The organism is Enterococcus sp. S183_ASV_20, assembly GCF_018919685.1.
Classification (GTDB): Bacteria; Bacillota; Bacilli; order Lactobacillales; family Enterococcaceae; genus Enterococcus; species Enterococcus faecalis.
The window spans coordinates 1-57,671 of record NZ_JAHLRI010000016.1; the positions used below are offsets into that span (position 1 = coordinate 1).

The 57,671-nt window shown below is 39.0% G+C and carries 56 protein-coding genes, 1 pseudogene and 1 other annotated feature (1 of these 58 running past the window's edge); of the genes and pseudogenes, 52 read left to right on the forward strand and 5 right to left on the reverse strand.

Annotation, left to right across the window (positions count from 1 at the left end; translation table 11 throughout):
• Positions 1 to 78: 78 nt before the first annotated feature.
• From KQI94_RS07595 to KQI94_RS07645, 11 genes and pseudogenes are all read left to right on the forward strand, one after another.
• Positions 79 to 729 (forward strand): annotated as a pseudogene (locus tag KQI94_RS07595) (iron-containing alcohol dehydrogenase); the annotation flags it as partial.
• Between the two features lie 12 nt (positions 730 to 741).
• A complete protein-coding gene (locus KQI94_RS07600) occupies positions 742 to 1,578 on the forward strand; it encodes a PTS sugar transporter subunit IIC (RefSeq protein WP_002354902.1) in 837 nt (278 codons plus the stop codon).
• Between the two features lie 20 nt (positions 1,579 to 1,598).
• Positions 1,599 to 2,471, forward strand: a complete 873-nt coding sequence (locus KQI94_RS07605; protein ID WP_002354903.1) for a PTS system mannose/fructose/sorbose family transporter subunit IID — start codon at positions 1,599 to 1,601, stop codon at positions 2,469 to 2,471.
• A gap of 21 nt (positions 2,472 to 2,492) precedes the next feature.
• Positions 2,493 to 2,999: a PTS sugar transporter subunit IIB gene (locus KQI94_RS07610; RefSeq protein WP_002354904.1), complete on the forward strand. Its 507-nt coding sequence runs from the start codon at positions 2,493 to 2,495 to the stop codon at positions 2,997 to 2,999.
• Positions 3,000 to 3,076: 77 nt separating this feature from the next.
• Positions 3,077 to 3,529 (forward strand): PTS fructose transporter subunit IIA, encoded by a 453-nt coding sequence (locus KQI94_RS07615; RefSeq protein ID WP_002354905.1) that lies wholly within the window; start codon positions 3,077 to 3,079, stop codon positions 3,527 to 3,529.
• A 23-nt stretch (positions 3,530 to 3,552) separates the two neighbouring features.
• Positions 3,553 to 4,626, forward strand: a complete 1,074-nt coding sequence (uxuA, locus tag KQI94_RS07620; protein WP_002391152.1) for a mannonate dehydratase — start codon at positions 3,553 to 3,555, stop codon at positions 4,624 to 4,626.
• Between the two features lie 4 nt (positions 4,627 to 4,630).
• Positions 4,631 to 5,284, forward strand: a complete 654-nt coding sequence (locus tag KQI94_RS07625; RefSeq protein WP_002359031.1) for a bifunctional 4-hydroxy-2-oxoglutarate aldolase/2-dehydro-3-deoxy-phosphogluconate aldolase — start codon at positions 4,631 to 4,633, stop codon at positions 5,282 to 5,284.
• Between the two features lie 168 nt (positions 5,285 to 5,452).
• Positions 5,453 to 5,923: an ASCH domain-containing protein gene (locus tag KQI94_RS07630; RefSeq protein ID WP_002368453.1), complete on the forward strand. Its 471-nt coding sequence runs from the start codon at positions 5,453 to 5,455 to the stop codon at positions 5,921 to 5,923.
• A 175-nt stretch (positions 5,924 to 6,098) separates the two neighbouring features.
• Complete coding sequence (locus tag KQI94_RS07635) at positions 6,099 to 6,317, forward strand: YdbC family protein (RefSeq protein WP_002381076.1); 219 nt, start codon at positions 6,099 to 6,101, stop codon at positions 6,315 to 6,317.
• 16 nt (positions 6,318 to 6,333) lie between these two features.
• Complete coding sequence (locus KQI94_RS07640; protein WP_002368452.1) at positions 6,334 to 7,218, forward strand: YicC/YloC family endoribonuclease; 885 nt, start codon at positions 6,334 to 6,336, stop codon at positions 7,216 to 7,218.
• A 55-nt stretch (positions 7,219 to 7,273) separates the two neighbouring features.
• Positions 7,274 to 7,579, forward strand: a complete 306-nt coding sequence (locus KQI94_RS07645; protein ID WP_002383233.1) for a hypothetical protein — start codon at positions 7,274 to 7,276, stop codon at positions 7,577 to 7,579.
• Positions 7,580 to 7,622: 43 nt separating this feature from the next.
• On the opposite strand, the gene KQI94_RS07650 is transcribed toward KQI94_RS07645, so the two are convergent.
• On the reverse strand, positions 7,623 to 9,104 hold the full coding sequence (locus KQI94_RS07650) for a DUF1958 domain-containing protein (RefSeq protein ID WP_002391150.1): 1,482 nt from the start codon (positions 9,102 to 9,104) through the stop codon (positions 7,623 to 7,625).
• A gap of 222 nt (positions 9,105 to 9,326) precedes the next feature.
• On the opposite strand from KQI94_RS07650, the gene gmk reads away from it, so the two are divergent.
• The 11 genes from gmk to KQI94_RS07705 all read left to right on the forward strand — a co-directional run bounded on the left by gmk (position 9,327) and on the right by KQI94_RS07705 (position 21,039).
• Entirely contained in the window at positions 9,327 to 9,941 is a 615-nt protein-coding gene (gmk, locus tag KQI94_RS07655; RefSeq protein WP_002354915.1) for a guanylate kinase, read from the forward strand.
• 4 nt (positions 9,942 to 9,945) lie between these two features.
• Positions 9,946 to 10,248: a DNA-directed RNA polymerase subunit omega gene (rpoZ, locus tag KQI94_RS07660; protein ID WP_002354916.1), complete on the forward strand. Its 303-nt coding sequence runs from the start codon at positions 9,946 to 9,948 to the stop codon at positions 10,246 to 10,248.
• Between the two features lie 154 nt (positions 10,249 to 10,402).
• Complete coding sequence (gene priA, locus KQI94_RS07665) at positions 10,403 to 12,835, forward strand: primosomal protein N' (RefSeq protein WP_002368450.1); 2,433 nt, start codon at positions 10,403 to 10,405, stop codon at positions 12,833 to 12,835.
• A 26-nt stretch (positions 12,836 to 12,861) separates the two neighbouring features.
• A complete protein-coding gene (gene def, locus KQI94_RS07670) occupies positions 12,862 to 13,356 on the forward strand; it encodes a peptide deformylase (RefSeq protein WP_002371656.1) in 495 nt (164 codons plus the stop codon).
• Positions 13,349 to 14,290 (forward strand): methionyl-tRNA formyltransferase, encoded by a 942-nt coding sequence (gene fmt, locus KQI94_RS07675; protein WP_002368448.1) that lies wholly within the window; start codon positions 13,349 to 13,351, stop codon positions 14,288 to 14,290. The genes def and fmt overlap by 8 nt, the downstream gene beginning before the upstream one ends.
• Positions 14,291 to 14,295: 5 nt before the next feature.
• Positions 14,296 to 15,675 carry a 16S rRNA (cytosine(967)-C(5))-methyltransferase RsmB gene (rsmB, locus tag KQI94_RS07680; RefSeq protein ID WP_002368447.1) on the forward strand — a complete coding sequence of 460 codons (1,380 nt, stop codon included), beginning with the start codon at positions 14,296 to 14,298 and terminating at the stop codon, positions 15,673 to 15,675.
• Position 15,676: 1 nt separating this feature from the next.
• Positions 15,677 to 16,426 carry a Stp1/IreP family PP2C-type Ser/Thr phosphatase gene (locus tag KQI94_RS07685; protein WP_002354922.1) on the forward strand — a complete coding sequence of 250 codons (750 nt, stop codon included), beginning with the start codon at positions 15,677 to 15,679 and terminating at the stop codon, positions 16,424 to 16,426.
• Complete coding sequence (gene ireK, locus KQI94_RS07690) at positions 16,423 to 18,579, forward strand: serine/threonine protein kinase IreK (protein ID WP_002365367.1); 2,157 nt, start codon at positions 16,423 to 16,425, stop codon at positions 18,577 to 18,579. Before KQI94_RS07685 ends, ireK begins: the two co-directional genes overlap by 4 nt.
• Before the next feature lie 248 nt (positions 18,580 to 18,827).
• The gene (gene rsgA / locus KQI94_RS07695) at positions 18,828 to 19,721 is read left to right on the forward strand and encodes a ribosome small subunit-dependent GTPase A (RefSeq protein WP_216454351.1); all 894 of its coding nucleotides are present in this window, start codon (positions 18,828 to 18,830) and stop codon (positions 19,719 to 19,721) included.
• 23 nt (positions 19,722 to 19,744) lie between these two features.
• A complete protein-coding gene (rpe, locus tag KQI94_RS07700) occupies positions 19,745 to 20,398 on the forward strand; it encodes a ribulose-phosphate 3-epimerase (RefSeq protein WP_216454352.1) in 654 nt (217 codons plus the stop codon).
• The gene (locus KQI94_RS07705; RefSeq protein WP_002361010.1) at positions 20,395 to 21,039 is read left to right on the forward strand and encodes a thiamine diphosphokinase; all 645 of its coding nucleotides are present in this window, start codon (positions 20,395 to 20,397) and stop codon (positions 21,037 to 21,039) included. Before rpe ends, KQI94_RS07705 begins: the two co-directional genes overlap by 4 nt.
• A 102-nt stretch (positions 21,040 to 21,141) precedes the next feature.
• Here KQI94_RS07705 and rpmB read toward each other — a convergent pair whose 3' ends face one another.
• The gene (gene rpmB, locus KQI94_RS07710; RefSeq protein WP_002354928.1) at positions 21,142 to 21,330 is read right to left on the reverse strand and encodes a 50S ribosomal protein L28; all 189 of its coding nucleotides are present in this window, start codon (positions 21,328 to 21,330) and stop codon (positions 21,142 to 21,144) included.
• A 273-nt stretch (positions 21,331 to 21,603) separates the two neighbouring features.
• Here rpmB and KQI94_RS07715 point away from each other — a divergent pair, with 273 nt between their 5' ends.
• The 21 genes from KQI94_RS07715 (at position 21,604) to KQI94_RS07815 (ending at position 45,160) form a co-directional block, all read left to right on the forward strand.
• Positions 21,604 to 21,966, forward strand: coding sequence for an Asp23/Gls24 family envelope stress response protein (locus KQI94_RS07715; RefSeq protein ID WP_002354933.1), 363 nt, complete (start codon positions 21,604 to 21,606; stop codon positions 21,964 to 21,966).
• Between the two features lie 82 nt (positions 21,967 to 22,048).
• Positions 22,049 to 23,725 carry a DAK2 domain-containing protein gene (locus KQI94_RS07720; protein ID WP_002354936.1) on the forward strand — a complete coding sequence of 559 codons (1,677 nt, stop codon included), beginning with the start codon at positions 22,049 to 22,051 and terminating at the stop codon, positions 23,723 to 23,725.
• Between the two features lie 115 nt (positions 23,726 to 23,840).
• Positions 23,841 to 25,877, forward strand: a complete 2,037-nt coding sequence (recG, locus tag KQI94_RS07725) for an ATP-dependent DNA helicase RecG (RefSeq protein WP_002368446.1) — start codon at positions 23,841 to 23,843, stop codon at positions 25,875 to 25,877.
• A gap of 102 nt (positions 25,878 to 25,979) precedes the next feature.
• The gene (gene plsX, locus KQI94_RS07730) at positions 25,980 to 26,981 is read left to right on the forward strand and encodes a phosphate acyltransferase PlsX (RefSeq protein WP_002354938.1); all 1,002 of its coding nucleotides are present in this window, start codon (positions 25,980 to 25,982) and stop codon (positions 26,979 to 26,981) included.
• A 136-nt stretch (positions 26,982 to 27,117) separates the two neighbouring features.
• Positions 27,118 to 27,357: an acyl carrier protein gene (gene acpP, locus KQI94_RS07735; RefSeq protein WP_002354939.1), complete on the forward strand. Its 240-nt coding sequence runs from the start codon at positions 27,118 to 27,120 to the stop codon at positions 27,355 to 27,357.
• 263 nt (positions 27,358 to 27,620) lie between these two features.
• A complete protein-coding gene (gene opp2D / locus KQI94_RS07740; protein ID WP_002367425.1) occupies positions 27,621 to 28,661 on the forward strand; it encodes an oligopeptide ABC transporter ATP-binding protein Opp2D in 1,041 nt (346 codons plus the stop codon).
• Entirely contained in the window at positions 28,661 to 29,605 is a 945-nt protein-coding gene (gene opp2F, locus KQI94_RS07745) for an oligopeptide ABC transporter ATP-binding protein Opp2F (RefSeq protein ID WP_002354942.1), read from the forward strand. Before opp2D ends, opp2F begins: the two co-directional genes overlap by 1 nt.
• Positions 29,605 to 30,567 carry an oligopeptide ABC transporter permease Opp2B gene (opp2B, locus tag KQI94_RS07750; protein WP_002354943.1) on the forward strand — a complete coding sequence of 321 codons (963 nt, stop codon included), beginning with the start codon at positions 29,605 to 29,607 and terminating at the stop codon, positions 30,565 to 30,567. The genes opp2F and opp2B overlap by 1 nt, the downstream gene beginning before the upstream one ends.
• A 27-nt stretch (positions 30,568 to 30,594) precedes the next feature.
• Complete coding sequence (gene opp2C / locus KQI94_RS07755) at positions 30,595 to 31,518, forward strand: oligopeptide ABC transporter permease Opp2C (RefSeq protein WP_002365358.1); 924 nt, start codon at positions 30,595 to 30,597, stop codon at positions 31,516 to 31,518.
• A gap of 28 nt (positions 31,519 to 31,546) precedes the next feature.
• Complete coding sequence (gene opp2A, locus KQI94_RS07760) at positions 31,547 to 33,328, forward strand: oligopeptide ABC transporter substrate-binding protein Opp2A (protein WP_002368445.1); 1,782 nt, start codon at positions 31,547 to 31,549, stop codon at positions 33,326 to 33,328.
• Positions 33,329 to 33,704: 376 nt separating this feature from the next.
• Positions 33,705 to 33,926: a hypothetical protein gene (locus KQI94_RS07765; protein ID WP_002368444.1), complete on the forward strand. Its 222-nt coding sequence runs from the start codon at positions 33,705 to 33,707 to the stop codon at positions 33,924 to 33,926.
• Positions 33,923 to 34,705 (forward strand): ABC transporter ATP-binding protein, encoded by a 783-nt coding sequence (locus KQI94_RS07770; protein ID WP_002368443.1) that lies wholly within the window; start codon positions 33,923 to 33,925, stop codon positions 34,703 to 34,705. The genes KQI94_RS07765 and KQI94_RS07770 overlap by 4 nt, the downstream gene beginning before the upstream one ends.
• Complete coding sequence (locus tag KQI94_RS07775) at positions 34,650 to 36,008, forward strand: hypothetical protein (protein WP_002368442.1); 1,359 nt, start codon at positions 34,650 to 34,652, stop codon at positions 36,006 to 36,008. The genes KQI94_RS07770 and KQI94_RS07775 overlap by 56 nt, the downstream gene beginning before the upstream one ends.
• On the forward strand, positions 35,995 to 36,261 hold the full coding sequence (locus KQI94_RS07780; protein ID WP_002368441.1) for a hypothetical protein: 267 nt from the start codon (positions 35,995 to 35,997) through the stop codon (positions 36,259 to 36,261). The genes KQI94_RS07775 and KQI94_RS07780 overlap by 14 nt, the downstream gene beginning before the upstream one ends.
• A gap of 352 nt (positions 36,262 to 36,613) precedes the next feature.
• Positions 36,614 to 37,132 carry a transporter gene (locus KQI94_RS07785; RefSeq protein ID WP_002368439.1) on the forward strand — a complete coding sequence of 173 codons (519 nt, stop codon included), beginning with the start codon at positions 36,614 to 36,616 and terminating at the stop codon, positions 37,130 to 37,132.
• A gap of 254 nt (positions 37,133 to 37,386) precedes the next feature.
• The gene (rnc, locus tag KQI94_RS07790; RefSeq protein ID WP_002354946.1) at positions 37,387 to 38,079 is read left to right on the forward strand and encodes a ribonuclease III; all 693 of its coding nucleotides are present in this window, start codon (positions 37,387 to 37,389) and stop codon (positions 38,077 to 38,079) included.
• A gap of 20 nt (positions 38,080 to 38,099) precedes the next feature.
• The gene (gene smc / locus KQI94_RS07795) at positions 38,100 to 41,678 is read left to right on the forward strand and encodes a chromosome segregation protein SMC (protein ID WP_002368437.1); all 3,579 of its coding nucleotides are present in this window, start codon (positions 38,100 to 38,102) and stop codon (positions 41,676 to 41,678) included.
• A 24-nt stretch (positions 41,679 to 41,702) separates the two neighbouring features.
• The gene (locus KQI94_RS07800) at positions 41,703 to 42,530 is read left to right on the forward strand and encodes a Cof-type HAD-IIB family hydrolase (protein WP_002359053.1); all 828 of its coding nucleotides are present in this window, start codon (positions 41,703 to 41,705) and stop codon (positions 42,528 to 42,530) included.
• A gap of 2 nt (positions 42,531 to 42,532) precedes the next feature.
• Positions 42,533 to 43,861 (forward strand): signal recognition particle-docking protein FtsY, encoded by a 1,329-nt coding sequence (gene ftsY / locus KQI94_RS07805; RefSeq protein ID WP_002402675.1) that lies wholly within the window; start codon positions 42,533 to 42,535, stop codon positions 43,859 to 43,861.
• A 295-nt stretch (positions 43,862 to 44,156) separates the two neighbouring features.
• Entirely contained in the window at positions 44,157 to 44,642 is a 486-nt protein-coding gene (locus KQI94_RS07810) for a cupin domain-containing protein (protein WP_002381091.1), read from the forward strand.
• Positions 44,643 to 44,761: 119 nt separating this feature from the next.
• Positions 44,762 to 45,160 carry a VOC family protein gene (locus KQI94_RS07815; protein WP_002368435.1) on the forward strand — a complete coding sequence of 133 codons (399 nt, stop codon included), beginning with the start codon at positions 44,762 to 44,764 and terminating at the stop codon, positions 45,158 to 45,160.
• 50 nt (positions 45,161 to 45,210) lie between these two features.
• Here the strand turns inward: KQI94_RS07815 and KQI94_RS07820 are convergent, their stop codons facing one another.
• Together KQI94_RS07820 and KQI94_RS07825 are read right to left on the reverse strand one after the other, a co-directional pair.
• Positions 45,211 to 46,107 carry a YitT family protein gene (locus KQI94_RS07820; protein WP_002368434.1) on the reverse strand — a complete coding sequence of 299 codons (897 nt, stop codon included), beginning with the start codon at positions 46,105 to 46,107 and terminating at the stop codon, positions 45,211 to 45,213.
• A gap of 398 nt (positions 46,108 to 46,505) precedes the next feature.
• Positions 46,506 to 47,006, reverse strand: a complete 501-nt coding sequence (locus KQI94_RS07825) for a cysteine hydrolase family protein (protein WP_002368431.1) — start codon at positions 47,004 to 47,006, stop codon at positions 46,506 to 46,508.
• Between the two features lie 170 nt (positions 47,007 to 47,176).
• Here KQI94_RS07825 and gshAB point away from each other — a divergent pair, with 170 nt between their 5' ends.
• The gene (gene gshAB, locus KQI94_RS07830) at positions 47,177 to 49,447 is read left to right on the forward strand and encodes a bifunctional glutamate--cysteine ligase/glutathione synthetase (protein ID WP_002368430.1); all 2,271 of its coding nucleotides are present in this window, start codon (positions 47,177 to 47,179) and stop codon (positions 49,445 to 49,447) included.
• Positions 49,448 to 49,637: 190 nt separating this feature from the next.
• Positions 49,638 to 49,739, forward strand: coding sequence for a putative holin-like toxin (locus KQI94_RS07835; protein ID WP_021164442.1), 102 nt, complete (start codon positions 49,638 to 49,640; stop codon positions 49,737 to 49,739).
• 214 nt (positions 49,740 to 49,953) lie between these two features.
• Here the strand turns inward: KQI94_RS07835 and KQI94_RS07840 are convergent, their stop codons facing one another.
• Positions 49,954 to 50,406, reverse strand: coding sequence for a YueI family protein (locus KQI94_RS07840; RefSeq protein ID WP_002368429.1), 453 nt, complete (start codon positions 50,404 to 50,406; stop codon positions 49,954 to 49,956).
• A gap of 184 nt (positions 50,407 to 50,590) precedes the next feature.
• Here KQI94_RS07840 and KQI94_RS07845 point away from each other — a divergent pair, with 184 nt between their 5' ends.
• From KQI94_RS07845 to KQI94_RS07875, 7 genes are all read left to right on the forward strand, one after another.
• Positions 50,591 to 51,538, forward strand: coding sequence for an iron chelate uptake ABC transporter family permease subunit (locus tag KQI94_RS07845; protein WP_002368428.1), 948 nt, complete (start codon positions 50,591 to 50,593; stop codon positions 51,536 to 51,538).
• Positions 51,535 to 52,500 carry an iron chelate uptake ABC transporter family permease subunit gene (locus KQI94_RS07850; RefSeq protein WP_002368427.1) on the forward strand — a complete coding sequence of 322 codons (966 nt, stop codon included), beginning with the start codon at positions 51,535 to 51,537 and terminating at the stop codon, positions 52,498 to 52,500. The genes KQI94_RS07845 and KQI94_RS07850 overlap by 4 nt, the downstream gene beginning before the upstream one ends.
• Positions 52,497 to 53,252, forward strand: coding sequence for an ATP-binding cassette domain-containing protein (locus KQI94_RS07855; protein ID WP_002354962.1), 756 nt, complete (start codon positions 52,497 to 52,499; stop codon positions 53,250 to 53,252). Before KQI94_RS07850 ends, KQI94_RS07855 begins: the two co-directional genes overlap by 4 nt.
• Before the next feature lie 38 nt (positions 53,253 to 53,290).
• A complete protein-coding gene (locus KQI94_RS07860) occupies positions 53,291 to 54,244 on the forward strand; it encodes a siderophore ABC transporter substrate-binding protein (RefSeq protein ID WP_002368426.1) in 954 nt (317 codons plus the stop codon).
• Positions 54,245 to 54,391: 147 nt separating this feature from the next.
• Positions 54,392 to 54,637, forward strand: a binding site (T-box leader).
• A 49-nt stretch (positions 54,638 to 54,686) separates the two neighbouring features.
• Positions 54,687 to 56,330, forward strand: coding sequence for a peptide ABC transporter substrate-binding protein (locus KQI94_RS07865; protein WP_002368425.1), 1,644 nt, complete (start codon positions 54,687 to 54,689; stop codon positions 56,328 to 56,330).
• 21 nt (positions 56,331 to 56,351) lie between these two features.
• Positions 56,352 to 57,572, forward strand: coding sequence for a peptidase T (gene pepT, locus KQI94_RS07870; RefSeq protein ID WP_002368424.1), 1,221 nt, complete (start codon positions 56,352 to 56,354; stop codon positions 57,570 to 57,572).
• Between the two features lie 85 nt (positions 57,573 to 57,657).
• A protein-coding gene (locus tag KQI94_RS07875) for a GNAT family N-acetyltransferase (protein WP_002386268.1) crosses the window boundary here: on the forward strand, positions 57,658 to 57,671 show its 5' end (the start). 544 nt of this gene lie beyond the right edge of the window; the window shows 14 of its 558 coding nt (coding positions 1–14); it begins with the start codon at positions 57,658 to 57,660; its stop codon lies off the right edge, out of view.

Sequence of the window (57,671 nt, forward strand, 5' to 3'; positions counted from 1 at the left end):
AGATCAAGAGGAACTGATCCACTTGATCTCCAATTATTCTAAGATTTCTCTTTACCAACATCATTTGACAAAGAGCCGTTTTTAATCACTGATCCTAAGTTGCTTCTTGATGCGCCCCGTGATTATTTTGTCGCTGGTTTAGCTGATACGTTAGCGAAATGGTATGAATCAGAGACCATTTTACGCCAAGCCCATTTGCAAGGGGAACCCTTTTTACAATTAGCGGGAGCGACCGCCAAGCTTTCGCAAGAAGCGATTATGCGGGACTCAAAAGCAGCCTTAGCAGCGATGGATGAGGGCAAACTCACGCCTGAATTTGTCCATCTTTCAGAAATTGTTTTCGCTGTTTCTGGATTAGTCGGCGGCTTCGGCGACAAATACGCCCGCAATGCAGCAGCACACGCCATGCATGATGCTATGAGTAAATTTTTACCAAAAAGTCATGACTATTTACATGGCGAAAAAGTAGCTTACGGCATCTTCTATCAATTAGCATTGGAAAAAAGGTGGGCCATCATAGACGCATTAATCCCCTTTTATCAAGAGCTAAACTTGCCCATGTCGTTACGACAAATGGGCCTTTACCCAGAAGAAGAAGCAGTACTCGATGCAATGGTTCAATTTATTGATTCAAAAGAAAAGGTTCATTTAATTCCTATTGAGATTTCGCAAGAACGTTTACGTCAAGGGATTGAAGAGCTAGAAAAGTATATCCAAAACCAAGGATAAGAAGGAGGAACTATGGAAACGTTAAGTGTTTTACAAAGTTTGATAATGGCGCTTTGGGTGGCAGCAATTATGTCCAGATGGCTTGGAGGAGGAGCAACGTTAACGTTGCGTTTCTCGCCCTTAATGACAGGGTTAGTAGCAGGTTTAGTGATGGGCGATGTCCCGAAAGCGATGATCGTCACCGCAGCATTACAAATGATTTACATGGGTGTTTTTTCACCAGGTGGCTCTATGCCAGCAGAACCATCAATTGCGGCAGCGATTGCTGTGCCAGTTGCGTTGCTAGGAAATTTGAAGCCGGAAGCGGCTATCGCCGTAGCGGTTCCTGTCGGTCTTTTAGGAAGTTATTTATATCAATTCCGTTTCTTTATTAACACGTTTTTAGGGAAGTATACCGATCGTGCGGTGGCTGAACTAAATTCTAAAAAAATTGCCCGCTCAATTATCTGGTATCCAACGATTGCCTCATTTATTTTATTCGTTCCATTAGTCTTTTTTGCTCTTTATCTAGGGGCACCAGTCATTGCCGATATTATTAAAGCATTAGAAGGAACCGTTGTGATTCACGTGTTAGAAGTAGTCGGTGGTGGTTTAGCCGCAATTGGGATTGCGACAACGGTCTATGTCATTGGTCGAAAAGATTTCTTGGTTTTCTTTTTCCTTGCATACTTCATGAGTATCGTCTTTAAGTCATTGGAAATTACCATGGTAACGTATGCCATCTTTGGCGTAATTATTGCGTTAATTTTTGTGCAAGTCCAAAAAGGCAAACCTGTAGCAGAAAGTGCTGGTTCCGCCAGTGCCACCACTGATTTTGATGATGATGACGATTACGATGACGGGTTTTAAAAGAAAAAGGAGGAACTGAAATGACGGAAACAACAGAAAAAGTCGTGCCGAAAACAACGAATTTAGCACCAGAAGAAATTACCAATAAAGATGTTACAAAAGCCTATCTCCGTTGGCATTTTGCCAATGAAATTCCCCATTCCTTTGAACGTTACTTGGCGCCTTCGTTATTGTACGCAATGATGCCACTTTTAAAGAAATTGTATAAAGACGATGAACAATTAAAAGCCGCTTATATGCGTCAACTGCTGTTTTTCAATACGCAATTAAGTTGGGGCGGCGGGGTCATTACTGGGTTGATGGCTTCTATGGAACAAGAGCGGGCCAAAGAAGAACATGAAGGCCGCGAAATCATGATGCAAGATGATTTAATGTATAACACCAAAGCTGGCTTGATGGGCGCGTTAGCTGGGATTGGTGATGCGATTGACTCAGGCACGGTTCAATATATTTTTATTGCGATTGCGGTGCCGTGGGCGCAACAAGGTAGCGCATTAGGTGCGATTTTCCCATTTGTGGCGTTTGCTCTTTATCAAGTACTGTTAGGTGTGTTCTTTGCGAGACAATCCTTCAAAATGGGGCGGAATGCCACAGGCTTAATGCAAAGTGCGGGGATTCAAAAAGCCATTGAAATGTTATCTGTTTTAGGGTTGTTCATGATGGGGATTTTAGCTGGTAATTATGTCAAAGTTTCTTCAACTCTTCAATTTAAACTTTCTGGCCGTGAGTTTGTGGTTCAAGATATCCTTGATCAGATTGTCCCAGGACTCTTACCGCTAGCTGTTGTAATGGGCGTGTATTGGTTCTATACGAAAAAAGGCTTGAAAGTTACGCAAGCATTATTGTGGTTAACAGGTATTTTAATTGTCTTAGCAACAGTCGGTATTTTATAAAAAGAAAAGGACGTGAATCAGATGGGCGTAGTAAATTTAGCAAGAGTAGATGAACGATTAATTCATGGACAAGTGATGGTGACCTTGTCCCAAAAAAGTGGTGTTAATTCCATTTTCGTTGTCGATGAAGTGGTGGCAAAGGATAAATTTATGCGTGATTTATACAAAAGTGCAGGCAGTCGGACAGGACAAAAAACCATTGTCATTACGCCGGAAAAAGCCAAATTTTATTGGGATGAATACCAATTCAAAGAGTACAACTGTATTTTAATCGCTAAAACCGTCTCTGTAATTTATGACTTAGTAAAACACGGAGTCCCTATGAAGGAGTTAAACATCGGCGGTATTGCACAGAAGAATCCAGAAAAAGATTTATTAGTAACCAAATCAGTTTATTTAAACAAAGAAGATGCCGAAAAATTAAAAGAACTACATGAGGTGTATGGCGTAGAAGATATTTATTTCCAAGCAACGCCTTCTGCACCAAAAACTAGTTTAAAAGAGGTTTTAGGCAAATTTAATTTATAAAAAAGGCCAGTCGCTTGAGTCATTGCATGACTGTTTGAAGTAATGACTCAAGCCACTGAATTGAAGGAGGAACTTTTATGTTAGGGATTGTGATTGCTACACACGGTGCACTAAGTGACGGTGCGAAAGACGCAGCTACCGTGATTATGGGCGCAACCGAAAATATCGAAACCGTTAATCTAAATAGTGGAGACGATGTCCAAGCACTAGGCGGACAAATTAAAACAGCGATTGAGAACGTCCAACAAGGGGATGGCGTGTTGGTCATGGTTGACTTATTAAGTGCGAGTCCTTACAATCAGGCAGTTTTGGTGATTAACGAACTCGAACCAGCTCTACAAAAGAAAATCTTTGTGGTGAGTGGTACCAACCTACCAATGGTCTTAGAAGCGATAAACCATCAATTATTGGGCACACCGATTGCTGAAGCGGCGCAAGCGATTGTTGCGCAAGGCAAAGAAAGTGTGCAAGCATGGGATATTTCTATGACTTCCTTTGAGGACGAAGAGGATGAGGACGATGATTTTTAAGAATGTAGTAAAGGGTGAAAGCAATGAAATGGGGATTTAGATGGTACGGAGCGGCAGGCGATGCCATTCCGTTAAAACATATTCGACAGATTCCAGGAATTACTGGTGTTGTCGGTACCTTGTTAAATAAACTACCAGGTGATGTTTGGACAGTAGCCGAAATTCAGGCACTTAAACAATCGGTGGAACAAGAAGGATTAGCACTTTTAGGAATTGAAAGTGTTGCTATTCATGATGCCATTAAAGCGGGAACGGATCAACGAGACCACTATATTGATAATTATCGCCAAACGTTGCGTAACTTGGGGAAATGCGGAATTTCCTTAGTGTGCTACAGTTTCAAACCTATTTTTGGTTGGGCTAAAACGGACTTGGCGTATGAGAATGAAGATGGTAGCTTATCGTTGTTATTTGATCAAGCTGTGGTAGAGAACATGCAGCCAGAAGACATGTATCAATTGATTCACAGTCAGTCAAAAGGATTCCGGTTACCAGGTTGGGAAGAGGAGCGTTTGCAACAATTTCAAGAATTGAAAGCCATGTATGCCGGCGTAACGGAAGAAGATTTGGTCGAAAATTTGCGCTACTTTTTAGAACGTGTGATTCCTGTCTGTGAAGAAGAAAATATCAAAATGGGGATTCACCCCGATGATCCACCTTGGGAAATTTTTGGTTTGCCAAGAATCACTAAAAATTTAGCGGATTTAAAACGGATCCTTTCCTTGGTGGACTCACCAGCAAATGGGATTACATTTTGTACAGGTTCCCTCGGTGCGGACCCGACGAATGATTTGCCTACTATGATTCGTGAAATAGGTCACAGAATTAATTTTGTTCATTTCCGCAATGTGAAGTATTTAGGTGAGCATCGTTTTGAAGAAACGGCGCATCCTAGTATCGCTGGTTCGTTAGATATGGCGGAATTAATGCAAGCACTGGTAGACGTAGGGTATGAAGGCGTTATTCGTCCTGACCATGGGCGGGCAATTTGGGATGAAAAAGCGATGCCTGGTTATGGTTTATATGATCGAGCAATGGGGTTGACCTATATTCAAGGACTGTACGAAGCAACCAAAGCCAAACAAAATAGGAAGTGACAGAATGGAAACAAAAGTTGAAAAAAATCAACTGTATCAACAATTAGCGACATGTAAACTTTTACCACTATATACTGCAACAGATTTACGCTATTTGCCACAAGTAGAATCAGTCTTAGTAGAAAACGAATTACCGTTTATTGAAGTCACTTTTCGGAGTCAGCTGGCCTTGCCTGCCATCAAACAACTTGCTGCTTCAGGGAATTTAATTGTGGGCGCAGGAACTGTTAGAACCTTGAAAGAAGCCCAAGAGGCAGTAGCGAACGGTGCACAGTTCATTGTTTCCCCAGCGATTGTTCCAGAAGTCATTGATTTTTGTCTGGCAAATGAGGTTCCTATTTTTCCAGGAACAGCTACGCCTGGGGAGATTCAGCGAGCGCTGGCGTATGGCTTACGAGTGGTTAAATTTTTCCCAGCCGATATTTACGGCGGGTTAAAAGCCATCAAAAGTTTAAGTGGCCCGTTTTATGATGTTCAATTTTTACCAACTGGTGGGATTGATGAAACAAACTTTATAGAGTATGTGGAAGCAGAAGAAGTATTAGCAGTGGGCGGTTCCTTTATTTTATCAGAAAAGATGCTTCAAGAAGATGAAGCTTCGGCACGCCAGCATGTTCAATCTTTACTCACGAAAATCAAAGAACGACAAGCAAAATAAAAAGATGGGCTAAGTTTTGTTACTTAGTCCTCTTTTTTTTTCTGTCCAAATACTACTGACATTATTTTAGTTTTCATTTTGTAAAAATAGTATAGGAGAAAAGCAATCAGTTATGTATAATTAGTGAAAGAAGGTTGCGTGAAGTAAAAATAAAAAGGAGAGCAAAGGATGTTAAAAAATGTAGAAGTGTTCTGGCAAAACTTTTTAGATAAACATGAATTAGATATGCTGATGCCCGATGTGTGGATGTTTGGTGATGGCTCTTCTGAGATGGGTAATCGTTTGGGTCAATTGGTTGTTTCTGGTCGTAAGACAGCGACATGTTCTTCTTTAGATATTTATAAGATGGAAGGAGAACAACTCCCTAAAGCTGGTCAATACGACATAATTTTAGATGGTCAGTCTCAACCGCTGGCTATTATTCGAACAACCAAAGTTGAAATTATGCCCATGAACAAGGTCTCAGAATCTTTTGCGCAAGCAGAAGGTGAAGGAGATTTGACATTGGATTATTGGTATGAAGAGCATGCGCGGTTCTTTAAAGAAGAACTGGCCCCCTATCAGCTACAATTTTATCCCGACATGCTGTTAGTTTGCCAAAGTTTTGAAGTGGTGGATCTTTATACAGAAAAAGAATAAACAGAGAAGCGGTGACTGACACGATTGAAACGAGCAGTCGTCGCTTTTTTTACTGATTTTTTGAAAAAGTTGCGTATGTTTATATAGACAGGGTGATAGAAAAGAGATGTGTATTTTAAGTGTCGAGGAAAAGATGGTACAATAACCTAAGGAATACTAACAAGGAGTGAATGTTATGAAAGAAGAATTTTCATATGAAATTTTAGAAGAAGTCGCTGTGTTATCTGAGAATGCTCGTGGCTGGCGTAAAGAATTAAATTTAATTAGTTGGAATGGTCGTCCACCAAAATTTGATTTGCGTGAGTGGGCCCCTGATCACGAAAAAATGGGTAAAGGCATCACCTTAACTAACGAAGAATTTGCTGAATTAAGCAAAACAATTAAATCCATGTAAAAGGAGCACCCTGTCAATGAAAAGTATGACTGGATTTGGAAAAAAGACCATTCAAAATGAAAATTATCAATTGGATGTCGAAGTCAAAAGTGTCAACCAGCGGTTTTTAGATATTCAGTTGCGTATGCCAAAGGAACTGAATGCCTATGAACTGGTGATTCGGCAAGTAATCAAACGCACGTTAAAACGTGGACGTGTGGAAGTCTATGTAAATCTCCAAAAAATCGGCAACAATCAAAAAGAAGTTCGCGTGCAGTGGGACTTAATTGATCAATTATTAACTTCGGTAGATCAACATTTAAAGGAAAACTATCCGGAAGCAACGTTTGATGCAGGGGACACGGTCAACCATTTATTAAAGCAAAATGATTTTGTCGAAATAGTGGAAGCAGAAATCGTTGATCAGACATTTGAACCATTTCTTGTTCAAGCATTTGAAGCAGCCATCACTAGTCTTGACCAAAGCCGTGTGCAAGAAGGAACGCAAATTAAACAAGTCCTGCTTGACTACGTAGCAGTGTTGACCCAATCAATTCAAGAGCTGCAAGCATTTGTGGTCGTTTTTGAACAAGAATACCGTCAACGTTTTGAAGCGAAATTAAACGAATGGTTAGGTAGCCAAGTGGATGAAACACGCTTATTAACAGAAATGGCCATTTTATTGGAAAAAGGCGATATTCATGAAGAATTGGATCGTTTAAATATCCATATTGATAAGTTGCATCAGTTGCTTGATGAAACAGAACCAGTGGGCCGAGAACTAGATTTCTTAATTCAAGAAATGAACCGTGAAGTCAATACGATTGGTTCGAAATCAAGTCCAATTGAAATAAAAAATAGTGTCGTTCAAATGAAAACAACCTTAGAAAAGATTCGTGAACAAATTCAAAATGTCGAATAGAGAAAATGGTTTCGTGTTTTTCCAGAAAACGCTATAATATAGAAGTAACGAATAAATGACAGAGGTGAAAGCAATGACTAAATTTTATGATGTAACCTTTCAAGAATTAAGTGGTCGTTCTGTGGTAAAAACAGAAGTCGCTTCAGACAGAGAACCATTTGACGTCTGGCAAGATGCTTGTGCAAGCTATTCTGAAACAGAATTAAATATCCAAATTAACGAAGACACGTTTGTAACTTTAAATCGTCACTTTGTTGTTCGGATTGACGTAAAAGAAGTCGACGGCCCTGTCGACAAACAAGTTCGTCGTCGCGATGAATTGATGAACGTGGTCAATACGCTTTCTAATATGGGCTTATAAAAAATACCACCAAGCATTTCACGCTTGGTGGTATTTTTAAGAATTAGAATAAAAGAAACAAGCCAATGGCGCAAAGGAAAGAAAGGACTGCGGCACTTAAAAAGATTGTCCGCATGGATGCAGTTTTACTGCTTTCTTTGCCGTGTTTTTTCTGACGTTCTAAACGTTTTTGAAGCTGACGGGTAATTACTGAGAAAATCAGCCCGAAAAGGACTAAAACACTTGTGGCAATCGATTTGGGAATAAAATGATTCGGTTCTGCAACGGTGGTATCCCCAGAATGTTCGTTTGATTCTTCCGCAGCTTCAGCTGTTGTTTGTTTTGGCTTAACTTCTTGGTAAGCCACTTTAGGCGCTTGAACAGTACTATTTAACAATGTCAAAGGCGTGTCGACTTGCACTTGCCCTGCTACTAATTTAAAAGTAGGCTGACTGCCTTTGGGAACGACACCGTATAAATCGTTAGCCAAAGTGACTTTTTTGTGATCAATGGTTTGTGGTCCTTTGTCTAAAAGTTTTTTGCGTTCGTATGTCGTATAGGCATAGTCCAGCAAAGCATTTCCAGCCACATGCCGTTCGTATTCACCATCTTGGTTTTGCCAATTACCAACGCCTAAAATGACTTCAATTAAACGAAAATCTCCTTGTTTGACAGTCGCAATATAGTTAAAGCCGCCTGTTGGACTAGAGCCTGTTTTTAAACCATCCACGCCTTGGTAGCCATACTTAGCGCCTGGTAAAGAATAATTGTACGCTTCAAAAGTTTCCTCGTAAGGCGTTCCGACCATTGTTTTCACCACTGGCTTATTGGTGATTTCTAAAATTTCTGGATAATTTTTCAGAAAGTGATAGGTTAGTGAAGCTAAATCTCTAGCTGTAGAGACGTTATCTCCATTTGGATCAATTCCTTGCATTTGATACAGGCCGTTAAAGGCACTTGCTTGCGCCCCACTGCAGTTGTAATAGGTAGTATTTGTCATCCCTAGTTCAGCCGCTTTTTGATTCATTAAATGAACAAAGTCAGTAGGCTGGTTCCCTGAAATTAAGTTTGCCAACATGAGAGTCGCCACATTAGAAGAGGGGACAGCAATCATTTTTAACAGTTCACGGACTGGATAAGCAACACCTAACGTAATTTTGTTATTACTAATGGCATATATTTTAGAAATATCGACATCTTTTTGCGTAGCAGTCACAGTCGTATCCATTGTAAATTTTCCTTGCTCCATTGCTTCAAAGGCCAAGTACATGGTCATCACTTTGGCAATACTGGCAGGATTCCACGCTAAATCTGGTTGCTGCGACCAGAGAATTTCTCCAGAATCAGCATCAACAACGATGGCTGCTTTGGGAATGCCATCCGCTTTCAGGGTTGTCCCCATTTTTTTAGCAATTGCGGTAATATCTTCTTCTGCGTGAGTCACAGTAGGTTGGGCAAAAAAGGCCCCACAACTGACAACTAAGCCTAGCAGAAACAATGTAAATGGTTTAATTCGTGCGATGTTTCTCAGTCCTTTCTTATTCACGTTTTTTCATCCTAAAGGAGTCATCACTTCATTTTACTTAAAAAATGGCTGCCTGTATAGGAATTCTAGGTAATTTGTTTAAAAAAAGAACAAGTTATGAAAGCCAAATTAAAGAAGAAATGTTATTTTTTCAGTGAATCTCCAAGAAAGTCTTGAAAATTGCAGAAAAAAAGTGCAAAATAGAACTAATAGTGTGAAATTATGTTTTGAAAGGAAGTCGTTATGTCAGAGCGCGGGTTATTAATCGTATTGTCAGGTCCTTCAGGAGTGGGGAAAGGGACTGTAAGAAAGGCTATTTTCGACAGTGAAGAAAATGATTTTCAATATTCAATCTCAATGACCACTCGGAAACAGCGAGAAGGCGAAGTGGATGGAGTAGATTACTATTTCCGTTCAAGAGAAGAATTTGAAGCGATGATTGAAGCTGGAGAAATGTTGGAATATGCGGAATATGTTGGTAACTATTATGGGACACCATTAACGTATGTTAACCAGACGCTAGATGAAGGCAAAGACGTCTTTTTAGAAATCGAAGTCCAAGGGGCTAAACAAGTCAAAGACAAAGTGCCTGATGGCGTATTTATCTTTTTGACACCCCCCGATTTAGCGGAATTAAAATCAAGAATTATTGGCCGCGGAACAGACGAAATGTCTGTGATTGAAGAACGAATGGCTGTAGCCAGAGAAGAAATCGAAATGATGGCGCTGTATGATTATGCGGTAGTGAATGATGAAGTTCCTTTAGCCGTGCAACGAATTAAAGACATTATCGCGAGTGAGCACTTCCGTGTTGACCGTGTAATTGGAAAATATATTAAAATGTTAGAGGAGATGTAGCCTTATGATGTTAAAACCGTCAATTGACTCATTGTTAAAAGAAGTCCCTTCAAAATATTCTTTGGTTATTTTAGCAAGCAAACGTGCGCATGAATTAGATGAAGGCGTTCAACCAACCGTTGAATCCTTTGATTCTGTAAAAAGTGTGGGTCGTGCGTTAGAAGAAATCGAAGCAGGAACAGTGATCAGTGATCCAAATCCTGAAGAAAAACGTGAACGTCTACGCATTGAACGTGAAGAACGCAAACGCCAACGTGAACAAGAACAAAAAGAATTAGAAAACCGTTTACGTGACGAAAAAAATTAATTGAATGATTGTCAACGAATGGAGAAAGCCGTCTGTCTATTTCAGAGGCTTTCTCTTCGTTTATTCTGAAAGGTGCCAACGAGACACACAAGACAAATCAGTCAATCTTTAGTACAATAGGCAAAGAGAATTTACATAAAAAGGAGGACGCACCATGCAAAAAGTAGCCAAAGTTATTGTGGATGTACCAACGATGCAAACCGATCAACCATTCACTTATTTAGTTCCTGAAAATTTAAATGAGCAATTGGCTGTCGGCATGCGTGTAGAAGTGCCTTTTGGTAACGGTAATCGGCATGTTCAAGGGTTTGTTCTAGCCATTGAACCAGTGGCTGCAACGGTTCTTGACGAAACCAATGTTCAGTTGAAAGAACTAGTGGCGGTGTTGGATTTAAAACCTGTCTTAAATACAGAAATGTTGGCTTTAGCTGATTATATGAAGGAAAAAACGTTTGCCTTTAAAATCACTTGTTTGCAAACCATGTTGCCTAGCGTAATGCGTGCCGATTACCAAAAATATATTTATTTAACGGATGAGCTTTCTGAAGAATTACAAGATCAGTTATTTTATGGTTTAGAGGAAATTTCGTGGGACCAAGCGCAAGAACGTGGGCTTTTGCCTCAACTAATGGCGTTGCGTAAACAGCAAAAAGTCGATATTCGCTACGAAGTTACGACGAGAAATAAAGTCAAAATGGTCCGCTTCATTCAAGCCGCTAAGGAATTTGAACAACTAGAGGAAATTCGTTTGGGGTTACGCAAGGGAGCTAAGAAGAAAGGGCAACTTCTTTACTATTTACAACGCTTGGGCACTGAAAAAGTCACCGCTGTGAAGGAAATGAAAGAATTAGGTTTCAGTACCGCGCTTTTAAATGAAGCGGCCAAAAACGGCTGGTTAACGTTCATTGAAAAAGAAGCGTATCGTGATCCGTTTGCTAATCAGACGTTTGAAAAAACGACTGCGTTATCTTTGAATGCAGAACAACAGGTGGCTGTGGAAACAATCTTACAATCGGTCCAAGAACAGCAAAGCCAAACCTACTTATTGGAAGGTATTACAGGAAGTGGGAAAACAGAAGTTTATCTACAGGTCATTGCAGAAGTTCTTAACCAAGGCAAAACAGCCATTATGCTTGTCCCTGAAATTTCTTTAACTCCGCAAATGGTGCAACGCTTTAAAAGTCGCTTTGGCGAACATGTTGCTGTAATGCACAGTGGCTTATCGCAAGGTGAAAAATACGATGAGTGGCGGAAGATCGAACGAGGAGAAGCGGAAGTGGTGGTTGGCGCGCGTTCAGCCATTTTTGCGCCAATCGAAAACATCGGTGTGATCATTATTGATGAAGAACACGAGGCAAGTTATAAACAAGAAGAAACCCCCCGCTACCACGCGAGAGATTTAGCGATTTGGCGTTCGGAGTACCATCATTGCCCTGTTGTTTTAGGTAGTGCCACGCCGTCCTTGGAATCACGCGCTCGCGCACAAAAAAATGTTTATCAGCGGTTACGATTAACACAGCGTGCCAATCAAGCGGCAACCTTGCCTACGATTGATGTAGTGGATATGCGGCAAGAAGTAGAAAATGGCAATGTCTCTTCTTTTTCCATGTCGTTGCAAGAAAAACTCCAAGAACGCTTAGAGAAAAACGAACAAAGTGTTCTCCTACTTAATCGCCGTGGCTATTCGTCATTTGTGATGTGTCGCGATTGTGGCTATGTGTTGCCGTGTCCGAATTGTGATATTTCCTTGACTTTGCATATGGATAGTAAAACAATGAAATGTCATTATTGTGGGCATGAAGAACGGATTCCTTATCGCTGTCCTAACTGTGGCCAAGATAAAATTCGCTACTACGGAACAGGCACACAAAAAGTAGAAGAAGAATTACAAACGTTATTACCAGACAGTCGTATTCTCCGAATGGATGTTGATACGACCCGTCGCAAAGGTGCGCATGAAAAGATTTTGCGAACATTTGGTGAAGGACAAGCGGATATCTTATTAGGCACACAAATGATTGCCAAAGGACTGGACTTTCCAAATGTGACGTTAGTCGGTGTCTTAAATGCTGATACCGCCTTGAATTTACCCGATTTTCGTTCCAGTGAACGGACCTTCCAGTTATTGACACAGGTCAGCGGTCGCGCTGGTCGCGCTGAAAAACCGGGGGAAGTCATCATTCAATCTTTTAACCCCGAGCATTATGCGATACAATTGGCAAAAGCCCAAGATTATGAAGATTTTTATACAAAAGAAATGTATATCCGTCATCGTGGGGATTATCCGCCGTACTATTTTACGGTCCAAATTACGGCTAGCCATCCTGAAGAAAATGAAGCAGCGAAACAAATGTTTCAAATTGCGACGAAATTAAAACAAGGCTTATCGCCGCAAGCTATTTTGTTGGGACCAACGCCTAACGCAATTATGCGTGTCAATAATCGATACTTTTATCAAGTGATTATCAAGTATAAACAAGAACCAATGCTTCAACCATTATTGAAAGAAATTTTAACCGATACACAACGAGCAACGGCTCGTGGTTTAAAGCTTTCCATTGATGCAGAACCCATGAATTTTATTTAAAAAATACAGCTTTGAAAGGAGCACTTATGCGCTATCCAGTTGTGATTCACCCGAACGAACACTTAAAAATGAAGGCTCAACCTGTGACGATTATTACCGATGAAATTGTGCAGTTACTAGAGGATATGTATGAAACAATGCTGGCCCATGATGGGATTGGCTTAGCAGCCCCGCAAATTGGCAAAAATTTGCAAATGGCAGTAATTGAAATTGATGAAGAATCTGGTCGTTTTGAACTAATTAATCCAGTGATTATTGAAAAAAAGGGAACCAGTATTGATGTGGAAGGCTGTTTAAGTATTCCAGAAACATATGGAACCGTTGAACGAGCAGATGAAGTGACTGTCCGTTATTTTGACCGTGAAGGTGAAGAAATGGAAGTTACGGCTTACGGTTATTTAGCTCGAGCTTTTCAACACGAAATTGATCATTTGAACGGCGAGTTATTTATCGATAAAATGATTGAGAAAATTGCACCAGAAGATTTAGAAGCGTATATGGAGGAACATTTTGATGACTAAAATTGTATTTATGGGCACACCAGCCTTTTCTGTTCCGATTTTAGAAAGTTTAATCGAGGCAGGCTATGACGTTCAAGCGGTTGTCACGCAACCAGATCGACCAGTTGGCCGAAAAAAAGTGATTACCCCAACGCCTGTCAAAGAAGCAGCTTTAAAACATAACTTATTAGTCTTACAACCAGAGAAAATTTCAGGTTCTCCTGAAATGGAAAAAGTGATTGACTTAGCACCAGATTTAATTGTGACAGCAGCCTTTGGACAATTTTTACCAGAGAAAATTTTAAAAGCGCCCAAACTAGGTGCGATTAATGTCCATGCCTCACTTTTACCAAAATATCGTGGCGGCGCACCTGTACATTACTCGATTATTGAAGGAGAAAAAGAAACAGGCGTCACGATTATGGAAATGGTGAAAAAAATGGATGCTGGCGCGATTTTAGCGCAACGTGCAATTCCGATTACGAAACAAGACGATGTAGGCACCATGTTTGAAAAATTAAGCATTCTAGGAAAAGAACTTTTATTAGAAACGTTACCCAAGCTAATTGCTGGCGAAATCACGCCTATTCCACAAGTGGAAGAAGAGGCTACTTTTTCACCAAATATTACCCGGGAACAAGAACGAATTGACTGGCAAAAAACTGCTGAGGCAATTGATAACCAAGTGCGTGGTATGCGTCCTTGGCCAACAGCGTTCACAACCTATCAAGGGACCAACTGGAAAATTTGGGCAGTGACACCACTGACTGAAACAACAACCAGCGCCCCAGGAACGATTATCCAGCGTAGTAAAAAAGCGCTATGGATTGCTTGTGGTGAAGGGACAGTCCTTCAAATTGATCGCCTGCAACCAGCAGGTAAAGGTCAATTAACGATTCAAGAATTTTTAAATGGCGTTGGTCAAAATGTCGCAGAAAAAGATAAGGTGGACTAACAAAAATGGCTGAAAAAATCCCCAAGAAATTAAAACGTTCTGTTCGATACGTTGCTTTAGAAACCATCGAACGTGTGGATAAAGGTGGGGCGTACTCCAATCTTTTACTTAATGAAATGATGACAAAATCAGAACTAAGCGAGAAAGATGGCCGCTTGTTTACAGAACTTGTCTACGGCACAATTAGTCGCAAATTATTGTTGGAATACTACTTAACACCATTTGTTAAGAAACCGCAAAGAGTCGATAATTGGGTGAAAAATTTATTGATTTTATCGTTATATCAATTACTTTATTTAGATAAAGTGCCCGATCATGCAGTCATTAATGAAGCGGTTGAAATTGGCAAACGTCGTGGCAATCCTGGGATTGGTAAATTCGTGAATGGCGTGCTGCGGGCGTTCCAACGAAATGGAGCACCTAGTTTGGCCGCAATTAGCGATCCAGTTGATCGTTTAGCCACGGAAATTAGCATGCCACGTTGGTTAACAGAAAAATTACTTGCCCAATTAGGCGAAGAAGAAACACGGCAGTTAGGTTTATCATTATTTGAAAAAAGCCATGCGAGTGGCCGAGTAAACACACGGTTTATTTCACGAGAAGAAGCGCTGGAAGAATTACAAGAAACAGGGATTGCCGCGAAGGAAAGTCAACTTTCCCCTTATGGTGTTGTCGCTGAAAAAGGCTACTTAGCTGGCAGTGAACTGTTTATTAACGGTTGTTTAACCATTCAAGATGAAAGCTCTATGCTCGTGGCTCCAGCGATGCAAATTGAACCGCATCATCGTGTCTTGGATGCTTGTGCGGCTCCTGGTGGCAAAACGACTCATATCGCAACTTTTTTAGAGGCTGAAGCAGGTGGTCGTGTGACCTCTTTAGATATTCATGCGCACAAAATTAAGCTAATTAATGAAAATGCGCAACGCCTCCATGTGGCGGATGTCGTCCAAGCAGAAAAGCTTGATGCGCGACAAGTGGCCGAAGAATTTCCCGCAGAAACCTTTGATCGGATTTTAGTTGATGCACCATGTTCAGGCTTAGGGCTAATGCGCCGTAAACCAGACATTAAATACCATAAAACGGCCAATGATTTTCAAAATTTACCTAAAATTCAGTTAGAAATCTTAGAAAGTGTTGCCCCAACACTAAAACAATGGGGTATAATGGTCTATAGCACTTGTACTATTACGCCAGAAGAAAATCAGGAAGTAGTGGCAGCCTTTTTAGCCAAACACCCTGAATTTGAAAAAATTGAAATTGTTGCAAATGAAAATGTCCAAGCAGTAGTAAAAGAGCAAGAACTGGTTCTGTATCCCCATCAATACATGACAGATGGCTTCTTTATTTGCTGTATGCGGAAAGTTAGTTCAAATGAGGTGAAATAATTTGGAAATCAACGTTCAATCAGATGTCGGTCGCAAAAGAAATACGAACCAAGATTATGCCAACGTTTTTGAGAACCAACAACACATAACCTTTGCTGTTTTAGCAGATGGCATGGGTGGTCACCAAGCAGGTGATGTCGCTAGCCAAATGGCAGTCAATAATTTAGGTGAGAGTTGGTCCAATGCGTCTGTCGACTCAGCTGAAAAATCTGCACAGTGGTTAATTCAAGCAATTCAAAAGGAAAATGAAAAAATTTATGAACGCGGACAATCGAAACCAGAGTATTTAGGAATGGGGACAACCGTGGTTGGTGCCATCCTTTTACCGGATTCATTTGTCTTAGCAAATGTGGGGGACAGTCGTGCTTATTTAGTTCGTGACCAACACATGTTACAATTAACAGAAGATCATTCTTTAGTGAATGAACTAGTAAAATCAGGGGAGATTACTCGTGAGATGGCTGCAAATCATCCACGAAAAAATGTCCTAACACGTTCTTTGGGAATGCCTGGCACTGTCGAAGTCGATGTAACCAATCATGAATGGCTGCCTAATGACTATTTACTGTTATGTTCGGACGGTTTAACCAATATGGTTCCTGAGACAAAAATTTTAGAAATTTTAGAGACGTCAGATCCCTTAGAATCCAAATTAAGCCAACTCGTTGCCCAAGCAAATGAAGCAGGTGGTTTAGATAACATTACCGTGTTAGTGATACACTTTGACGAACAGAAGGAGGAAAACCAATGATAGAAATCGGCAAGAAGCTGAATGGTCGATATCACATTATTGGCAGCATCGGAAGCGGCGGCATGGCCAACGTCTATTTAGCACACGATTTAATTTTAGACCGAGACGTTGCAGTAAAAGTCTTGCGCTTTGACTTCCAAAACGATCAAGCCGCCATCCGACGTTTTCAGCGTGAAGCACTAGCCGCAACTGAGCTGGTTCACCCGAATATCGTCAGTGTGTACGATGTAGGCGAAGAAGATGGACTACAATATTTAGTCATGGAATATGTGAAAGGAATGGACTTAAAACGGTACATCCAAACGCATTTCCCAATTCCTTATTCCACAGTTGTGGACATTACGCAACAAATTTTATCTGCTGTCGCAATGGCACATGAACATAGAATTATTCACCGGGATTTAAAACCGCAAAACATTCTGATTGACGAACACGGCACAGTCAAAATTACTGACTTTGGGATTGCGATTGCCTTGTCAGAAACGTCAATTACGCAAACGAACACAATGTTAGGTTCGGTGCATTACTTATCGCCAGAACAAGCGCGCGGAAGCATGGCGACCAACCAATCAGATATTTACGCTGTGGGAATTATTCTCTATGAAATGCTAACAGGGAATGTACCTTTTGATGGTGAATCAGCCGTAACGATTGCCTTAAAACATTTTCAAGAAGAAATTCCCTCTGTTAAAATGTTTGATCCAGGGATTCCTCAATCATTGGAAAATGTGGTTCGTCATGCAACCGCAAAAGACCCAAGCGATCGCTACAAAACAGCGAATGAGATGGCAGAAGACTTATACACGTCCTTGTCAGCCAGTCGTTTAAACGAACCTGCGTGGGAACCAACGGCTTTATTAGGAGAAACGAAAGTATTAACTCCGATTCCCGAAGACATCGCTGAACCGGAAGAGACAACGCCTGTCGAAGTTCCAGAAGATATCGCAGATGACATTTTAGCTGAACAACCACCGAAGAAAAACCGCAAAAAATTGTGGATTGGCTTAGCAATTGCGGCATTAATTGCTTTAGCAATAGGTGGCTTAGCCTTTGCAATGTCGGGTGGTAAAGACGTTGAAGTTCCTGATGTTACAAATGAAACGAAAGCGGACGCTTCACAAGCGCTACAAAGTGCCGGGCTGAAAGTCGATAGTGAAACCAAAAAAATTCCCGATGATAAGATTGAAGAAGGCAAGGTGGTCAAAACAGACCCCGAAGCAAAATCATCTGTGAAAAAAGGCCGATCTGTTACTTTATATATCAGCTCTGGAACAGAAAAAATTGAGATGGCCGATTATACAAACGAATCGTATGAATCTGCTGTCGAAGCCTTGAAAAAACTAGGGTTTTCAGAAGACCAAATTACAACGAAAAAAGAATACAGTGATTCTGTGTCTACAGATAACATTATTAAACAAAAACCAGCTGCAGGTAAAAAAGTTGATCCGAAAAAAGACAAAGTCACTTTAACGGTCAGTGAAGGACCAGAAGCGGTTACTTTGCCTAGTTACGCCGGTTATTCTTACACAAATGCAGTAAATGCACTGGCACAGTTAGGCATTTCTGAATCTCAAATTACGCGTGTCGACCAAGCAAGCGATACGGTAGAACCAGGTTTAGTCATTACGCAAGACCCCGCACCAGGGGGCACCGTGACACCTAAAAATGGCCAAGTGACGTTATATGTAAGTAAAGGTAGCGACAAAGTGACACTTTCTGATTATAGCGGAATTTCTTACGATAATGCGGTAAGTCGCTTAATTGCTTTAGGTATCCCAGAATCTCAAATTAAACGAGTGGACGAAGAAAGCGACAAAGTTGAAAAAGATACCGTGATTAGTCAAGAACCAGCTTCTGGTACCGCTGTTGATCCGAAAAATGACACGATTACTTTACATGTCAGCAAAGGCAGTGACTCAGTAACTGTTCCTGATATTTCAGGTTATTCGCCAAAAGCTGCAGAAGACAGCATCAATAACGCTGGCCTTAAAATCAATGAACAAGGATTATCTGGCTCTGGCGATGGCCAAGTCGTTGAACGAACTAGCCCATCTGCTGGCAGCAAAGTCAAAAAAGGCGACTCTGTTACAGTTTATTATTCAAAAGCAAATGATTCAAAAAGCACCACTAGTGAAAGTAGTACGAGTAATTAAGACAAGAGGTTGGGACAGGAGGGTTTAGCTTCAAGAACCAAGTAGGTACTGTTTAACATCTATTTGCTTTTCAAATAGTGTTTCTCAGCAATAAGAAGAAGCTGCTCCTGTCTCGCCATTTATCTTAAGATTTAGGTCTAGGAAGGTAAGTCATTTCGACTTATGTCCTAGGCTCTTTTTAATTAATAGAATCGAGAGGCTCCCTTGATTTCTCTGCCACTATCCTGTATATTCGAAAGTAGTTAGGAGTGGTTTATCTGAAAGGTCAAATCAGAAAAGCGTTAAGCGGTTTTTATTATGTATACGCAGATGGAGAAACATATCAAACAAGAGCGCGAGGGAATTTTCGTAATCGAAAAATTACGCCACTCGTGGGAGATGAAGTGCTTTTTGAAAGCGATAATTTAACAGATGGTTATGTGTTGGAAATTTTACCAAGACGAAATGAATTAGTGCGCCCGCCTGTTGCAAATGTGGATCTAGGTGTGGTTGTCATGAGTATGGTTTCGCCAAATTTTTCGTTTAATTTGTTGGATCGTTTCTTAGTCAGCTTAGAGTATAAGGATATAGAACCAGTTATTTATTTAACGAAAGTTGATCTATTAGATGAGCCGCAACGTCAAGAAGTCAATGAAATTAAACAGATTTATGAAGCGTTAGGTTATGCGGTAATCGCTTCGGAAGACGTAGAAGCCACCAAAGAATTAGAACGCTTTTTCCCAGAACGGTTGACTGTTTTTATGGGACAATCAGGCGCTGGAAAATCAACATTGTTGAATCAAATTTCACCAGAATTACAACTAGCAACTGCGGAAATTTCCCAATCTTTAGGACGGGGCAAACATACGACCCGTCACGTGGAATTGATTCCGTTATACGACGGTTTGGTTGCTGATACACCAGGATTTAGTGCCATCGATTTCTTGGAGATGGAAGCAGTGGAATTACCAAAGCAATTTCCTGAATTTGTTGCCGCGGCCTCTCACTGTAAGTTTCGTGAATGTATGCACCACAAAGAACCTGGTTGTGAAGTGAAACGTCAAGTGGAAGCGGGAACCATTGCGACGAGTCGTTACGAAAATTATTTACAGTTTTTAATGGAAATCGAGAATCGACGACCTGTTTATAAGAAAAAATCATAGCAAATATAAAGGGAGCGAGCCAAATGAAACTAGCACCATCCATTTTAAGTGCCGATTTTGCCAATTTAGAAAGAGATATCCGTTTAGTAGAAGAATTAGGAGCAGATTATATTCATGTTGATGTCATGGACGGTAAATTTGTGCCCAACATTACCTTAGGACCGAATATCGTTTCAGCGATTCGTCCAGTGACAAAACTACCATTGGATGTTCATTTGATGATTGTACAACCTGAAAACTATATCAATGCCTTTGCGGAAGCCGGTGCGGATATTATTACTGTCCATCAAGAAGCAACACCCCATATTCATCGTGCCTTACAAATGATTAAAAATGCGGGTGTGAAAGCTGGCGTAACCATCAATCCTGGGACACCACTTTCGATGATCGAAAATGTATTAGACTTGGCAGATCAAGTCTTGGTAATGACTGTCAATCCAGGCTTTGGCGGACAATCATTTATTGAAAACTCACTAGAAAAAATTGCTCAATTAAAAGAATGGAAAGAAACAAAAGGATACACCTATGAAATTGAAGTCGATGGCGGGATTGTTCCTGAAACTGCCGCACGCTGCAAAGAAGCTGGTGCGGAAGTGTTTGTTGCAGGCTCCTACATTTATAATGCTGAAAATCCTCAAGAACGAATCGATGCACTGAGAGCAGTGCTAGACAAATGAGTCGTGTCTTACTGGTAGCTGGCGGCAATCCAAGTGATTGGCCAACCATTGAACCAGCTACGTATGATTATTTCGTAGGTATTGATCGCGGCTGTCTCCATTTATTAGAGGCCGATTTACCGTTACAATTAGCGGTGGGCGATTTTGATTCATTATCACGAGAAGAATACCATTTTGTCCAAGAAACTGCCGAAACACTCATCCAAGCACCTGCTGAAAAAGATGATACAGATACACAATTAGCGCTTCAAGAAGCTTTACAACGATTTCCACAAGCAGAGATGACGATTATCGGTGCGACAGGGGGCAGAATTGACCACTTATTAGCCAATCTTTGGTTACCCTTTGAACCACGATTTCAAGGCGTACTTCGCCAAATCCGTCTATGCGATCGTCAAAATAGCATCCAGTATTACGCCCCTGGTTCGTATATCGTACCAAAAGAGCCAGATAAAGAATATCTGGCCTACTGCTGTTTGACGCCTGTAGAAAACTTGACGCTACGACGCAGTAAATATTTATTAACCAATCAAGATGTTCCTTACCCAACATCGTATGCAAGTAATGAATTTATCGAAGAAGCCGCTGCTTTTTCCTTCGATGCAGGGATGATTGCGGTTATTCAAAGTAAAGACAAGTAAAAAGAGGTTGGACCTTCATCAATGCGATGAAGGTCCAGCCTCTTTTTTTATGCAATAAAAAAAGCCGAACAACGAACGTCCAGCTTTGCTTATTTAAGTTTATTAAACACGTTCGATTTTACCAGATTTCAAAGCACGAGTTGACACCCAAACTTTTTTAGGTTTACCATCGATTAATACGCGAACTTTTTGTAAGTTAGGTTTCACAGTGCGTTTTGTTGAGTTCATCGCATGTGAACGGTTATTACCACTTGAAGTCTTACGACCAGTGAAGTAACATACTTTTGCCATTTTAAGTTTCCTCCTTTGCCTTGATCTTGGAGCGATAATATTCAGCTCATACTAACTTAATTTATCATATTAGGCAGTGATTTGCAAGAAGATTTTTTTCTATGATTTGACTTTAGCAATCAAAAAGAGTAAATTGAAATCTTGCTAGAATGTTCACTTAGAAGTGGAAGAATGAAAATATCTGACGAACTTCCTTTTAATTAAAGGCTGGATATGATAAAATGTTATGGAAGAAAATAGGGCGAATGTGCTCTTATAAGGAGGCTTTCATCAATGGCTGTAAAAATTCAAACACCCGCAGGTACCATTGAGATTACCAATGATGTGATCGCTACAGTAGTTGGCGGAGCTGCGACAGATATTTACGGAATTGTCGGAATGGCAAGCAAAAATCAAATTAAAGATAACTTAAACGATATTTTACGTCGTGAGAATTACTCACGTGGTGTCGTTGTTCGTCAAGAAGACAACGGAATCGCAGTGGATGTCTACACGATTGTTAGTTATGGTACAAAAATTTCTGAAGTTTCTCGTAACGTCCAAGAAAAAGTAAAATATAATCTTGAAACATTATTAGGTGTCACTGCGAATTCAGTTAACGTTTTTGTTCAAGGAGTTCGTGTATTACCGGATTAGAGGTAGTGTACTGTCAACGATGCAATTGCACAAGGAAGTCGTGTGTTGCCGTTAGCGGTAAATCTGAAGGAGGATTTTTTAGGTGAATGTAACAGAAATCAGCGCAGGTCAGTTCCAGGAAATGGTCCAGGCAGGTGCGACTCGTCTGCACACAAATGCAGAATATGTCAACTCATTAAACGTTTTCCCTGTACCCGATGGTGATACAGGAACAAATATGAACTTATCAATGACCAGTGGTGCAAAGGCTGTGGCCGATTCTCGCTCTGAAAAAGTAGGAGAATTAGCAGGTGCGTTATCCAAAGGGTTATTAATGGGTGCTCGTGGAAACTCTGGGGTTATTTTATCTCAATTATTCCGTGGCTTCTCAAAACAAATTCCTGAGGTTACAACATTAAATGCCAAAGACTTGGCCGCTGCCTTTACACATGGTGTAGAAACAGCGTATAAAGCAGTGATGAAACCCGTTGAAGGAACAATCTTAACTGTTTCTCGTGAAGCGGCGCGTTCTGGTGAACGTAAAGCGAAAGAAACAGATGACTGTATCGAAGTTATGACAGCTGTTGTAGCAGGTGCTAAACGTGCCTTAGCGAAAACACCTGATTTATTACCTGTCCTAAAAGAAGTCGGCGTTGTAGATAGTGGGGGTCAAGGACTACTATTTATCTATGAAGGATTTTTAGAAGCGCTTAGTGGTGAATTTTTACCAACTGAAACGTATGAACCAAGTCCTGCCGAAATGGACGAAATGGTTAATGCTGAACATCATCGTGGTGTTAGTGGCCACGTTGCGACAGAAGACATTAAATTTGGCTATTGTACAGAAATTATGGTTCGTATCGGCGAAGGCCCAACCGTGGACAGCGCTTTTGATTATGAAACATTCAGAAACTACTTAAATGAACTAGGCGATTCTCTATTAGTCGTTAACGATGACGAAATTATCAAAGTTCACGTACACACTGAGCATCCAGGTGAAGTGATGAACTACGGCCAAAAATTTGGTTCGTTAGTAAAAATAAAAGTAGACAATATGCGTTTACAACATGAAACGTTAGTTGAACGCGATGCTCAGCAAGAAGCGTTGACTGAAAAAGTTCGCGTACCGTTTGCTGTGATTGCTATTGCAGCCGGTGAAGGCGTTCAAGAATTATTCCGAAGTTTAGGTGCAAGCTACATTATTAGTGGTGGTCAAACAATGAACCCAAGTACGGAAGATATTTTAAAAGCAGTCAAAGAAGTGAATGCAGAGCAAGTCATTATCTTACCAAATAACAAAAACATCTTTATGGCGGCTGATCAAGCAGCAGAAGTTGCCGATGTACCAGTAGCGGTTGTTCCATCTAAAACCATTTCTCAAGGAATGACAGCAATGTTAGCTTTCAATGATCAACAATCATTAGAAGAAAACAAAGCAAGTATGACGGAAATGTTAGACAGCGTTGTGAGTGGTCAAGTAACCACAGCCGTTCGTGACACAACCATTGATGACGTTGAAATTAAAAAAGATGACTTCTTAGGAATGATTGATGGTAAAATCGTCGTTTCTGAAGCAGATCGTTTTAATGCATCATTAGACACGTTGAACCGCATGATTGATGAAGACACTGAAATCGTGACAATTATTGTCGGCGAAGATGGCTCGGTTGAAGAAGCTGAAAAGCTAATCGCTATTTTAGTTTCTGAAAACGATGAACTAGAAACAGAACTTCATGAAGGTGGACAACCTGTATATCCATACTTATTCTCAGCAGAATAGGTTTTCGTGATGAAAAAATAAAAACGAATAGGCTGGTTCATTAGTTAGGGCTAATGAACCAGCCTATTTAATGAATGATCCATTTTTTTGCGTATATTAATGAGGAGGGGATTTTATGGACATCACAGATTTAGTCAGCGTATTGCCCGGTGTTGGCCCAAAACGTGCTGAAAATTTACAAGAACTGGGGATTGCTACAATTGAAGACTTATTGACGTATTATCCCTTCCGCTACGATGATATCCAAGAAAAGGATTTAAGCGAGATTCAGGATCAGGAAAAAGTTACGCTAAAAGGGCTAGTGGTTTCGGAAGCAGTCGTTAGTCGGTACGGTTATAAGAAGAGCCGGTTAACGTTTCGAATGATGCAAGAACATGCGGTCATTAATGTTTCCTTCTTCAATCAACCTTTTTTAAAAGACAAAGTAGTTCTTTCCGAAGAAATTGCTGTTTATGGCAAATGGGATGCCAAGAGAAAATCATTAAATGGCATGAAAATCTTAGCTTCTAAAGGAGACAATGAAGATTTCGCCCCCATTTATCATGTGAATAAAAAAGTCCGCCAAAGCACGTTGGTTCAGTTAATCCGCACTGCTTTTGAAGAGTATGGTTCACTGGTTGAAGAGATTTTACCGAATGATTTATTAGAAAAGTACCGCTTGATGCCTAGAAAAGAAGCAATGTGGGCGATGCATTTTCCCAGTAATCCAGAAGAAAGCCATCAAGCTAAACGACGAGTAGTCTTTGAAGAGTTTTTCCTTTTCCAACTTAAAATGCAAGGATTGAAGAAACAAGAAAAAGCGGAAAAAAATGGTTTAGCTATTCAATATGACGTGGAGCGCTTAAAAACGTTCACCCAAGGACTGCCTTTTGAATTGACAGGCGCCCAAAAAAAAGTGACCAATGAAATTTGTCGAGACTTGCGAAGTCCGAAGCATATGCAACGATTGCTTCAAGGTGACGTGGGGAGTGGGAAAACGGTAGTGGCTGCGATTGCGCTATACGCCACCATGACCGCTGGCTTTCAAGGAGCGTTGATGGTTCCGACTGAAATTTTAGCGCAGCAACACATGGAAAGCTTACAGCAGTTGTTTGATCCATTAGAAGTTCGAACGGCCTTATTAACAGGTTCCACCAAAACGAAAGAACGTCGTCTAATTCTCGAAGAACTGGCCAATGGCGAGATTGACATTGTGGTAGGGACCCATGCTTTGATACAACAAGATGTCAGTTTCCATCAATTAGGTTTGGTAATCACCGATGAGCAACATCGTTTTGGTGTGAACCAGAGAAAAATATTAAGAGAAAAAGGCTTAAAACCAGATGTTTTATTTATGACGGCCACTCCGATTCCTCGAACGCTGGCCATTACAGCCTATGGCGAAATGGATGTATCAATCATCGATGAAATGCCAGCTGGACGGATTCCAATCGAAACACGTTGGATTCGGCCGCCGCAGTTAGATACTGTTTTAGAATGGATGGAAAAAGAGCTAGCTCGAGGACATCAGGCCTATATTATTTGTCCCTTGATTGAAGAATCAGAAGCCTTAGATGTGAAAAACGCAACAGAAATTTTTGAACATATGCAAAGCTTTTATTCCCCAAGATATCAAGTGGGATTACTACATGGTAAAATGAAAAATCAAGAAAAAGATGACATTATGCAGGAGTTCAAAGACAATCAGCTGCAATTATTGGTTTCTACCACCGTTATTGAAGTTGGCGTGAATGTACCAAATGCCACGGTGATGTTAATTATGGATGCGGACCGGTTTGGGTTAGCACAGTTACATCAGTTACGGGGCCGTGTTGGGCGTGGCTCCAGTGCTTCTTATTGTATTTTAGTAGCCAATCCGAAAAATGAAATGGGCGTTGAGCGTATGAAAATCATGACAGAAACCACCAATGGTTTTGTCTTGAGTGAGCGTGATTTGGAACTTCGCGGACCTGGGGAAGTGTTCGGTGCACGGCAATCAGGGGTGCCTCAATTTGCGGTAGGAGATATCGTGACGGACTTTAACATTTTAGAAGTTGCGCGCCAAGAAGCAAGTGCCCTATGGAAAGTGAAAGAGTGGTGGCAATATCCTGCTTATCAAGGCTTAGCCAATCGAGTGAAACCCCAAGATGAGGCGGCCCAATTTTTCGATTAGAAGAGGTAATTTTTGAAGCCAGAAAGTAAAAGCCAATGCGTATTTCTTTGAAAAAAATATGTTATACTTGTTAGGAAACAAAAAAGTAGGAGGGAATCACTTATGAAAATTGCTGTAGATGCAATGGGTGGAGATAACGCCCCACAAGCAATTGTTGAAGGGGTTATGCTAGCCAAACAAGACTTCCCAGACATTGAATTTCAATTATATGGAAAAGAAGCCGAAATAAAAAAATACATCACCGATGAAAAAAACATTACGATTATTCATACCGATGAAAAAATTGCTAGTGACGATGAGCCAGTTAAAGCAATCCGTCGTAAGAAAACTGCTTCCATGGTTTTAGCAGCGCAAGCAGTTAAAAATGGGGAAGCCGATGCGATTTTTTCTGCAGGCAACACCGGAGCGCTATTAGCAGCGGGTCTGTTCATTGTCGGCCGCATCAAAAATGTGGAACGTCCCGGTTTGATGTCAACTTTACCTGTCATGGGAGAACCAGACAAAGGGTTTGACATGTTAGATTTAGGAGCCAATGCAGACAATAAACCAGAACATTTGGTTCAGTATGCCGTTTTAGGTTCATTCTATGCTGAAAAAGTTCGGAACGTTCAGAATCCTCGTGTCGGTCTATTAAATAACGGAACTGAGGAAACAAAGGGCAGTGAATTAACGAAAAAAGCCTTCGAATTGTTAGCAGCAGATGAAACGATTAATTTTGTCGGAAACGTTGAAGCACGAGAATTATTAAATGGCGTAGCTGACGTGGTGGTGACAGATGGCTTCACAGGAAATGCCGTTTTAAAATCCATCGAAGGCACAGCTATGAACATGATGAGCTTGCTGAAAACAGCGATTCTTTCTGAAGGTGTCAAAGGAAAAATGGGCGCCTTATTATTAAAGAATGCGTTGCGTGGCATGAAAGACGAAATGGACTACTCAAAACATGGGGGAGCGGTTTTATTTGGCTTAAAAGCGCCAGTCATTAAAACGCATGGGGCCACGGGGCCTGATGCCGTCCGCTACACCATTCGTCAAATTCATACAATGTTAGAAACCCAAGTTGTCCCACAATTAGTGGAATATTATGAAGGCAAAGCAGAGTAATTTGCAATTGTCTTGACATCAGTTTGTTACTCAAATGAAAAAAAGATGGACAAATACCCAAATTGTGAGTACAATGTATCTTAGCGTTTTAGTAAAAGAAAGAACCTTTTTTCAAAAGCAGTGGAGGTGAATACAGTTGACTCGTGAAGAAGTACTTCAAAAAGTAGCGAAGATTATCTCAAACCACTTTGATATTGAAGCGGATCAAGTAACAGATCAATTAAACATTAAAGATGATTTGAACGCTGACTCAATTAGCGTAATGGAGTTTGTTTTAGAACTTGAAGATGAATTTGGAACAGAGATTTCAGATGAAGATGCAGAAAAAATTGAAACAGTTGGTGCCGCTGTAGATTATATTGTGAGTAATTCATAAAAAATAATAAGACAAAGTCGATTGACATTCGTGTTGATCGACTTTTTTTGCGTACATAATGGTTATTTTATTAAGCAATAAGGCTATTTTTACACATATTTTTGTAAAAAAAATCATACATGTAAAAAAATAACTGCGAAAAAAGTTATTTTATCTTGCTTTTTATGGAATAATTCTATAAAATTATGAAAAAACAATGAGCTGTAAATTAACATTGATAAAAATTAGAAAGTGCTATCATTAAATATTAGTTAATTTATATAATGTTTTTGAAAGGACGTAAGGGGTGCGTATGGATGCAAGGAAATGAACAATTACTAGAGGTTTCAGGATTAGAAACAGCATTTAGAATCAAAGATGATTATTATAATGCCGTCGATGATGTTTCATTTGAATTGAAGAAAAATGAGATTCTGGCAATCGTCGGAGAATCTGGTTGTGGAAAAAGTACCTTAGCAACAACGATTATGGGCTTACATGATCCCAATCATACCAAAATTACTGGGGAAATTTTATACAACAATTTAAACTTAACTACGTTTAATGAAACATTGTACAACAAAGTCAGAGGAAACGATATTGGGATGATTTTCCAAGATCCGTTGTCTGCACTGAATCCGCTCATGCGAATTGAAGACCAAATTAAAGAAAGTCTCACGTATCATACCAAAATGACCGCACAACAAAAACAAGCACGGGCCATTGAACTGTTAGATCAAGTGGGGATTCCCAACCCAGAGCGTGTCGGGAAACAGTATCCTCATGAATTGTCTGGCGGCATGCGCCAACGGGTGATTATTGCCATTGCAATCGCGTGTAAACCACCGATTTTAATTGCAGATGAACCCACAACGGCCTTAGACGTTACCATTCAGGCACAAATTCTCGATTTGTTAAAAGATTTACAAGAAGAAACAGGGAGCGGCATTATTTTAATTACCCATGACTTAGGTGTAGTTGCGGAAATGGCTGATCGTGTAGCGGTTATGTATGCGGGTCAGTTTGTAGAAGTAGCCACTGCTGAAGAATTGTTTAGTCATCCGAAACATCCATATACACGTTCCTTACTTCAGTCCATTCCCCAAGAGAATTCAGATGAAGAAGAACTTCATGTGATTGAAGGGATTGTTCCTTCGTTAACCAAATTACCTAGAAAAGGTTGTCGGTTTGCCCCACGAATTCCTTGGATTGATGCATCGGAACATGAAGAAAATCCAACATTACATGAAGTTGCACCGAATCATTATGTTCGTTGTACATGTTATAAACATTTTCATTTTAGAGACGGGGAAGGGGAAGCGTAATGACAGAAATTATTCAAATTAAAGATTTAAAAGTTCATTATCCAATTCGCAGCGGCTTCTTCAATCGAATCACTGATCATGTTTTGGCGGTTGATGGTGTGGATTTCATGATTGAACAAGGTAAAACGTATGGGTTAGTTGGTGAATCGGGTTCTGGAAAATCAACGACAGGAAAAGCAATTATTGGTTTAGAAAAAATTACAAATGGTGAAATTATTTATCAAGGACAAGATGTAACCAAGCCGCGAAGTCGAAAAGCGATCGGATACAACAAAGATGTCCAAATGATTTTCCAAGATTCGATGTCAAGTTTAAACCCTAAAAAACGAGTACTAGATATTATCGCCGAACCAATTCGAAATTTTGAACGGTTAAGTGACCAAGAAGAAAAGAAAAAAGTCAAAAGTTTGTTGGATATTGTGGGGATGCCAGAAGATGCGTTGTACAAATATCCTCATGAATTTTCTGGTGGACAACGCCAACGTTTAGGCGTCGCCCGAGCGGTGGCTACCAGCCCAAAATTAATTATTGCAGATGAACCTGTTTCAGCACTGGACTTATCTGTGCAAGCACAGGTATTGAATTTTATGAAAAACATTCAACAGGAATATGGGTTAAGTTACTTATTTATTTCCCATGATTTGGGCGTAGTTAAACATATGTGTGACAACATTGCCATTATGTACAAAGGCCGTTTTGTTGAAATCGGTACACGCCAAGATATTTACACTAATCCACAACACATTTATACCAAACGCTTACTTTCAGCAATTCCTAAAATTGACGTAGCGAACCGAGAAGCTCACAAAGAAGAACGAAGAAGAGTTGAGCAAGAGTATCGGGAAAATCATAAAGACTATTATGATGAAAATGGGCGGGTTTATAACTTACATGCGATTAGTCCAACCCACCAAGTAGCGTTAAAAAATGGAGGTGCTGAATAATGTGGAAAACAATTTTACGCCGTTTGTTATTGATGATTCCGCAAGTGATTATTTTAAGTGTCTTGATTTTCCTGTTGGCTAAAATGATGCCAGGTGATCCGTTTACAGGATTGATTAATCCGAACCAAGACCCGAAAGTGATTGAAGCCATGCGCGAAGCTGCCGGGTTAAATGATCCTTGGTACGAACAATATTTCCGTTGGATTGGCAATGCCTTACATGGAGATTTTGGGCATAGTTTTATCTTTAAGTTACCTGTGTCTACGCTCATTGCTGGTCGGGTGGGGAATACGATTGCATTGGCTGCTGTATCAGTCATAATCACGTATTTAATCGCCATTCCTTTCGGTTTAATTGCTGGTCGTTACCAAAATTCATGGTTTGACAAAATGGTGGTTATCTACAACTTCTTCAGTTTTGCCGTGCCATTATTCATCTTTGCCTTGATTATGCTCTTTATTTTTGGGTATCGCTTAGACTGGTTCCCAACGAGTGGAACCGTGACGGTCGGTTTGGCTGAAGGAACGTGGCCGTATTATTTAGATAAACTGAAGCATTTAATTTTACCAGGGGTCACTCAAGCGTTGCTAGGGACAGCGGTCACTATTCAATATTTGCGCAGTGAAGTGATTGATGTTAAAAACATGGACTTTGTTCGTACTGCTCGTTCAAAAGGAGTGCCAACGAATAAAATTTTTAATCGACACATTTTTAGAAATGCAGCATTACCAATTGCCTCTCAATTAGGTTATGAAATTACTGCTTTGATTGCCGGATCAGTCGTTATTGAAAAGATTTTTGCTTTCCCAGGAATTGGAAAATTATTTATTGATAGTATCATTCAACGTGACTATTCCGTTATTACCGCTCTCGTGTTGATTTTGGGATTGGCAACCCTTATCGGAACCTTAATTTCTGATATTGTAATGAGTATTGTTGATCCAAGAATTCGAATTCAGTAGAAAAAACACGAAGAAAGGGTGATAAAAATGGAATTGACAGAAGAAAAAAGAGAAGAAGTCTTACAAGAAAGTATTCCACCAATGGGCTTTCGGATGATTGCGCGAGAATTCGTCAAAGAAAAAATGGCGATGTTTTCTTTAATCCTTTTGGTCATTATCTTATTAGCCGTTTTTATCGGTTCGTTAGTGTTAGACCAAAGTGCCGTTATGCATGTAAGTATTTTAGATAAATATGCGGAACCAGGTACCGTTACAATGAATGGCACCAAGTTCATTTTAGGTGCCGATGAAGGGGGTCGTGATGTTTTAGGACAATTGATTATCGGGGCTAGGAACTCGATTTTAATCGGTTTTGCCATTACGATTATTACGTCTATTATCGGGGTCGGTTTAGGGATTATTTCCGGTTATTATGGAGGTATGATTGATAATATTTTGATGCGTATCGTGGATTTTATTATGATTTTGCCAATTATGTTAATTATTATTGTGTTCGTTTCCGTGATTCCTAAATATAGTATCTGGTCCTTTATTTGGATTATGTGTGCGTTTTATTGGGTTGGAAAAGCGCGGTTGTTCCGCAGTAAAACGTTATCTGAAGGGCGCCGAGATTACGTTAGTGCCTCTAAGACAATGGGAACAAGCGATTTTAAAATTATGTTTCGAGAAATTATGCCGAATTTAAGTTCATTAATTATTACGAACTTAACGATTAATTTCGCGGCCAATATCGGGATCGAAACAACGTTAACTTTCTTAGGCTTCGGGTTACCACAAAGTGTCCCAAGTTTAGGGACCTTAATTGGCTACGCCAGCAGTGGGGATGTATTAGTCAATAAACAATGGGTTTGGTTACCTGCATCAATTCTAATTTTAGTCTTGATGTTAAGTATAAACTATGTTGGACAAGCATTTAAGCGCTCAGCAGATGCACGACAACGATTAGGCTAATTAGCCAAAAAATGAGGGAGGAAAAGAGATGAACAAGAAACGGATTTTAGGTGCAATCACGTTAGCTTCTGTGTTAGTATTCGGGTTAGCTGCATGTGGTGGCGGCAATAAAGGCGGGGGCAATAAAGCAACGGAAACAGAAGACATTTCAAAAATGCCAATCGCTGTTAAAAATGATAAAAAAGCAATTGATGGCGGGACATTAGATGTCGCTGTAGTTATGGATACACAATTCCAAGGACTTTTCCAGCAAGAATTTTATCAAGACAACTATGATGCACAATACATGCTTCCAACGGTACAGCCATTATTTAACAATGATGCAGACTTTAAGATTGTCGATGGGGGTCCTGCGGATCTGAAATTAGATGAAGATGCCAATACAGCAACCATTAAATTACGTGACAATTTGAAATGGTCTGACGGTAAAGATGTGACGGCAGATGACGTGATTTTCTCTTATGAAGTCATTGGTCATAAAGACTATACAGGGATTCGTTATGATGATAACTTTACGAATATTGTTGGCATGGAAGACTACCATGATGGTAAATCACCAACCATTTCTGGCATAGAAAAAGTCAATGATAAAGAAGTTAAAATCACTTATAAAGAAGTTCACCCAGGAATGCAACAATTAGGTGGCGGTGTTTGGGGCTCAGTTTTACCAAAACATGCCTTTGAAGGAATTGCTGTTAAAGACATGGAATCAAGCGATGCAGTTCGTAAAAACCCTGTGACTATTGGACCATACTACATGAGTAATATTGTGACAGGTGAATCTGTTGAATACCTACCAAATGAGTATTACTACGGTGGCAAACCTAAATTAGATAAATTAGTGTTCAAATCTGTTCCTTCTGCGAGCATTGTAGAAGCGATGAAAGCGAAACAATACGATATTGCATTATCAATGCCAACAGATACGTATCCAACATACAAAGATACTGAAGGGTATCAAATCTTAGGACGTCCCGAACAAGCCTACACGTATATTGGCTTTAAAATGGGCACGTTTGACAAAGAAACCAATACAGTGAAATACAATCCAAAAGCTAAAATGGCAGATAAAAGCTTACGTCAAGCCATGGGCTATGCAATTGACAATGATGCAGTCGGCCAAAAATTCTACAACGGCTTACGAACAGGGGCAACAACGTTAATCCCACCAGTCTTCAAGAGCTTGCATGATAGCGAAGCGAAAGGCTATACGCTTGATTTAGACAAAGCGAAAAAATTATTAGACGATGCTGGTTATAAAGACGTAGACGGCGATGGCATTCGCGAAGACAAAGAAGGCAAACCACTAGAAATCAAGTTTGCTTCAATGTCAGGCGGCGAAACTGCACAACCACTTGCTGATTACTATGTCCAACAATGGAAAGAAATTGGCTTAAACGTAACGTATACAACAGGACGCTTAATTGATTTCCAAGCATTCTATGATAAATTGAAAAATGATGACCCAGAAGTAGATATCTATCAAGGCGCGTGGGGCACAGGTTCAGATCCTTCACCAACCGGCTTATATGGTCCAAACTCAGCCTTTAACTATACACGTTTTGAGTCAGAAGAAAATACTAAATTACTTGACGCGATTGATTCAAAAGCATCATTTGATGAAGAAAAACGTAAAAAAGCCTTCTACGATTGGCAAGAGTATGCCATTGATGAAGCGTTTGTAATCCCAACGCTTTACAGAAATGAAGTCTTGCCTGTCAACGACCGTGTAGTTGACTTTACTTGGGCAGTTGATACGAAAGATAATCCATGGGCAACGGTGGGTGTCACTGCAGACTCACGGAAATAAAAAAACAGATTCTAGAAGACATAAAGCTCTTCTAGAATCTGTTTTTTTGGATAGGATAGTTTCTTAGGCCATCTTATTTTATGTGAAAATTTTTGTTACTTTAAGCAATTACAATTTATATGTATGCGTTATTTTTTTGTTATAGATGAATTGTTTTTTATGCAGTATGGTTTTTGATGGGAGGTTCTGTTTTTTTATTTTATTTAGTGTGTATATCTACATATTTGTTATGAAATGTTATTTTTTTTATTATATATATAATACTACCTTTACGTATAAAGAACGATAAGTTACAATTAGATTAAGTTTTAGTTAGTTTTTGAAGGTGTGTTTGGTATTGTTTATAACTAAAACTTATATTTAAAGAAAGGAGTGAATGGATATGCCACTTTATATGGAGAATTATTTGCTTGCGTTGCAATCAAAATATTCACAAGAAATAACTGTAAAATGGGTTTGGGCAGTTGTAATATTACTTTCAGTGATTGGCTGTATTGGTTATGCAGTTTACTGTAGTTGGGTAGGTGGAACATTTGCTGGGAGTATTAAAATTGGTGTTCCCGACTTGGTACACGTTACCTTCAATTGTAAACGTTGATATTTAAGGAGGAAGGAGCCTCTATTTTATGGAGGCTTCTTGTTAAGAAACTTATGATAAGAATTGAAAATTTAACAAAAAAATTTGATAGGAAAGTTTTAGATAATATAACTATCTCATTGCCTAAAAACCGAGTTAGTGTGATTGTAGGTATAAATGGAAGTGGGAAAACTACTTTATTAGATTGTATTGTAGGATTGAAAGATGCAACGTCTGGAAAGGTATTTATTGAGAGCTATTCTAATGATTCTGAAAAGTTTAAAGAATGTATATTCTATATACCATCGGAATTTTATCTACCTAATTATATGACGGGTAAAGAGTACTTAAACTTTGTTTTATCAAGATATCGCTGTAGTGATACAGAACGGATAGATGATTTTTTAGAACTATTTGATTTAAAATTTGCTGGAACTAATTTAATAGAATCGTACTCATTTGGTATGAAGAAAAAAATACAAATAGTTGCAGCAGCACTAGCTAACACTGATTATATATTAGGTGATGAAATATTTAATGGACTTGACTTTGAGACAACATTGCTTACGTTAGAGCTGTTTGAAAATTTATCTAGAGAAGTAGGGATAGTGATTATTTCTCATAATAAATTAATTATTGAAAGGTTTTCAGAGAATATTTTATTGATGTCCAATGGCAATTTAACTCCATTTTTAGGGGCGTCAGAGAATTTAGAAAAAGAAGTGATAAGTACGGAGAAAATTCATGAAAAAATTAAATACATCAAAGGATATCATCCTATTAATCGAGTTATTTATTGATAATGCTTTACGAGGTTTGCTCAAGCACTCTATTTTGTCAAAAAAGAGTACTCGCATCGTAATAGGTGTGTGTGTATTTTTTATCTATTTTGCATACTTTTTTTATAATATGAGTGAATTAGCTAGAATTGTACCAGATTCAGAAAAAATTAGTCATATTTTGATAGAACAAGGTCGAAAAATAACTTTTTATAGTTATTTTAGTAATACATTTGTTTTAGGTATAATAGCATATATTTTAGTTGATAATACTGTTGCATTAGATAAAAACTCCTTATTTTTTGTGAAAACATTGCCTTTTAGAAAGAAAGACATCAGCTTGTCTTTTATGCTATTCAAATTTGTAATTATGATATTGCTTTATGAATTAGTTATGATCATTTCTACGCCAGCTATTAAACTTGTGACGACTGTTCCTATTGAATATGTCATTTTTTTTATTGTTCAGCATCTTTTTTACCTAGTGGTAATTGGGGTGATTGAGTTTATACATTGTTTGTTTGCATTCTTTTTGAAACGAAGAGTGAAACAAATCAATAGTCTCAAAGTGATAGGTGATAGTTTATTAATGATTTTTGCTACTTTTTATTTTTTTGATTTTCGTTATGGTTTAGAATTATTTCTAGCAAACCAATTGTGGAGTATCTCCTATATGATTCCTATCACTTTTTTTCTAATAGTGGTATGTTTAATGCTTATTAGTATAGGCCTATTAAGACTAATTAGTATTCTTGAAAATCAAATGTCTCAACATTCAAAATATATATACATTCCATTCTTAAATAAAGTTATATTTCGTTATAAAGCGAATTGGTATTTTATTAGTTTTACTACAGTTGTTATGTTGGTTATTTTTTTCCAAAGTGGTTTAAGAACAATGTTATTCATTTTGACAACTGTTATGGCCTTTTCAGGCGTTTTATTATTAAGCTATGGAGATATTACTGCTGATTTCAGAAAACAATATGATTTATTGAGAATAAAAATTAGAAATGAATGGTTGAGTCAACTATTGCTAGTGATAATGTTGGCAATGCCATTGTTACTACTTTGTTTTTGGGGATTTGGGGAGTTAGCTCAACTAATTACAGCGTTGTCGTTATCATTAGTAGCTATAATTTTGGGATATGTATTTCCAAAATCACAAGGAAGTTTAAATGAAACGACTTCATTATTGTTATTATTTATTGTATTTGTTCTAGTTAGTTTATTGACAAATCGCTCTTTTGGTTGGTTGATTCTAATTGTTTTAGTACTCTTGCATTTGTTAGTAATTAAGAAGGTGAGAAATGAAAAAGAATAGTAAATATTTAGGAAGTATAACAGTTATCTATTTGTTAGTTCTTGTGATTGAAACATTATGGGAGCTATTCCATACCAGTCGCACAGAATCAACGAAAGTCACTACCTTATTAGGAATTACGATTGATAATCGTATAAGTAAACATGAAATTTCAACTACTTTTGGTTTGACAATTAAGGTATTAGTACTCTATTTGTTGTTATTGTTAGTTGTCTATATTTTGACTGGGTTATTTGGAAAAAAGAAAATATGATTATTAAGTTATCAATATTGTATGTGTTGTCAATATATGTCGTGTTACTTGTACATGAGTGGTTACATTTTATTTTAGCCAAATTCTTCAAATACAATGCTTATATAAAGAGAGTTGGTCTATACCCATTTAAAGTAGTGTATACGAACAGAAATAATCCTCTAGATAATTTATTGATTTCAGCGATATCTCCGCTTTTCTTGGTTATAGTAGGAATAATTTTGCCATTAAATTATTATACTGTGATTTTAAAAGTATCTTGTATTAGTAATATTTTTAATCTCTTACCGTTTACTGCAGATGGAGAAATAATTTTGCTTTCAATTTTTCAAATTTTTAGGAGGAGAAATAAATGAAAAAAAGAAAAGTGTTCATTATTTTTCTTGTTAGTTTGATTATATTTGTTTTTGGTTATTACTTAGCGTTTAATCAAAATAAGTATGTATCCTATAATGACGAGACAAAACAGTTTGTACATACTGATACTTCAAAAATAATGGAAAATCTGGTGAACAGACAACAAGGAATTTATTATTTTGGCTTTCCGACTTGTCCTTGGTGTCTAGAATTATTACCAATACTAGATAAAGAATTAGAGAAGGAAAGTATGAATGCTTATGCTGTAAATACTCGTGGTGATGACTATACAGAAAATGATGATGAATTATTACAAAAATTTTATCAAAAATATACTGGGGATGAGTCGCTTTCTGTACCTTTTATTGTTGCTATAAATAATAAGAAAGAGGTGCAGGTTCATATAGGCACAGTAAAGAATCATGATGCGACTAAAACAAAATTAAAAAGACGACAAAAAGAAGAATTATCCCAATCTTTAAATGAGATGTTAATATTTAGTGAAAGTGAATAACTGAATGCTTTTTTTATTGTCTCTTGCTGGTACGTTTATTCAAAAAATTCCGAGAAAACGTTGCTACGTTTTCTCTTTTTTTATGGGGTAGCAGTGGCTGATTTGATAGCTGGAGAGGTGATTTATTTATTTTTTTCTAAAAAATAATGAGAACACAGTGAATAACAGGCTTTTTCTGAATAGAACCATTTAAAAAAAGTGAAAAAAAAAGTATAATGAAACAAGGTGTAAATAAATGTAAAGGAATGTGGAGAATGGACAATCAGTTAACAACAGAGTTAAAAGAACGTTACGGCATTGTTTTCCATGATGTCAATCTATTAGAGCAAGCTTTTACTCATTCATCCTATGTGAATGAGCATCGCTATTTAAAATTATCCGATAATGAACGTCTTGAATTTTTAGGAGATGCAGTTTTAGAATTAATTGTTTCACAATATTTGTATTTAAAATTCCCAGAACTTCCAGAAGGAAAATTAACGAAGATGCGCGCAGCCATCGTTCGGGAAGATAGTTTAGCCAAATTTGCGAAAGAATGTCACTTCGACAACTACATTTTATTAGGTAAAGGAGAAGAAGCATCGGGCGGACGAACACGTGCATCATTATTATGTGACTTATTTGAAGCCTTTTTAGGTGCCCTCTACTTAGACCAAAAAGTTGGCGCAGCCAAGAAATTTATTGAAGACGTTATTTTTCCGAAAATTGATGCCGGTGCTTTTTCACATGAGATGGATCACAAAACACAATTACAAGAAGTTTTACAACGCAAAGGCGATGTTTCAATTGAATATCGCTTAATTAAAGAAGAAGGCCCTGCTCATGACCGCACCTTTTTCACTGAAGTTTACATGAATGGTGAACTCATTGGGTTAGGCCAAGGAAAATCGAAGAAGTTAGCTGAACAGGATGCCGCTGAGCGGGCACTGAAAAGTATTCCTCAGTAAGGCTGGAAGGAGCAATATTCGTGTATTTAAAACGAATTGAAATTACAGGATTTAAATCATTTGCAGATAAAACCATTATTGAATTTGAAGATGATGTGACAGCAGTGGTTGGTCCGAATGGAAGTGGGAAAAGTAATATCACGGAAGCCGTTCGCTGGGTATTAGGTGAACAATCTGCGAAAAACCTTCGCGGTGGCAAAATGAACGACATTATCTTTGCCGGTTCGGAAGGTCGTAAACCGCTAAATATTGCGGAAGTTACCGTGACGTTAGACAACAGCGACCATTATTTAGCATTGGATTATAGTGAGATTAGTGTCACCCGTCGTTTAAAACGAACGGGCGAAAGTGACTTTTTTATTAATAAACAAGCGTGCCGTTTAAAAGACATTCAAGATTTATTTATGGATTCAGGGTTAGGCAAAGAATCTTTTTCAATTATTTCACAAGGGAAAGTTGAAGCGATTTTTAATAGTAAACCTGAAGACCGTCGTGGGATCTTTGAAGAAGCAGCGGGCGTTTTAAAATACAAACAACGGAAGAAAAAGGCTGAACAAAAGCTTTTCGAAACTGAGGACAACTTAAGCCGTGTCCAAGATATCATTTACGAGTTGGAAGACCAATTAGTTCCTCTAGCCGCCCAAGCAGATGCGGCTAAAAAGTATTTAGCTTTGAAAGAAGAACTTACCGAAATTGATGTCAATTTAACTGTGACCGAAATTCAAGAAGCAAAAGCTATTTGGGAAACGAAAACGCAAGAATTAACAGCCATTGAAGAAAAGTTAGCTGGCGCAAGTAAGCAAGTCCATGACTTAGAAGGCAAATTGGTACGTTTACGAAGCAAGCGCAATCGTTTAGATGAACAAATTGAAACGGAACAACAACAATTATTACAAGTGACAGAAGCGTTGAAACAAGCAGAAGGACAAAAAAATGTTTTAATTGAACGTTCCAAACACACCTCCCAAACGGCAAGCGAATACGAAGAGACATTGGCAGAAACGGCCGAAAAAATTGTTCGTTATCGAGAAGAATTGCAGACGCTGGAAACAGCAATCGCAGAAAAAACGGCACAACGTCAGACGTTAAAAGAAGCATTGGCTTTGGCAACGAAAGATGTGGAAAAATATAGTAAGTCTTCTAAAGAATTAATGGAGGAATTGCGCAGTCAGTATGTGGAAGTCATGCAAGAACAAGCCAATACAGCCAATGACTTAAAATATTTAGAACGACAATATCAACAAGAAACAGCTAAAAATCAACAATCGCTAGCAAAACACGAAGCGCTAGAAGAACAGATGGTTGAAGCTCTCGCAATGAAAGAAACGCTAGAAAAAGAGCAAAAAGTCGCAAAACAAGGCTTACAAGAACAACTGGAAGAATACACTGCGTTGAAAGCAACGCTTGAAGCTAAGCGTGAACGATTAGCACAGCGTCAAAACGATATGTACCAAGCGATGAATCAAGTGCAACAAGCGAAGGCACGCCAAAAAAGTTTGCAAGAAATTCAAGAAAATTACGCTGGCTTCTATCAAGGCGTGAAAGCTGTATTGCGTCACAAAAACCAATTAACTGGGATTGTTGGCGCAGTGGCTGAGTTAATTGAAGTGCCTAAAGAATATACGTTGGCGATTGAAACGGCCTTAGGTGGTGCGGCGCAACATATTGTTGTGGAAAATGAGAAAGATGGTCGAGCAGGCATTACTTTCTTAAAACAACAACACAGTGGCCGAGCAACCTTTTTACCATTGACTACCATTAAGCCACGCTCTGTATCGGCGATGGTTCAGAATCGTTTGGCTGGTGCACCGGGATTCGTGGGGATTGCCAGTGAATTAGTTCGTTATCCAGAACAAGTACAAACCGTTATTCAAAATCTCTTAGGCGTCACGATTTTAGCGGCAGATTTAACGAGTGCCAACCAGTTAGCAAAATTAGTCAATTACCAATATCGCGTTGTCTCATTGGAAGGCGATGTGATGAATCCTGGCGGTTCGATGACTGGGGGAGCCAATAAACGTGGCAACCAAGGAAGCCTATTTTCACAAGCGCAAGAACTTCAAACAATCACTGAACAAATGACTCAATTAGAAACACAACTAAGAAGTGTAGAACAAGAAGTCCAAGCGCTCTCGCAAGAAGTGAAAACAGCCACAGAACGTGCAGAAATGTTGCGCTCTGCTGGTGAACAAAATCGCTTAAAACAACAAGAAATTGACAATAAATTAGCCAATCAAACAGAAACGATTACTCGTTTAACAAAAGAAAAACGCTTGTTTGAATATGAATCACGGGAATTGCATCAATTCTTAACCGAATATCAAACGAAAAAAGCCACATTGACAGAGCAACAAGCAAACTTAATGGCAACGAAAGAACGTTTAGATGCTGAAATGAAACAAGTGGAACAAGAAGCTAGCCAAATGGAAACCTTTAAAGCCCAAGCGCAAGAACGCTTGACGACAGTTCAAGCAGAACAAGCAGTAGCGGCGGAACAATGTGCCCATTTTGCTCGTCAAAAGCAAGACAAACAAGAACAATTGGACGAATTGTTGATTCGAGAAACGGCCATCCGTCAACAGCTACAACAACTAAGTAGCCATTCTAGCGATCACCAGTTAACCGAAGAAGGCTTAGCGGCACAAGTCGCGCAATTAGCGGAGAAACAAACAGCGTTGCAAACCTCTTTACAAACGGCACGCAGTCAACGACAAGCGTTGCAAGAAGAAGTAGACGAGTTAGATACAAAATTAGCGGAAGAAAACAAACGCCAACAACAGTATTTAGCAGATAAAACACAAATCGAAGTCCTAAAAAATCGTGCAGAAATGCAATTAGATAGCTCATTAAGTTACTTACAGGAAGAATACAGCTTAACCTTTGAAGCTGCCTATGAAGCGTATTTCCCAATCGATGATTTGGCGCAAGCGCAACAAACAGTGAAGCGCCTAAAACAAGAAATTGAGCGGTTAGGACCTGTTAACTTAAGTGCCATCGAGCAATTTGAACAAGTCGATGAACGCCATCAATTTTTAGTCAGTCAACGAGATGATTTATTAAATGCGAAAGAACAATTATTTGAAACCATGGATGAAATGGACCAAGAAGTGAAAGAACGGTTTAAAGAAGTCTTTGAAGCAATTCGTGGCCAGTTCAAAGTGGTATTTCCTAATATGTTTGGTGGCGGACGGGCAGAACTGGTGCTAACCAATCCAGAGGATCTCTTGAATACAGGGATTGAGATTGAGGCGCAACCACCAGGGAAAAAATTACAACATTTAAGCTTGTTGTCTGGAGGCGAACGGGCATTAACGGCGATTGCGTTACTCTTTTCAATTATTCGTGTTCGACCAGTTCCGTTCTGTATTTTAGATGAAGTAGAAGCAGCTTTAGATGAAGCCAACGTTGCTCGTTTTGGCCATTATTTAAGCGAATTTGAAGATGGCACACAGTTTATTGTGGTGACGCATCGTAAAGGGACAATGGAAGCCGCAGATGTTTTATATGGCGTGACTATGCAAGAATCTGGGGTTTCAAAAATCGTTTCAGTTCGCTTGGAAGAGGTCAAAGAAGGTGGCGCAATTGAAAAAAGCAATTAGCCAGAAGCAAGGAGGAGCGAACGTTTGATAAAATTAGTTGCTATTGATTTAGATGGAACATTATTAAATAGCCAAAAAGAGATTTCTTTGCGGAATAAACAAGCACTGATGGCTGCGAAACAAGCAGGCGTGAAAGTTGTTATCTGCACAGGTCGACCTTTGGCAGCCATTGGTCCATACTTAGAAGAATTAGGTTTACAAGATGAAGGCGATTATAGCATTACTTTTAACGGCGGGTTGGTTCAAAAAAATGATACAGGAGCCATTATTGAGAAAACATTGATGCCCTTGGAAGCGATTCATGAGCTGTACCAATTAGCAACCACACTCAACATGCCGTTTGATGTCTTATCCGATGAGGTCGTGATGCAACTGCCTTCTGCACCTAATTATCCTTCAATTTATAGTTCTCTAAACAAATTATTAACCTTTGAGTCCTACAAATTAGAAGAGTTAACCCCGAACCGAATTTATAACAAAGTTGTTGTTGCGATTGATGAAGCGTATTTAAATGAACGCATCAAGGAAATTCCGGCCTCCTTTTATGAGCGCTTTGAAATTATTAAAACGCGAAATAACTTATTAGAATTTATGCCAAAAGGGATTACGAAAGCCTATGGTATTTCCTTGTTAGCCAAAGATTTAGGAATCCGTGCAGAAGAAATCATGACCTTAGGGGACGAAGAAAATGATTTACCGATGATTGAATACGCTGGCTTAGGTGTCGCCATGGCAAATGCGATTCCATTAGTTAAAGAAGCTGCAGATGTCGTTACAGACACGAATGACCAAGATGGCGTTGCCAAAGCGGTCGAAAAATATATTTTAACGCCGTTGGAAGGAGGCCAATAAGAATGGGATTTTTTGATAAAATTAAAAAAGCTTTTTCCGCTGAAAAAAAGGAAGAAGAAAAACAAGAGATAATTGAAGAAACAGTAGACGAAACACCTAGTGATGAATCAGCGCCTGCTGAATCAAAAGAAACCGCAGCAGAAGAGGCGCAAACAACGCCAGAAACGGCAGCGGAAGAAGTCGCAGAAACAGCCGATTTAACAGATAACGCTGAAATGGAAAAATTAGCTGATGTAGAAGAAGCGTTAGAAGAAGAGCCAGAAGAAATCCTGACAGAGGAAACACAAGAAGTTGTTGTGGAAGCGCCTGAGGAAGAAAGTAGTGTCGTAACTCCGTTGGCAGAACCAACAGACACGCAGGTTTCAGAAGAAATTGAAGAGTCAAAAGAAGAGCAGGTCCAAGAAAAATATGAAAAAGGCTTGGAAAAAACGCGTAAAACATTTGGTCAACGGTTGAACGAATTGTTTGCTAATTTCCGAAGCGTCGATGAAGATTTCTTTGAAGAATTAGAAGAAACGTTAATTGGTGCAGACGTAGGCTTTGATACATCCTTAAAAATTACAGAAGCCTTGCGACAAGAAGTGAAACTGCGAAACGTGAAAAAACCAGCTCAAGTTCAAAATACCATCATTGAAAAAATGGTTGATTTGTATGAAGAAGCAGGAATTAATGAAAATAATGCGATTAACTTACAGCCAAATGGCTTAACCGTGATTTTATTTGTTGGTGTTAATGGAGTTGGTAAAACAACCAGCATTGGTAAATTAGCCCATCAATACAAGTTGGAAGGAAAGAAAGTTTTAATGGCAGCTGCCGATACGTTCCGAGCGGGCGCCATCGATCAATTAGTTGTTTGGGGCGAACGGGCTGGCGTTGAAGTAGTGCGTGGGAATGCTGGCGGCGATCCAGCAGCGGTCGTTTTCGATGCAGTGGAACGTGCCAAAACAGAACAGGCCGATGTTTTGCTAGTGGATACAGCAGGTCGTTTACAAAATAAAGTCAACTTAATGAAGGAATTAGAAAAAATCAAACGAGTCATCCAACGAGAAATTCCAGATGCGCCTCACGAAGTACTCTTAGTCGTGGACGCAACTACTGGGCAAAATGCGATGACACAAGCCAAACAGTTCAAAGAAACAACCGATGTCACTGGTTTAGTTTTAACCAAACTAGACGGAACAGCCAAAGGTGGTATTGTCATTGCTATTCGGAATGAATTACACTTGCCAGTGAAATTAGTTGGTCTAGGTGAAGGCATTAACGATTTAGAACCATTTAATGCCAACGATTTCGCAATGGGCTTATTTAAAGGCTTATTAAAAGATGTTTAGTTGTAGAAAATAACAGGTTTGGGAAGAACGTGGGACAGGAGCCTGGGACAAAAATCACTTTGGATTTTTGTCCCAGGCTCAATACCTGATAAACGGCGGGAACAGAACCAACTCCTTCGGAAATAAGTCGAAATTCTCCAAAAATTAAAGAGCAATTTTCGGAAATTTCTTCTTATTTCTCGGAGCTAAACGGTTCTGTCCCGACCTCCTGTCCCGCCGTTTATTTTAGGATTGGGACGGATGTTCTAAGTTCTTCCTAAATTGTTTCTGAAAAAATGAAGGAGTGAGGGAGAAGATGACAGAACAAATGTGGATTGAGAAGTTAGGATTAGAAGCGCATCCTGAGGGCGGTTATTTTAAACAAACCAATAAAAGTGAACAATTGATTCCAACCAAACGAGGCGAACGGGCGTTGCATACAGCGATTTTGTTTCTATTAAATACAGAAAGTCCGTCACATTTTCATCGTTTAAAAGCGGATGAATTATGGTTTTTTCACGATGGTCAGCCGTTAACCGTTCACTGTATTTTTCCTGATGGAACGTATCAAGCTGTTCAGTTAGGGAAAGACTTAGTTCAAGGACAACAGCTTTCGTTCTCAGTTCCTGCCGGCACAATCTTTGGCTCTACAGTAGCGACAGGATTTGCGTTAGTCAGTTGTGTAGTTACACCAGGCTTTGAGTTTGAAGACTTCGAGTTATTTACTCAAGCGGAATTGTTAAACGATTATCCACAACATAGTGAAATCATTCAGCACTTGGCTTATCGAGAATTACCTTAAGAAAACGTTTTAGTAACATTTCTTTTATGAATATGCTAGTATAAATCAAACAAGCTTGTTGATTTTGTCGCAACGCACACTTAGCTGTCGTAGATGATTAAAAGAAAGGGATGAATCACATGGGCACAATGGTTTTTGTTAACTTCCCAGTAGCGGATGTCCAACGTTCTACAGCATTTTATGAAAAACTTGGATTCAAAAAGAACGAGGAATTTTCAACAGAGGAAGCTAGTTCGATGATGTGGGATGATCAATTTTGGATTATGTTGTTGAACCATGACTTTTATGGAAAATTTATCCAAGAAAAGCAAATTATTGATGCGCAAACCACCAGTGGGGCATTAATTTCCTTTAGTTTAGAGAGTGCCGAAGCCGTAAAACAGTTTGGCGAAACCGCCAAAGCTAACGGAGGCAACTGTTACCGAGTTGATATGGGAATACCAGAAGAGCAAACGTATGGCTTAGAAGTGCAAGATTTGGATGGCAATAGCTTAGAACCTGTCTGGATGAAGATGTAAAAAGAACCGCAAAATCTCTACAGATTTTGCGGCTCTTTTCCTACAAAAAACTATTGTAAATTATTGGCATTAGTAGCTTCAACACCATAAGAATCAGCTACTTTTTTCAAGCTAAATCCTTTTCCGTAGACTTCACTCGCACTCATTGAAATCAAAAAAGCTTCTTCATCAATATCAAGAATGGCTTCTTTTAAGCGAGGAAAATCTTTTTCACGAATGACAGTCATTAAGAGCATGCCTTTCGCGCTTCGATAACCGCCTTCGATTGGCACCAAGGTCACACCTTTATCTAGTTCACGTAATAAGCGTTCTTGAATAGCGACATATTTTGGTGAAATAATCATCACATTCTTCGAGCGAACCAGACCAACTTGAATCATGTCAACGACACGACCAATTGTAAATAAACAAATTAAAGAGAATAGCACAATATCTGCATTAAAAGCGTACATTGCTGATAAAATGACTAAACCATCGACGAATAAAATAGCAATACCTAAGGAAACTTTGAAGTATTTATTGACAATTTGTGAAATGATTGCTGTCCCACCAGTTGAAGCATTGCCACGGAAAACCAAGCCTAGGCCAGCACCTGTAATAATACCGCCAAATAATGCTGCTAGAAAAATATTATGTGTTAAAACAGGCATCCCCGAAGTAATTCCTACAAAAAATGGATAAATAAGACTGCCATAAATGGTTTTGACACCGACCTCTTTCCCAAGAAGTAAGAAACAAAGCACTAAAAGAGGAATATTGATGGCGTAAAGAACAATGGCGGGACTAATCCCGAAAACATAATTAATAACAATACTAATGCCATTGGCTCCGCCTGCGACAAGTTTATTTGGCAATAAGACCGCATTGATTGAAATGGCCAAAATGAATGCACCGACTGTTACATAGGCGGTGTCTTTTAAACGTTGGGCTGTAAAAAATTTGTTCATAAAATACCTCCAATTATTTATTAGTTTAGTGAATGATGACATAAAAAAAGACAGAACATGAGAGACAAGCCTAATCGACTTATGTCCCACACTCTAAATCTTCAACTAATCAACTGAACACTTTTTCCTTATACTAACATGAAATACGACAAGAAAACATAGTGAACAAACAATTTTTTGGAAAAGAGGTCGGGACAGAACCGTTTAGCTCCGAGAACCAAGTAGGTACTGATTAACATCTATTTGCTTTGCAAATAGTGTTTCTCAGCAATAAGAAGGAATTTCCGAAAATTGCTCTTTAATTTTTGGAGAATTTCGGCTTATTTCCGAAGGAGTTGGTTCTGTTCCCGCCGTTTATCAGATTTTGAGCCCGGAACAAAAATCCAAAGTGATTTTTGTCACAGGCTCAAAAAAGTCAAAAAGCGGCCAGCCCAAATAGCTTCATGATGTTGGATAATTTGTGCCGCGGTTAAATGTCCATTATCCAAGGTGGAAGTGGTTTTCGGTGTCATCAAACACGTATAGCCTAAACCATGAGCCATCCGAATTGTAGTGTCCACACAAAACTCGGTTTGGACACCAGCGATTTCTAACGTTTGAACGTCTTGTTCCGTCAATAAATCATTTAAATTTGTTTGGTAAAAGGCATTCGCATGCGTTTTGCGGATGAAAAAATCTGTGGGCTGTGCATCCAGCTTTTCAAAAAGTTGCCAAGAGTCTGAGCCAAAAGGTAATTCGATTTCTTCATGTTGAACAAAAATAATGGGCGCATGGTGTTGGCGGTAGACAGCAATACGCTGATTGACCTTTTCCAACACTGCTGGCAGACGGTACAATTGCTGCGACGGACTTTCGATGCCTTTTTGAAAGTCAATTAAAAGTAATGCACGATTTTTCATGAGCAATCCCCACTTTCTATAAACTAGTTGTTTTCAGTATAACGGAAAAAGGCGCTCTCTAAAAGTGTCTCGAAAATTCCCAAGTGAACGTTCAAAAAAACAGCATATTTACTCGTTTTCCTATATAATAGTAAGAGAAACAGATAGTTTGTAGAAAGAAAGGCGACAAGATGAATTATAGAGAATTAATGCAAAAGAAAAATGTTCGTCCTTACGTATTGATGGCTCGTTTTGGTTTAGAAAAAGAAAACCAACGTAGTACACGAGAAGGGCTTTTAGCGACAACTGATCATCCCACGGTTTTTGGTAACCGTTCTTATCATCCATATATTCAAACAGATTTTAGTGAAACACAATTAGAACTAATCACGCCTGTAGCAAATAGCGGCACAGAAATGCTTCGTTTTTTAGATGCCATTCACGATGTGGCTCGTCGTTCGATTCCAGAAGATGAAATGCTGTGGCCATTAAGTATGCCGCCACAATTACCAACAAAAGATGAAGAGATTAAAATTGCTAAATTAGATCAATATGATGCAGTGTTATATCGTCGTTATTTGGCAAAAGAGTATGGCAAACGAAAACAAATGGTCAGCGGAATTCATTTTAATTTTGAATATGACCAAGCCCTGATTCAGCAATTATATGATGAACAATCCGAAGTGACAGATTGCAAACAATTTAAAACGAAAGTGTACATGAAAGTTGCCCGTAACTTTTTACGTTATCGTTGGTTAATTACGTATCTTTTTGGGGCTTCACCAGTTAGTGAAGACGGCTACTTTAGGGTCTACGACGACCAACCGCAAGAACCCATTCGCAGTATTCGGAATAGTACGTATGGCTACAGAAATCATGACAATGTGAAAGTATCGTATGCCTCATTGGAACGCTATTTAGAAGATATTCATCGCATGGTGGAAAATGGTTTACTTTCTGAAGAAAAAGAATTTTATGCGCCTGTGCGCTTACGTGGCGGGAAACAAATGTCTGATCTGCCTAAAACAGGTATTCGCTATATCGAGTTGCGTAATTTAGACTTAAATCCTTTTTCACGTTTAGGCATTGTGGAAGATACCGTGGATTTCTTACATTATTTCATGTTGTATTTATTGTGGACAGATGAAAAAGAAGAAGCGGATGAATGGGTAAAAACTGGCGATATTTTTAATGAACAAGTGGCTCTTGGTCATCCTCATGAAACGATTAAGTTAATTGCAGAAGGCGATCGGATTTTTTCAGAAATGATTGATATGTTAGATGCTCTAGGCATTCGCAAAGGCAAAGAAGTTGTCGGTAAGTATTATCAACAACTGCGGAATCCACAAGACACCGTTTCTGGCAAAATGTGGACGATTATTCAAGAAAACTCCAACAGTGAACTGGGAAATATTTTTGGAAACCAATATCAAAGTATGGCCTTTGAACGCCCTTATCAATTAGCTGGTTTCCGTGAGATGGAATTATCCACACAAATTTTCTTATTTGATGCGATTCAAAAAGGTTTGGAAATCGAAATTTTAGATGAACAAGAGCAATTTTTGAAACTGCAACATGGCGAGCACATTGAATACGTCAAAAATGCCAACATGACTAGCAAAGATAACTACGTGGTACCATTGATTATGGAAAACAAAACCGTGACAAAGAAAATTTTGTCTGCAGCAGGGTTCCATGTGCCTGGCGGTGAAGAATTTTCATCTTTTATTGAGGCACAAGAAGCACATTTACGCTACGCCAATAAAGCGTTTGTCGTGAAACCAAAATCAACGAATTACGGTTTAGGAATTACCATTTTTAAAGAAGGCGCTTCGTTGGAAGACTTTACGGAAGCGTTACGGATTGCTTTTAAAGAGGACACAGCGGTTTTAATTGAAGAATTTTTACCTGGAACAGAATATCGGTTCTTTGTGTTAGATAATGATGTAAAAGCCATCATGTTGCGCGTGCCAGCCAATGTTACGGGAGATGGCAAACACACTGTAGAAGAATTGGTGGCCGCTAAAAATAGTGATCCATTGCGGGGGACCAATCACCGTGCACCACTAGAGTTAATCCAGTTAAATGATTTAGAAAAACTAATGTTGAAAGAACAAGGTTTAACTATCTATTCTGTGCCAGAAAAAGAGCAAATCGTGTACTTGCGAGAAAATTCTAATGTTAGCACGGGCGGGGATTCGATTGATATGACCGATGTCATTGATGATAGTTATAAACAAATCGCCATTGAGGCCGTAGCTGCTTTAGGAGCCAAAATTTGTGGTATTGATTTAATCATTCCTGACAAAGACGTAAAAGGCACACGTGATAGCTTAACGTACGGGATTATCGAAGCAAACTTTAATCCAGCCATGCACATGCATGTGTATCCTTACGCTGGAAAAGGACGCCGTTTAACAATGGACGTTTTAAAACTTTTATACCCAGAAGTGGTTCAATAAAAAAAGAATACCGCCAAAAAATTCATAATAGATTTTTTGGCGGTATTCTTTATAAAAACGTTTTCTTGGTGAACCCAATAGGTTATACTAAAGTTATTACCAATGAAAGTTGTATGACGGTGGCTCTGAGTTAGAGAGGCAGGTGATGCCTATGTGTATCCGATGCACTTTAACGAAAGGAGCATTTTTTTTGTCAATCGAAGCGACATTGGAATTGATGATTAGTTTTGCAACCCTTGTTGCGTTACTGATTTTCGGTATCCTTGAAGCAACGAAAAACGATAAAAAATAACCGTTCATAAGCTTGACAGGCCGAACGGTTAAACAGTAATAAAAACTTAACTCAGTAAGCCACCAGTTCTTATAACTGGCGTTGGTATAAAAGGAGAGGTATGTAGTAGCATATCTCTCTTTTCATTTTCATAATAGCATAATTCTATTATAAATGGAAGCGCTCATAACTCATGTTTAAACAATCCAATGACTCATAACTTTTCTTGAGCTTTTTATGAGTGAAATAGTTTTTGCCAAAAGCCTTTTTTAGCTGTTGGCTCTTCTTTTGACGTTTCTGTTGCTTGAGGATATTTTTCTGTAACGTCAATCACAGGTTCATCGACTGCATGTTTTTCAGCTAACAGTAAGCCGAGAGAGTCAGGGTTGTTCTCCACAAAATTGTTAACAATCTTAAAGGTTGCGCCATGCTGATTTAATAATTTAATATAGGTACTTTGCAGGTCAGAAGAGATTTCGCCATTTAAAAGTACTGTAACTTCAGGATGCTTCGCTAATTCTTCTAATAAATGTTGTTGATTCTGTGTATCTTTCATTTCAGCGACGGTCATGGAGAGACGGCAGCGTTCACGAAATGTGCCCATGTATTTGTGTTGTTCTTCAGGATTAACGAGGGGCGTACCGTACATTCCTTTATCCAGACGTTGTTGTAAGTCATCATTCGCCATTCAGTAACACTCCTTTCCTAACGTTTCCCTCCATTATAGCATATCTTAGATAAGTCGTTGGTCAGTCGGCTTGAGAAGAAGTTTTTAATAAAGGAAAAAAAGTGGTTGCATTTGTGATGGTTTTCTCATACACTGTAACTAAGAATGAGAATCATTCTCAATTAAATAAAAATGGAGTTTTCTCATGAAAAAGATTGGTTTGTTTGTTCTACTATTACTTTTCAGCTTATTGTCATTAGTGATAGGGGTGAAGGACATTGCACTTTCTCAATTGTTTCAATTAGATGCGCAGCAACAATTTGTTTTATTTACCACCCGTGTTCCCCGCACGTTGAGTTTAATCATTGCTGGTAGTACGATGAGTATTTCTGGATTGATTATGCAGCAACTCACACAAAATAAATTTGTCGCTCCTAGTGTCGCTGGAACAACCGATAGTGCAAGGTTGGGTATTTTAGTCGTAATGTTATTTTTCCCAACAGCTCCGTTTCTCTATCGAACGGCAATTGCTTTTATTTTTGCGCTAAGCGGGACCTTGTTATTCTTAGCGCTCATTCGATTATTACCAAGTAAGAATCAAGTGATGGTCCCTTTGGTGGGCGTGATGTTTGGTAACATTCTAGGCTCAATTGCCACATTTTTTGCCTATCAATACCAATTGGTTCAAAATATGTCTGCTTGGTTACAAGGAAATTTTTCCACAGTTATGAAAGGGAATTATGAATGGTTATTCTTAATGATTCCTTTGTGGTTTGTTATTTATTTATTTGCTTATCATTTCACTGTCGTTGGTATGGGTGAAGCATTTGCAAATAGTCTTGGCGTCCATTACCAGCGAATTCAGTTTTTAGGTTTGACGCTGGTTGCTTTAGCAAGTGCCATCGTTTTATTGATGGTGGGGAATATTCCGTTTTTAGGGGTTGTGATTCCCAATCTCGTGTCTTTACGTTATGGCGATCATATGAAAAATACCTTGTGGTTAACTGGGATTTGCGGGAGTTTGTTCTTGTTAATCTGTGATATTTTAGCACGAGTATTGATTGCCCCCTATGAAATTCCTGTCAGCGTGGTTGTCGGAACATTAGGGAGCATTTTGTTCATTTTATTATTACTAAGGGGGCGCAAACAATGAAACGGCCTTTAAAAAAATGGCTTTCATTACTTTTGCTTTTAGCTGCCGTAGTAATTGTGAGCCTTTGTTATTTAACTTATAACACGTATGGCAATTGGTCCTTTGCTTTGGCGTTACGAGGCAAAAAGTTATTGGCTTTTATTTTTGTCGGAATCGCTGCGGCTTTTTCAACCATTAGTTTTCAAACGGTCACGCAAAATCATTTCCTAACGCCAAACATTTTAGGGATGGATTCCTTGTATGTCTTTGTGCAGACGGTGTTATTTTTTCTTTTAGGAGGCGCACAAGCGTTAGGTCAAGTAAGTCTTGGGTCGTTTTTGATGAACGTCTTTTTAATGGTGTTTTTAAGTACTAGTTTATCGTATTTTCTATTACGCAAAAATCAATCCGATTTATTTTTATTATTGATGATTGGCATGATTTTAGGTACTTTTTTCAGTAGTATTAGTACGTTTTTACAAGTGATTATGGATCCTAACGAATACGACTTACTCCAAGGAAAGTTGTTTGCCAGTTTCGGTAACGTCAATAGTCAGTATCTCGTTTTCGTTGGTGTGGCGGTACTCATAATTTGTGGGATACTTTGGCGGGAAAGTTACCGTTTAGACGTTTTACATTTAGGGAACCATCAAGCCCAGAATTTGGGGATTGCTGTGAGTCAGTTTCAATTAGTGTTGTTGTGTTTGATCAGTAGTCTGGTCGGCTTATCAACAGCATTAGTGGGACCGATTACATTTTTAGGTTTTATCGTGGCCAATATGAGTTATCAATTCATGAAAACCTATCGCCACCGAGAACTGTTTGTGGCAGGGAGTTTAATAGCAGTCTTTTTACTGGTGTTTGGTCAATTGATGGTTGAACAGGTCTTCCATTTGAATACCCCGCTAAGTGTGGTGATTCAATTTGTTGGGGGCGTTTATTTTATATGGAAAATTATTGCAGAAAGGAAGCAACGCACATGATCCAGATGAGTGATGTATCAAAAAAATATGGCGATAAATTTGTCGTTTCAGATATTGATTTACCTATTTCTGAAGGCAAATTAACGGCCTTTATTGGACCAAATGGCGCTGGGAAAAGCACGCTGCTAGCCATGATGAGTCGCTTAATTCCCAAAGATACCGGGGAAATTTATCTGGACAAGCAAGAAGTAAAAACCTGGAAGCAATCAGCTTTTTCACAAAAAATTGCCCTTTTAAAACAAGCCAACGGTGTACAACTTAAATTAACTGTGCGAGAACTGGTCAATTTTGGTCGTTTTCCTTATTCCAAAGGTCGCTTAAAAAGCGCTGATCATGAAAAAGTAACAGAAGCGTTGGAACAATTGGGCTTAACTGAAATGGCGGAAGAATACATTGATACCCTTTCTGGAGGCCAATTACAACGGGCGTATATTGCCATGATTTTAGCCCAAGATACCGATTATATTTTATTGGATGAGCCCTTAAATAACCTCGACATGAATTATGCGGTTCAAATGATGCAGATTCTTAAACGCTTAGTGGATGAACTAGGAAAAACGATTCTGATTGTTCTACATGATATTAATTTTGCCGCAAGCTATGCAGATGAAATTGTCGCCATGAAAGGCGGAAAGCTCTATGCGCATGGCGCAACAGAAGAAGTTATTCAAACAAGTATTTTAAATGATCTTTATGAAATGAATATCCGGATTTGTGAAATTGAAGGAAAACGCTTTTGTCTTTATCACTAAATCGGGCAATTTAAAAATAACGTTTTTGGAGGAAAAGAATGAAAAAGAAATTTTTAGCAATGATGGCAGTTTCAATGATGGGACTGTTAATGTTAAGTGCTTGTCAAACAAATAAAAAAACAGCAGATTCTGCAACAACAGAAACAACAGCTAAAACGGAAGTCACAGTCAAAGACACCAATGGTCAATTAACCGTTCCCAAAAATCCTAAGAAAGTCGTTGTTTTTGATAATGGTTCCTTGGATACAATGGATGCACTAGGTGTCGGTGACCGCGTGGTAGGCGCGCCAACTAAAAATATCCCTGCGTATTTGGAAAAATACCAAAAAGTTGAATCAGCAGGCGGTATTAAAGAACCAGATTTAGAAAAAATCAATCAACTAAAACCAGACTTAATTATTATTTCTGGTCGGCAACAAGATTATCAAGAACAATTAAAAGCCATTGCGCCAACCATTTACTTAGCTGTAGATGCCAAAAATCCTTGGGCATCAACGAAACAAAATATCGAAACGTTAGGCACTATTTTTGATAAAGAAGAGGTAGCTAAAGAAAAAATAACTGGCTTAGAAAAAGAAATTGCTGACGTGAAAAAACAAGCAGAAGCTAGCGCGAATGATGCGCTTGTTGTGTTAGTTAACGAAGGACAACTTTCCGCTTATGGAAAAGGCTCTCGTTTCGGTTTAATTCATGATACATTTGGCTTCAAAGCAGCAGACGATAAGATTGAAGCTTCCACTCATGGGCAAAGTGTTTCTTACGAATATGTTTTAGAAAAAAATCCTGGGATTCTCTTTGTGGTAGATCGCACCAAAGCAATTGGTGGCGACGATTCAAAAGATAACGTCGCTGCAAACGAATTGATTCAAAAAACCGATGCTGGTAAAAATGATAAAGTCATTATGCTTCAACCAGATGTTTGGTATCTAAGCGGTGGTGGATTAGAATCAATGCATTTGATGATAGAAGATGTTAAAAAAGGATTAGAGTAAAATTGTCTTAGAAAAGAGGAATTGAAACCTCTTTTCTTTTTTTGATGAAAAACAAAAAAGTTTTAAATTAAAAATGTGGTTGACGGCCTCGAAAATGTTTGCTAAACTATCCGTAAATCAGTATGATTGATGAAACAAATAAAAGAACAAAATGTGATGAGAAGGAAAGTACTTTTTAAAATAGCTTGCAGAGAGCCTCGTTTGGTGAGAAGAGGTAGTGACGTTAAAGGGGAAAATGGCCTTTGAACAGGTTGGTTGAAGCCGTTCGCTTAAACCAATTCAGGTGCGCCTGTTATAGCGCTACAGTATGATTGTACTGGAAACGAGCGGATCTTTTTTAGCGAAGAGATCAACAAAGGTGGTACCGCGATTGCATAAGCATTCGTCCTTTTTAGGACGAATGCTTTTTTTATTTGTTTAAAAAATATGAGGGGGCAACAACATGAAATTGGGGAAAAAAGTAGTAGGTTTGATTGCAACAGGGTTTCTTTTAGCCGCATGTGGCGGAACCAAAGAAGCGGCAGAGAAAGTAGATTCGGGAAATTTAGCAGCTGAACAAAAAATCAGTATTAGTTCACCTGCACCAATCTCAACATTGGATACAACACAAACAACAGATAAAAATACCTTTACAATGGCACAACATTTATTTGAAGGCCTTTATCGGTTTGATGATGATAGTGCCACGGTGCCAGCTCTAGCTAAAGATGTCAAGATTAGTGACGATGGGCGCAAGTACCACTTTACCTTGCGGGAGGGGATTAAGTGGAGCAACGGCGAGCCAATCACGGCCCAAGATTTTGTTTATTCTTGGAAAAAACTGGTGACACCAGCGACGATTGGACCGAATGCTTATTTACTAGACAGTGTTAAAAATAGTTTTGAAATACGCAACGGTGAAAAGTCAGTCGATGAATTAGGGATTTCAGCCCCTAATGACAAAGAATTTATTGTTGAATTAAAACAGGCCCAACCTTCCTTCTTAGCAGTCGTTTCGATTGCTTGGTTAGCGCCACAAAATCAAAAATTTGTCGAAGCGCAAGGTAAAGATTACGCCTTGGATAGTGAACATTTACTTTATAGCGGGCCATTTACGCTAGCCAATTGGGATGCGACTTCAGATACTTGGACATTGAAAAAAAATCCAGAATACTATGATGCGGATCAAGTGAAACTGGAAGAAGTTGCGGTTAGCACAATCAAAGAAGATAATACTGGGATTAACTTATATCAAGCGAATGAACTAGACTTAGTTCGCATTAACGGACAATATGTTCAACAATATCAAGAGGACCCAGGCTATGTCAGTCATCCAGATGTGGCCAACTACTTCTTAGATTTCAACAAAAAAGAAGGAACGCCATTAGCAAATGTTCATTTACGAAAAGCGATTGGCCAAGCAATAGATAAAGAAGCCTTAACACAAAGTGTCTTAAACGATGGGTCAAAACCCCTCAACGGATTAATTCCAAGTAAACTTTATGCGAATCCAGAAACAGATGAAGATTTCCGAGCTTACAGTGGCGAATATTTGAAAAATGACGTCAAAAAAGCCCAAGCTGAATGGACGAAAGCCCAAGCGGATGTCGGTAAAAAAGTGAAACTTTCATTGCTGGCGGCAGATACAGATCAAGGAAAACGAATTGCTGAATATGTTCAAAGTCAGTTACAAGAAAATCTGCCAGGTTTAGAAATTACCATTTCATCGCAACCAAGTAATAATGTGAATCAATCGCGACGTGAAAAAAATTATGAGTTGTCTCTTTCAGGATGGATTGCCGGCAGTAGTGAATTAGACTCTTACTTTAACTTATATGCGGGAGAATCAAGTTACAATTATGGCAATTATCATAATGCCAAATACGACCAACTAGTAGAAGATGCACGAACGATTAATGCCAATAATCCAGAGAAACAGTTTGCAGAATACAAAGAAGCGGAAGACATCTTGTTGAACCAAGATGCTGCCCAAGTACCGCTGTATCAAAGTGCCTCAAATTATCTAATCAATCCTAAATTGAAAGGCATTAGTTATCACTTGTATGGGGATTATTTCCACTTGCGCAATGCCTATTTAACAGAATGATTCAGGAAGAAGGAGTAAAAAATGGAAAAATTAGTCGAACGATTTTTAACTTACGTGAAAGTTAACACCCGTTCAGATGCCAACAGTCAAACCACACCGACGACGGTCGGTCAAGTGGTTTTAGCCAAAATGATTGAAACAGAACTTCATGAATTAGGCTTGGCCGATGTGCATTATAACGAACAAAACGGATTTTTAACGGCACGGTTGCCTGGTAACCAACCTGCAGCGAAGAGTATTGGGTTGATTGCACATCTGGATACGGCGGATTTTTCAGCAGACAATATTCGTCCCCAAGTCATCACTAATTATGATGGCCAAGATGTCCTCTTGAATCAAGAACAAGGCATCGTTTTATCGGTTGCTGAATTTCCCAATTTAAAAGAGTATCAAGGGGAAACGTTGATTACTACAGACGGAACCACACTTTTAGGAGCAGATGACAAAGCGGGAATTGTCGAGATATTAGCTGCTGTTGAGTATTTTTTGGCACATCCAGAAGTAGCGCGGGGGGATGTTTGGCTCGCCTTCGGTCCAGATGAAGAGATTGGACGCGGGGCCGATCAATTTGATGCGCCGAACTTCCCAGTCGCTTTTGCGTATACGATTGATAGTGGCCGCGTGGGGCATTTCGAGTATGAAACGTTTAACGCTGCTCAAGCTGTGATAACAATTGAGGGAACCAGTGTCCATCCGGGAACGGCCTATGGTTCGTTAGTAAATGCCATTAAATTAGGCGAACAACTTGATCAATCACTACCGCAAAAGGAAGTGCCAGAACAAACACGTGGAAATGAAGGATTTTATTTACTCAATAAATTTACAGGAAGTATTGAAAAAGCAGAACTTGTCTATATCATTCGGGATCATGATCAAGAAAACTTTCAAGCGAGAAAGCAATTTTTGGAAAAACAAGTCCAACGTTTAAATGCGCTGGCGGATAAACCCAGACTAACAATTACTTTCCAAGACCAATACTATAATATGAAGGAAATCATCGAAAAAGATTGGACTCCTGTAGAATTGGCCGTCCAAGCAATGGAAAGTTGTGACATTGAACCAATCATCACACCATTTCGTGGCGGGACAGATGGTTCTAAGATTTCTTTCATGGGCATTCCCACGCCTAATCTATTTACAGGTGGCGAGAATTTTCATGGGCAATATGAATTCATTACCGTTGAATCAATGGCCAAAGCTGTTCAGACGATCATTGCCATCATTCGCTTAAACGCTAATTAAAGAAACACGCAAGGGAAATGCCGATTTTCCTTGCGTGTTTCGCTGTTTTTCGGTAAAGTATGTAGAAAAGTAGGGAGTTTTGCTCATGAATTATCCATT

Bases quoted from the DNA above. Each gene is read 5' to 3' on its own strand.
- rpe (WP_216454352.1), top strand. From the start codon at position 19,745: ATGAAACTAGCACCATCCATTTTAAGTGCCGATTTTGCCAATTTAGAA.
- KQI94_RS07825 (WP_002368431.1), bottom strand. From the start codon at position 47,006: ATGAAAAATCGTGCATTACTTTTAATTGACTTTCAAAAAGGCATCGAA.
- rpoZ (WP_002354916.1), top strand. From the start codon at position 9,946: ATGATGTTAAAACCGTCAATTGACTCATTGTTAAAAGAAGTCCCTTCA.
- KQI94_RS07850 (WP_002368427.1), top strand. From the start codon at position 51,535: ATGAAACGGCCTTTAAAAAAATGGCTTTCATTACTTTTGCTTTTAGCT.
- ireK (WP_002365367.1), top strand. From the start codon at position 16,423: ATGATAGAAATCGGCAAGAAGCTGAATGGTCGATATCACATTATTGGC.
- KQI94_RS07765 (WP_002368444.1), top strand. From the start codon at position 33,705: ATGGATATGCCACTTTATATGGAGAATTATTTGCTTGCGTTGCAATCA.
- pepT (WP_002368424.1), top strand. From the start codon at position 56,352: ATGGAAAAATTAGTCGAACGATTTTTAACTTACGTGAAAGTTAACACC.
- KQI94_RS07605 (WP_002354903.1), top strand. From the start codon at position 1,599: ATGACGGAAACAACAGAAAAAGTCGTGCCGAAAACAACGAATTTAGCA.
- rsmB (WP_002368447.1), top strand. From the start codon at position 14,296: ATGGCTGAAAAAATCCCCAAGAAATTAAAACGTTCTGTTCGATACGTT.
- fmt (WP_002368448.1), top strand. From the start codon at position 13,349: ATGACTAAAATTGTATTTATGGGCACACCAGCCTTTTCTGTTCCGATT.
- KQI94_RS07630 (WP_002368453.1), top strand. From the start codon at position 5,453: ATGTTAAAAAATGTAGAAGTGTTCTGGCAAAACTTTTTAGATAAACAT.
- KQI94_RS07610 (WP_002354904.1), top strand. From the start codon at position 2,493: ATGGGCGTAGTAAATTTAGCAAGAGTAGATGAACGATTAATTCATGGA.
- KQI94_RS07705 (WP_002361010.1), top strand. From the start codon at position 20,395: ATGAGTCGTGTCTTACTGGTAGCTGGCGGCAATCCAAGTGATTGGCCA.
- KQI94_RS07860 (WP_002368426.1), top strand. From the start codon at position 53,291: ATGAAAAAGAAATTTTTAGCAATGATGGCAGTTTCAATGATGGGACTG.
- opp2B (WP_002354943.1), top strand. From the start codon at position 29,605: ATGTGGAAAACAATTTTACGCCGTTTGTTATTGATGATTCCGCAAGTG.
- KQI94_RS07855 (WP_002354962.1), top strand. From the start codon at position 52,497: ATGATCCAGATGAGTGATGTATCAAAAAAATATGGCGATAAATTTGTC.
- KQI94_RS07775 (WP_002368442.1), top strand. From the start codon at position 34,650: ATGAAAAAATTAAATACATCAAAGGATATCATCCTATTAATCGAGTTA.
- opp2C (WP_002365358.1), top strand. From the start codon at position 30,595: ATGGAATTGACAGAAGAAAAAAGAGAAGAAGTCTTACAAGAAAGTATT.
- recG (WP_002368446.1), top strand. From the start codon at position 23,841: ATGGACATCACAGATTTAGTCAGCGTATTGCCCGGTGTTGGCCCAAAA.
- uxuA (WP_002391152.1), top strand. From the start codon at position 3,553: ATGAAATGGGGATTTAGATGGTACGGAGCGGCAGGCGATGCCATTCCG.
- gshAB (WP_002368430.1), top strand. From the start codon at position 47,177: ATGAATTATAGAGAATTAATGCAAAAGAAAAATGTTCGTCCTTACGTA.
- KQI94_RS07785 (WP_002368439.1), top strand. From the start codon at position 36,614: ATGAAAAAAAGAAAAGTGTTCATTATTTTTCTTGTTAGTTTGATTATA.
- opp2D (WP_002367425.1), top strand. From the start codon at position 27,621: ATGTTTTTGAAAGGACGTAAGGGGTGCGTATGGATGCAAGGAAATGAA.
- rnc (WP_002354946.1), top strand. From the start codon at position 37,387: ATGGACAATCAGTTAACAACAGAGTTAAAAGAACGTTACGGCATTGTT.
- KQI94_RS07640 (WP_002368452.1), top strand. From the start codon at position 6,334: ATGAAAAGTATGACTGGATTTGGAAAAAAGACCATTCAAAATGAAAAT.
- opp2F (WP_002354942.1), top strand. From the start codon at position 28,661: ATGACAGAAATTATTCAAATTAAAGATTTAAAAGTTCATTATCCAATT.
- KQI94_RS07715 (WP_002354933.1), top strand. From the start codon at position 21,604: ATGGCTGTAAAAATTCAAACACCCGCAGGTACCATTGAGATTACCAAT.
- def (WP_002371656.1), top strand. From the start codon at position 12,862: ATGCGCTATCCAGTTGTGATTCACCCGAACGAACACTTAAAAATGAAG.
- priA (WP_002368450.1), top strand. From the start codon at position 10,403: ATGCAAAAAGTAGCCAAAGTTATTGTGGATGTACCAACGATGCAAACC.
- gmk (WP_002354915.1), top strand. From the start codon at position 9,327: ATGTCAGAGCGCGGGTTATTAATCGTATTGTCAGGTCCTTCAGGAGTG.
- plsX (WP_002354938.1), top strand. From the start codon at position 25,980: ATGAAAATTGCTGTAGATGCAATGGGTGGAGATAACGCCCCACAAGCA.
- KQI94_RS07645 (WP_002383233.1), top strand. From the start codon at position 7,274: ATGACAGAGGTGAAAGCAATGACTAAATTTTATGATGTAACCTTTCAA.
- ftsY (WP_002402675.1), top strand. From the start codon at position 42,533: ATGGGATTTTTTGATAAAATTAAAAAAGCTTTTTCCGCTGAAAAAAAG.
- rpmB (WP_002354928.1), bottom strand. From the start codon at position 21,330: ATGGCAAAAGTATGTTACTTCACTGGTCGTAAGACTTCAAGTGGTAAT.
- KQI94_RS07780 (WP_002368441.1), top strand. From the start codon at position 35,995: ATGAAAAAGAATAGTAAATATTTAGGAAGTATAACAGTTATCTATTTG.
- KQI94_RS07815 (WP_002368435.1), top strand. From the start codon at position 44,762: ATGGGCACAATGGTTTTTGTTAACTTCCCAGTAGCGGATGTCCAACGT.
- KQI94_RS07845 (WP_002368428.1), top strand. From the start codon at position 50,591: ATGAAAAAGATTGGTTTGTTTGTTCTACTATTACTTTTCAGCTTATTG.
- KQI94_RS07625 (WP_002359031.1), top strand. From the start codon at position 4,631: ATGGAAACAAAAGTTGAAAAAAATCAACTGTATCAACAATTAGCGACA.
- KQI94_RS07810 (WP_002381091.1), top strand. From the start codon at position 44,157: ATGACAGAACAAATGTGGATTGAGAAGTTAGGATTAGAAGCGCATCCT.
- KQI94_RS07600 (WP_002354902.1), top strand. From the start codon at position 742: ATGGAAACGTTAAGTGTTTTACAAAGTTTGATAATGGCGCTTTGGGTG.
- KQI94_RS07820 (WP_002368434.1), bottom strand. From the start codon at position 46,107: ATGAACAAATTTTTTACAGCCCAACGTTTAAAAGACACCGCCTATGTA.
- KQI94_RS07615 (WP_002354905.1), top strand. From the start codon at position 3,077: ATGTTAGGGATTGTGATTGCTACACACGGTGCACTAAGTGACGGTGCG.
- opp2A (WP_002368445.1), top strand. From the start codon at position 31,547: ATGAACAAGAAACGGATTTTAGGTGCAATCACGTTAGCTTCTGTGTTA.
- KQI94_RS07840 (WP_002368429.1), bottom strand. From the start codon at position 50,406: ATGGCGAATGATGACTTACAACAACGTCTGGATAAAGGAATGTACGGT.
- KQI94_RS07865 (WP_002368425.1), top strand. From the start codon at position 54,687: ATGAAATTGGGGAAAAAAGTAGTAGGTTTGATTGCAACAGGGTTTCTT.
- KQI94_RS07635 (WP_002381076.1), top strand. From the start codon at position 6,099: ATGAAAGAAGAATTTTCATATGAAATTTTAGAAGAAGTCGCTGTGTTA.